This is a genomic window from Streptomyces sp. NPDC020597 (assembly GCF_044335095.1).
Taxonomy (GTDB): domain Bacteria; phylum Actinomycetota; class Actinomycetes; order Streptomycetales; family Streptomycetaceae; genus Streptomyces.
Genome location: NZ_JBIRUL010000016.1, coordinates 115,343 through 170,196 on the forward strand (window position 1 = coordinate 115,343; position 54,854 = coordinate 170,196).

The following is a 54,854-nucleotide window of genomic DNA, read 5'->3' on the forward strand; positions in this document are numbered from 1 at the left end:
GGCCCTGGGCTGGGTGCTGCTCGCCTGGCAGCCCCGCGGAGGGCGGATCGGCGGGCGGGCCGCCCGCGACCACCGGTCGCATCCCCTGCTCGGCGGTTTCACGATCGAGGACGCGCCCGCGCACGCTGCGGGGGCCGCACTCTCCCGTCCGGCTGCGCATCGTGCCGCCCGGGCGTCGCGGCCGGGCCCGGCTGCGGGTCGTGTGTTCACCCGCCACCGCACACAGCCGGCGGCTCCCGCAGCGCCGGTGCATCCGGTGTCGCGTGTGCAGCAGTTGCTCACCCTGGCCGGGCAGGGCGGGGGTGTGCGGTGAGGGTTGCGGTCCGTCACATCGCCGGGCACCTGGTGTGGTCGACGCAGGGCAGCGTGTGGGCGCTCTACCGGCTGCACCCCGGCCCGGACGCTCAGGGGCGGTGCGAGGAGAGTGTCCAGGGCACCTACGTGACGTCCCCTGTGCGTGACGAACAGCTCGCCAGGATCACCCATCTGGTGCGGTCGCTGTCCGGGGCGCCGCGGTTGTTCGGGCTGTGCGCGCAGGTCGACCCGGGCGAGATCGCGCTGCGCATGATCGAGGGCATCGAGCCGGCCGGGCAGGCGCCAGGTGCGGGCCGGCACCCGTGGGTGGAGAACGTCGAGGCCACCCTTGATCTGCTGGACGGCCAGGAGATGCACCGCCGCACCCTGTGGCTGGCGGTGCCGCTGCAGACCGACAGCGCCGGCCTGCAGATATCGGCTTCCCTCGGTGCGGCGTGGGCCCAGCTGTCCCCGATGCTGGGCGTGCGGCCTGCGCCGGTGACACGGCGCGAGGTGAGCTCCTACCGCGAGCAGGCTGTGCGGGTGGAGGCCGCCCTCGCCGGCGGCGTGGCGTTCCGTCCGGCCCGCCCGGCGGAGATCGTGTGGATGATCCAGCACGCCCTTCACCGCGGCCTGGCGGAGCCGCTGCTGGCCGAGGCCGAGAGCAGCGGGCTGTACGGCGGGCGCATCCAAGACGGTGTGCTGCGCTCCCCCAGCTACGCCGACCTGGGCCAGGTCCGTCTGCAGGAAGGCGGCATCGACCCCGGTCTCGACGACGTCGACGGACTCAAGAGCGCGGGCCGCATCACGCGGTCGGGCCGCACGGCCTGGTGGCGGCTGAACGTCGGCTCGCCGCTCGGGCGACGTTGGCTGCAGGTCGAAACGGACGCCGGGGTGGGCTATCAGGTGCAGTTGGCGCTGGCCGAGTGCCCTCCCGCGGTCAGCCAGCATGCCGCGGATCTGTTCGCCCAGCTGGAGCTGCTCGACTTCCCCGTGGACTACAGCGTCGATCTCACCCTGGTGCCTGCGGAGAAGGCTCGCGCCCAGGTGCGGCGCAAGAAGAACGAACTCATCGACCAGGCAGACCAGTACGACGCCCGGCCCACCGGCATGCCCGCCTCGCTCACCGAGGCCGCCCGTGACCTCGGCGAGCTGGACGCCCGCCTTGCGCGCACCAGCGTGGAAGTCGAGGTGCAGTCCGTCACCGTGCTGACGGTGTGGGGCCCGACCGCCGCCGTCTGCGACGCCCGGGCCCGCGCTCTGGCCGCGCTGCTGGGCGGCGCCGACTACCGTGCGGTGCGCCCGGCAGGCCTGCAGGAGGCCCTGTTCGCCCTGGGCCTGCCCGGCACGGTGCGGCCCGGCGTGGTGCGCGAGTTCATCCAGCACCAGATCTCCGAGGACTGGGCGCTGGGCGGGGCCTTCACGACTGCGGAGGTCGGCGACCCGAACGGCATGTTCCTCGGCATTGACCTGGACAGCGGGACCACCCGCCCCGTGATGATCAATGTCGCGGACGCCCCCAAGGTGGACGCGTCGGCCTCGATGGGCGTCGTCGGTGACCTCGGGGCGGGCAAGAGTGTGCTGCAGAAGCTGCTCGCTGAAGCGGTGTGGGCGCGCGGTGGCTGCGCGATCTGCATCGACCGCACCCCCGTGCGCGAATGGGCCGCCTTCGCCCGCACCGCGGCGAAGGACCGCGTTCAGATCATCGACGCCGCCCAGGCTGAGGTGTCCATCGACCCGCTGAGGATGTTCGCCGGCCCCGAGGGACGGCACTACGCCCTGTCGTATCTCACCCTGCAGCTCGGCATCGGCCCGATGAGCACCAACGGCGAGGTCCTGCACCACGCCGTCGAGGAGGCCGCCGCCAGCCCCGAGCCGTCCATGCACCGCGTTCTTGACGTTCTCGAGGAGATGGCCGCGAGCGAGGCGGGCAGACGGCAGGACGCGGCGGCCGCCCTCGCCGGCCTCATCCGCGTCGTGGCCACCAATCCCCTGGCCCGGATGGTCTTCGACCCGACGCTGCCGCCGGTACGGCTGGACGCCTCCAGCAGCACCGACATGATCGTGATCACCACGACCGGGCTGACCCTGCCGCCGAAGGCCGCGTTCGACAAGCCCGAAGTCCTGCACCAGCAGCCACTGGAAGCCCTGATCGGGCGTGCGGTGCTCTACCTGATCGCGGTGATCGCCCGGCAGACGGCCTTCGAGGTCCCCGAGCGGTTCACCGCGGTGGTGCTGGACGAGCTGTACTGGCTCACCTCGTCCGCCGAGGGCACCGCCCTGGTCCACGAAATCCTCCACGACGGCCGCAAGCACGGCGCGGGCCTGATCGCCGGCTCCCACGACGCCGACGAACTCGGCCCCGACCGCGGCCTGATGGCCTACCGCGCTCTCGCCCGCACCGCGGACCGCGAACGCGCCCGCCGCGGTCTGGACTTCCTCGGCCTCGACCCGGGCGACCTCGAGCTGCTGCGGCTGGTGACCACCGGCCTGTCCCCCGTCGGACAACGCGGCCGCGAAGGCGAGTTCCTCCTCGCGTGCCCGCGGCAGAACACCGGCCGCATCAAGGTCGTCATCCCCCGCATCGAGCGGATCGCCTCCTCCATCGCCACCACGCCCGGACGCCGCACCACCACACCGGCAGGCCGCACCATCACGTCCGGGGCCGCACCGCTGGCCGGCGCGGCCCCGGACGAGAGTCCGAAGGAACTCCGATGACCTCATTCCCGCCCAGCCGTTCCCGGCGCCTCGCCGCAGCCGCGAGCGCTCTCGCAGCGATCGCCGTCACCGTCGGCGTGCTCGTCCTGGTGCTCGGGGCGAGCCTGCCGCAGGCATGGTGGCCGCGCACCGGACAGGCCTTCGCCTCCGACGCCGCCCCGGCGCCCGCGAACGCGTGCGATCGGATCACCGGTCCGGCCAAGGCGTACTGCGAGCGCGGCCGCCGTGTCTCGAGCGCCGGATCGGACAGGGACGGCAGTGGCACCGCCGCGTGGAAGCTGCTGCTGGCCGCGACAGCGGTAGGCGCGCTCCTGGTCTGGCGGTGCCGGACGCCTACGAGGCAAGGGCGGCCTTGAGATGTTGCGTGCAGACCGTGGCGCGCAGCGTGCGGCTGGCACGGTCCTGCTGCTCACCGCTGTGTTCGTCATGGTGAACAGCCAGGTCGTGTACGCGGCTGGCAGCAGCAGCGAGACCGGGGACCTGCTCGCCCCGCTGAACATCTCCTCCTCCGAGGGCGTGCCGATCGACGGGTACGACCTGAACGCTTCAGGCGGCTCCATCGTCGCCTTCAAGACGCAGGCCCTCGCCTTCGCCCTGTCCGGCCTGTTCACCCTGATCCGGCTGCTGGTCGGCCTGGCCGGGTGGGCAATCGAGGTCGCCTTCCGGTTCCCGCTGCTGAAGATCCTCACTCGCCCGGCGCAGAAGGTCGCTGACAGCTACGACTCCGTGGTGGTCGACACGCTGGGGCTCAAAGGCCTGCTGCTCGCGTGGGCGTTCGTCTTCGCCGGGTTCATGATCGTGCGCGGGCGCCTCGGGCGCGGCCTGGGCGAAATCTTCCTCACCCTGCTCATCGGGGCGTTCGCCGCCTCGGCCCTCATCCGCCCCGACACCCTGCTCTCCCAGGACGGGCCGCTGGGACAGTCCCAGCAGGCGGCAGCCGAGGTGGCCCAGCAGAGCGTCAACGCCTACGACTGGGGCGGCAAGCTCGCCAGCTACGACCCCTGCGCCGGCATGGCCGGCAACGCCGAGATCACGTGCGAGGAACGTGGCGGCGAAGGACCCATCTCCTCAACTGAAGTGGCCCGCCCCCTCCAGGACTCGATCACGAACGCGTTGGTGGTCAAGCCCTACATGCTGCTGCAGTACGGGCGCATCCTCGACCCGACCAGGCCTGCCGAGCGCAAGGCATACGCCGTGCACCTGAAATGGATCACCGGCGGATACAAGGTAGGCAGCGCCAAGGTCACCAACAAAGGAAAGGAGGCATGCAGCAAGGTTCACGGCTCGGCCAAGCAGTACTGCGAGCGGGGCTACCTCGAGGGCGTCACGAACGCGGACGGCAGTGGCGACGGGCTGCCGGCGCTGACACCCGGGGGTGCGCTGCTGGACACTGCCAACGCGCTCGTCACCGACGAAGACCGCGAATTCGACGCGTTCCTGGCGGACATGAAACGGGCCGGCGATGTCGGCACGTCCTGCGCCGCTTACGCAGAGAAGCCCACCTGGTGGCGGGTCGGCGGCGCCGGCCTGCTGCTGGTCGCCGCACTGTTCATCTGCGGCATGCTGCTCTCCTCGGCGATCGTGCTGCTGGGCACCCAGGGCATCTGCGCGGCCGCGGCCGCCGTCGGCGGTGTCGCCTTCGTCGCCGGCATGCTGCCCGGGCCGGCGCGCCAGTCGGTGTGGAAGTGGCTGTCCCTGTGGGGCATCTCGGTCCTGACCGTGGTCGGGATCTGCGCGTTCATCCCGTTCTTCGGCATCGCCTTAGACGCCACCCTCACCGATGGCCCCGACCTGATGGTCGAGCGGATCCTGCTCATCGACGTCCTCGCCATCGCGGGCGCTGCCGGGCACCGCCGGCTGCTGACCTCGATCACCTCCTTCGGCCGGCGCATGGCCGTGCGGATGCGGTACGCCAAGGTCGGCGGCACGCACATGCCCGGCGACACCTCCGAGCTCGGCGCCGCGCTCGCCATGAACTCCCCCGCTGCACTCGGCGGTTACGGCGGGGGCTTGCGCGCCTTCACGGGCGGCGGCCGGTTCGGGCTGCTCGGCACCCGCCAGCGCCTGATGGGCGCGCTGACGTCGCTGTTCGACGGGGCGGGTATGCCGGTGGACACCGGTCGTGTGCTCGCCGACGCAGGCGCCGAAGCAGGACGTGGGCTCGCCCCGCTCACTGCGGCGGCCGCCGTGGCCGGGGTCGGAGCGCGGCTCGGTGCGAAGGGCTCCCACTGGCTGCTGATCGGCCGGCGGCCGGACCAGGAGCAGCTGGCCAAGTGGGTCAAGCCCACAGCGGACGGCGACCCGGACACGGGCGGCCCGCCCGGCGGCGGGAACGGCGGTTCGGGCGGCACAGGACCGCGCCGTCCCGGCGGTCCGCCCGATCGCTACCGCGACGAGGACGGCCAGGTCGTCGACCGCCGCTCGGGTCAGGTGCTGCACGACCAGAACACCGACCGCACGCTGCTGTCGACGCGCGCCCACAACCGTCTGGTGCGCTTGCGCGGGTACCGCATCCTCAACCGGGGCGGCCGCACCGTATATGGGGCGACGGTCGGCCTCCCGGCCACGGTCCGCCGGGCCCGCGCGCAAGGCTCGCGCTACTCCCAGGACGCCCGCCAGCAGGTGCGGGTGTGGGGCAACACCGTCCGCGAGGACGCCCACGCCTGGGCCGGCATGGGCCGGCAAGCCGCCCGTTCCGGCCCGTTCCGCAGCCGCCGTATTCCGGCAGCACCGACGGCCGTGCCCTCCCGCCAGCCGGACCCGGTCCAGCCGGCGACGGCACGTACCGGTAGCCCCGCCGGCCGGCCGGGGCCAGCCCCCGCTCGGCCGGCCGCGCCGACGTCTGCAGCCCCAGGCAACGCAACATCGGCGGGCACGCCGACGTCCCCGAGCCGGCTCGCGGGCGGCAGCGCCACGCATCCGGCGAGCCCCTCGCTGAACAGGACAGCCCCGCCCCCTCCCGGCGAAGGGAGCGCACGCAGCACACCGCGGGACGAGGCGCGGGCCCGGATGCGGGACCTGTTGCGGCACAACGGGCCCGAGGCAGAACCCCAGCGCCAGGCCGATCGGCTGCGCGAGATGCGGGCGCAGTGGCAGGCCGAAGACGGTGAGGACGGGTGAGAGTGCCTGGACGCCGCCTGAGGCGGTGGGGATGCGTAGGGGTGCTGCTGCTGTTCAGCGGCGTGTGCTGTGCGGCTCCTGTCGCAGGCGCGATCAGCGCGTACGTCGCGCTGCAGACCGGGATTCAGGATGCCGACGGAATCACCGACGGCGGCACCGCTGCGGACATCCCCGCGCGGATGCTGACCGCCTACAAGAAGGCCGCCGTCCAGGTGGGGAGGTACAGGCCCACGTGCCAGGGCATGCGCTGGCCGGTCCTGGCCGGGATCGCCAAGGTCGAGTCGAACCACGCCATCGGCCGCCACGTCGCCGACACCGGCGACATCCGTCCGAAGATCTACGGGGTGCTCCTCAACGGCTCCGGGGCCGGCCAGAACACCACCGTCCTGCCGGACACCGACGGCGGCAAGTGGGACGGGACCGCCAGCGGGGAGCGTGCGGTCGGCCCTTTCCAGTTCTTGCCGTCCACCTGGGAGGACATCGGCGAGGACGCGAACGGGGACAAGACGGCCGACCCGCACAACGCCGACGACGCAGCCCTCGGTGCCGCCGTCTATCTGTGCGGCAAGGGACGGGACTTGACCAAGCGGGCTCAGCTCGAGGCCGCGATCTTCCAGTACAACCACTCAAGGGAGTACGTGTCGAACGTGCTGGGCTGGATCGACCAGTACACGGCGGCCGCGAAGGACCCGGACCTGAAGAACGTGCCGGGCAGGGTCCGCACAGTGATCGAGGCGGCGCTCTCCCAGCGCGGCGTGCCCTACTCGTGGGGCGGCGGCAACGCGAGCGGCGCGTCGTACGGCATCTGCTGCTCCCCCAGCGGCAAAAGCGGCACGAACATCAAGGGCTTCGACTGCTCAGGCCTGACCGTGTACGCCTATGCCAAGGCCGGCATCCGACTGCCGCGTACCGCGGCCGCGCAGGCCGGGATAGGCCGACGGATCCCCGCCGATCTCGGGACCGGCGCGCTCAAGGTCGGCGACCTCGTCTTCTACGCCGACGCTCCCGGCCGCGACGCGACGATCTACCACGTCGGGATCTATCTCGGCAGCGGACAGATGGTCAACGCCCCCAGACCGGGTGCCGCGATCCGCCTGGATGCGGTCAGCGCCATGCCGGGATACGCAGGAGGGGCACGGCTGCTATGACGCGTTCCCCGGCGCGCTCGCCGCGCCTGCTGCTGATCGCCACCGTTGTCCTGGCCGTGGCCGGGGCGGCTCTGCTGATGGTGCCGCATACGCCGAGTGCACCGGCTACTGCGGCGACACCGCCGGCGTCTGCCCCCACGACGGTTGCCTCGGCAGCCGCTCCCGGGGGCTCTTCGGTGCACAGCGGCGCATCCGCGTCTGCCTCGGCTCCCGCCGCACCGCCCGAGCTGGTCAGCGTGTCCGTGCCGCCACCGCACGGCGAGGGCGTGGCCGGCGATGCCGCCATCCAAAAGTCGCTGGAGGGCGCCTGGCCCGCCGACCTTGCCGCCGACGACGAACGCACACTTCTCGCGGCGGGTCGTGGCCTGCTGCGGGCCGACGCCACCGGCATCGGCCGCGGCGCGTGGCCCGCACTCTTCGGCGACCCCGACCATGCGATCGCGCCGCCGTTCTCCACCGCCCGCTTCCGCATCCAGGCCGCCATCGCCCGCAGCGACAGCAACCAGGACAAGGCGGTGGTGCACCTGGTGTGGGCGGGCACCGACCGCGCAGGCACCTACACCGACCGGCGCATCAGCGACTGGTACTTCACCCGCACACCGAGGAAAGGAGCATCTTCGTGGACGCCTCTGCCCCGTACCTGAGCGACCGGGCGGATGACACGGCAGCCGGTCACGTCCTGAATCTGCTGGCCGGCCTGGCCCACGCCGCCGGCTGGGTGATCACCTACTGGTACGTGCCCATGGTGGCTGTTCTCCTCGTCTGGACCGTGAGCGAGATGGTGGTGCGGCAGCTGGCAAAGAAGGCGTCGGCCGAGCGGATGGCGCTGGAACTCGTGCCGGCGGCGTACTTCGACCCCGGCCTGGAGGAGATCTTCCGCCGTGGTGTTCAACTCGCCCGGGCCTCGACGAGCATGCCGTGGTGGGCACCGCGCCGGTCGAAGGCGGTACAGATCCGGCTGCGCGCCGACGGCTCGAGCCCCTTGCGCTACCGGATCGAAGGCCCTGCCGGCGGCGAACGCCTGTTGTCGATCACTCCCTTCGGGCCGGCCGTCACCGTGAACCGCGCCCGTCCCCTCGCCGACAAGCCGCGCAAGCATGTGGTGCGGGCGGAGTTCATCCTGCGCGGCAAGCCCACAGCTCCCCTGCGTGACGTGCCACTGGACCCGGACCCGTTGCAGCCGCTGATCGACGCCGTCTGCGACCTGCGCGCGGAACAGGGCGACCTGGCCGAGGTACGGCTCGACATCCAGCGCGCCCCCAAGTGGACGCTGCGGGCGCGCCGCGTGCAGCTGATGGCGGACGCCCGGCGCCGGGAGCGGCGTGAAGCGCAGCGGGCCGCCAGATGGATGCGCCACGATGCAGGCGGCGTCGAGGACTCGCTGGCCTGGCAGGTGCAGCAGCTGGTCAGCGGCAAGCAGGACGGGGGCGGGCGCCGTCTGGTCATGCCGCCCGTCCCCCGCCGCGTCGACCCTCAGGATGCGCTCGGCAAGCTCGCCGAGGACGATCACCTGGTCCGGGTGCAACTGCTCGTGATGTGCGCCTCGAACACCGAAGGGCGAGCCGAGGCCCGGCTCGGCCAGCTGCAGGCCGCCTTCGACGTCTTCGGCGGCGGTTCGCGGTGGGCGATGCGCGGCTGGCTCGTCGGCCCATGGCGGTTCGGGGCAGACCGCTGGCCCAGCCGGCGCGCCTTCGAGCGCCGCTGGAATCTCAGGCACTGCCAGCCGCCCCGCCCGAACTGGGTGCGCCTGGAAGAACTCACCGGCCTGCTCAAGCCGCCCACGGTGCACTGCCGACTGCCGCTGCTCGCCGCGGACCTGCCGACCTTCGAGTTCGACAACCCCGAGCTGCTGCTGCAAGGCATCTACCGGGCTCCCGACGGCCGCCGCCGCCTGGTCGCCACCTACGCCGAAGAGACACTGTTCGAGGTCGGGGTGGGCAAAGCGGGCGGCGGCAAGACCGAACGCGCCCTCGCGCAGGCGATCGGCTGGGCCCATGCCGGGGGCGGGCTGATGTTCGTCGACCCGCACCGCGACTCCTGGCCCCGCGCCCTGCCCTTCCTGGCCCACGACACGCTGATGCACCGGATCGCGCTCATCGACCTGAACGCCCACGGGCCGACGCCACAGCTGAGTTCATGGAATCCGCTCGGCATGCACCAGGACCAGGTGGCGCACGAGGTCGTCGAGGCCACCGCAGACGCCTTCGCTTCCGCACTCGGCTGGGACGACGCCAGCGCACCGCGCGCACTGACCATCCTCACCGCGGCACTGACGGTGCTGGTGGCCATCAACGAGACTGCGTGCCGGGCCGGACGGCCAGAGGACCAAAGCACCGTCTTCCACGTGCGGGCACTGCTCACCGACCCCGCCTTCCGCGCTGCGGCGCTCGTCGGGGTGCAGGGGCGCCTCGACGAAGAGACCCGTTCCTGGTGGCAGACAATGTTCCCCACCCTGCCCGCCGACTCCTTCGCCGTGGTCCTCAACCCGATCGCCCGCCTCGCCGCCAACCCCGTCACCCGCGCGTTCCTCGGCCAGCCGGCCGGCGTCTACAACATCCGCGCCGCAATGGACTCGCAGATGATCGTTTGGGTGTGCCCAGGCGGCAACGGACCCACCGACCGGCTGATCACCGCGCTCCTCGCCCGCGACCTGCTGCGCGCCGTGCGCTCCCGCCGCGACACCCCCGAAGCCCGACGAGCGCCGTTCCGCCCCTACTTCGACGAGCTCATCACCCTCACCGGCGCAGCCCCGGAAACGATCGCCGCCATGTTCGAAGACTTCCGCAAATACCGCGTCCACGTCCACGGCATGACCCAGCTCCTGGCCCGTCTGCCCGCCCCCGTGCGCCTGTCCCTGGTCCAGAACGCCTCCACCCTCGCCTCGACCACCGGCTCGCAGTCCGCCATCGCCGCGATCACCGCCGAATGGGGCGACCACCCCAGCCCCGCCCTCGTGGCCGCCCTCGACCGCTACGAGCACTACATCTCGCTGACCGTCAACGGCCGACGCACCGGCCCAGTCCAGATCACCGGCCCGCACCTCGACGACGTCTTCGCCCACTACGCCCGCCCCCGCCAGACGGCAGCACTGACACGCGCGGCCCACACCACGGCCGGCGCCGCCCCGCTGCACCAACTCACAGCCCGGGCCGCCGGCCAACTCGAACGCGTCAGCCGCTTCCTCGCCCATCACACCCCCGCCACCCCCGCCGCCCGAACACAGAAGGGATACCAGTGACCACTCCCGCCACACCTGCACCAGCCCGGCACACCCCCAGCCCTACAGAACCGCTCCCCCACCAGCTCCTGACCGCACTGGCCCAACATCGCATGGCCACCACCAGCCAGCTCCACACCCTGCTGCGCCCCCACGCCAGCCGCCAGGCCATCTCCCACCCCCTCAACCAACTGCGCCGCCACCACCTGCTCGGATACACCGTGCTGCCCCAGTCCAACGGAACCCGCGCCTGGTACCTCACCAAAGAAGGCGCTCGCCTCACACGCGACTTCCCCGCCCTACGCGGCCGCCCCCCGTACCCGATCACCACTGTCACGGCCGCCTCCCTGAAAACGCCCCACACCCTGACCGTGGTCCGCGCCCACCTGGTCTTCGCCACCGACGCCCGCCGCCGCGGCGACGAACACGGCCCCCTCGACTGGACCCCCGAGGTATCCCATCCGCTCGGCGACGGCGAACGCGTCATCGCCGACGCGGTCCTGCACTACACCCTCACCAGCGACGAACAGCGCACGAAGCTGCGGGCGTTCGCAGAGATCGACCGGACCACCATGGGCAGCGAACGCCTTGCCTCCAAACTCATCGAGTACGCACGCCTGTGGTCGTACCAGCCCCAGCCCGCCGGCCGCGGCCCCAAAGCCCAGGCCATCACCGGACCCGCATGGCTGCGCTGGTACCCCGTCTTCCCCCGGGTCCTGTTCATCCTGACCGGAGCCTCCCGCAACGTCCTGAACAACCGCATCAGCGACCTGCAAGCCATGACCGCCCAGCACCCACTCGTGAACACCCTCGCCCGGCAGGTACCACTGGGCGCGGCAATCCTGGACGACCTCGAACTCCAGGGTCCCACCAGCGATGTGTGGACGCCCTTAACCGGCGGCACACCCCGGCCATGGACCGCGCTGTGACGCCAGCGGGTTGGTGCAGCGAATGCCGCAGCCCTGCAACAGCCCACCAAACCACTCGACATTTACATAAGCGAACACATAATTTACTGACGCACATCGTAAGGGGTCCCGAACCCGCATTACGTGAAGAGAATCTGGAGTCTCCGATGGAGTCGACAGGCAGCTTGATTCACCAGAGCGAAGATTCACGAAACTGCATACCCTCACCCCGACCTGGTCCGCCAGCCAGCACAGGGATGCCCGGGCATGCAGGGGGTCGGGAACTACGCACTGGAAGACCTCAACGAACTCCGCCACACACGGAACAGGGGCGGCCGGTCCGTTTTCCGCAGCGCGTTCCGGCCACATCGCGCCAGGCGCCCCAACAGCCCCACGAGTCCCAACGCGCCTCAACCAATCACCTCTCCTAGGAAGCCGCCACCCAGAGACCGCCCGAGCACCGTATGAATTCATCCCAAAATGGCTCGCGATGTAGAGACATTCGAGCAACGGCGGCCGACCGCCGCAACGCATCGTGCACCTCAACTTCACAGCCAAAACCCAACCCACCAAGCCTCACTGACGAACAAACACTCGAAACCGGCCGCGGGCATATGCGTAACTTGCGTTCGCGCAACGCATCGCCGCAGCCGACCCGGCCGCCGTTCTGGATTGCCTGTGGGTGGATGTCCAGAGCAGCGGTCGCACCGCACCGCGTCGTATGGGGAGACAACGTGACTGCAAGACAACCGCGCTCTTCACGAATGAGCACTACAGCTGCTCGCACCCGAAAGCACGCAACTGCCTTGGTTCTGGCAGGCAGCCTGGTAACGCTGACCGGTTGCAGTGACAGCGGCAGCGATTCGGGTACGTCATCGCTCAAAAGCCCCACTCGAACCACAGGTGCATCTTCTCCCAGTTCCACCGCCAGCACCGAGGATGCGGCTGTCATTTCGGCCTACACCCGCTCGTGGGAGGCGAAGACCGCGGCCTATCAGAAGGCATCTTCAGCGGGCACCGACGTGAAGAAGTACACGACCTTCAAGGCTCTGGCAGACATCGAGCGCAACTTGGCGGCCATGAAGAAGGCAGGTCAGGTGACCACCGGGAAGCCGGTGCTCCACCCGAAGGTCGTCGATGTGACCGCCACGGGGATTCCCAAGGCCACGGTCGCGGACTGTGTGGACACCACGAACTGGACGCTGATCGACGAGGTCACGAAGAAGAAGGTCCCGCTGCCGTCGGAACGGCTCATCAAATATGTCAGCAGCGCAACGCTGGAAAAGTGGGGGACGAAATGGATGGTCACAGAGTTAGCAGCTCAAGATCAAGCCTGCTGACCCGGCACCTCACCATCCTCACCGGTGCCCTGGTCCTCGCCACGGCAGGCACCGCCTACGCCGACGACCCGGACGTCGATGCCGGAGAGTGCCACGTCGTCGAGTTCTGTGTCGGCGTAGGCGTCAATGACGGCACCAACGACAGCGGTGGGCAGGCGGGAGGCTCCCGGGGCGGCAGCAGCGACAGTGACCTGAACTGCAGCTACACCAAAATCGAGCCAAAGCCGCCGAAAAAGCACCCGGCGTGGAATGGGAAAGACCCCGAGAAGTACGATATGTATTTCATGTCATGTTCGGACGGCGGCGTGGATAACCCTGCCAGCTTCGTCGTCGTGCCAGAAGGCCAGCCTCCTGTGCCGCAGGTGGACCCTCAGGAGTTGGCCCAGCGCGCGGTCGATTCCATGACGTTGCTCGGCCCGGACATCGCCAGCCCGCGCGAGGCCGGAAGGTACACCGTGGGTGTCCCGATGTGGATGTGGGTCAACCAGGGCGCCACAACCTATGGTCCGAACTCCGCGTCGGCCTCGGCGGGCGGGACTACCGTCACCGCGACCGCGAAGGTGTCGAAGATCGTGTGGTCGATGGGCGATGGCACATCCGTGACCTGCAACGGTCCTGGAACGCCCTACGCGTCGTCTGAGGGCATGGCCCCGTCGCCGACCTGCGGGCACGTGTATTCCACGACCTCGGCCAATGCCCAGAGCGGCAAGTTTCCCGTGACGGCGACCTCGACGTGGACGATCAACTGGCAGGGCGGCGGACAGGCTGGCCAGCTCACCGAGGTCCGGCAGACCAGCGTGCAGGTGGCGGTCGGTGAAGTCCAGGTCGTCAGGTAGCACTGCCGGAAGGAAAAACGGTGAGCAAGGCCCCAGTACGTGTAGACGCAACGAACGCGAGCGGAGCTCCGCAGGGACGTGTGGCCGGGCCGGTGACTCCGCCACGGGTGTCGGCCCGTAGGCGCCGTCCAGGTGTCATCGCGCTGTCGCTGGCGCTGATCGCCGCGGGAGGCGCCGGCGTTGCAGTTCTTCTGCTTCAGGTCGGCGACCGCACTGACGTGGTGACCGTGGTCCGCGATGTCCAGGTCGGTCAGGTCCTCACCGAGGACGACCTGGGCAAGGCCTCGATCGCCCTGGATCCGGCCGTCAAGGCGGTGCGCTCTGATGACGTGGACTCAGTAGTGGGAAAGCGGGCAGCGGTGGAGCTCAAGCCGGGCTCTCTTCTTGCCCCGTCGCAGGTGACGAAGGATTCGCTGGTGAAGGCTGGTGAGCAGTTGGTGCCGGTCGGGCTCGAGCCCAAGCAGATCCCCGCCACGGCTTTGGTGCCGGGCCAGAAGGTCCAGTTGGTGCATGTCCCGGCGCAGGGGGCGGCGGACACCGGCGCGTCTGCCGGCGCCGCTCCGCAGACCATCGACGGTCGGGTCGTGAAGGCGACCGGTGCTGCTCCTGGGACCGGGATCGTGGTGGTCGACGTTGCCACATCGGCTGCGGACGGTCCCAAGGCTGCCGCGTGGGTGGCCGCCGGTGCCCTGCGCCTGGTCATCGCCGCCCCGGACGGCAGCTGATGGCCGTCATCGCGCTGGCCGGATGCAGTGGCGCGCCCGGCGTGACGACAAGCGCTTTGGCGTTGCTGTTGTCCTGGCCGCTGGAGCGGGGCCGGCGGATGATCCTGGCCGAGTGCGACCCGGATGGCAGCGCTGTGCTGCACGGGCTGCTGCAGGGCACGCTCGGTGACCGGTATGGGCTGCGCAACCTCTCGGTCGCCGCTCGCCAGGGCGATCTGGGTGATGCGTTTTGGCGTCAGCTGATCGACCTGAGCAGCGACGACGGCAAGGGCACTGCCTCGCACGACCGGCTGTTGCTGCCGGGTATCTCCGATCCCGCTCAGGCGGCGAGTCTGGGTTCGGTGTGGAAGGCCCTGGGGGTCATCTTCCGGGGGATCGCGGCCGAGCACGACCACGACGTTTTGATCGACCTCGGCCGCCGGGGGGCTTTCGGCCCGTGCGGCGTCCTGGCCGAGCAGGCCGACAGTGTGTTCGTGGTGGTGCGCAACACTCTGCGGTGTCTACAGGCAGCTGAGAGCCGGGTCCGCGCGCTGCAGGAGCGGGTCGGTGATGTCAGCGTGCTGATGATCAACGAGGGTCCGTATCCAGCGGGCGAGGTGCAGCGTGTACTGCAAGTGCCGGTGGTCGCGACCCTTCCGTATGCGCGCAACGACGCCCAGGTGCTGTCCGACGGGGCGGAGCAGCCGCGTCACTTCATCAAGTCACCGCTGATGAAGGCTGCCCGGACGGTCGGCGCGCTGCTGGTGCAGCACGCTGCGGTGCGGCAGGCCCGGCTCGATCCATCCGGCGGGCGTGCCTCAGGAGGGGAGGTGTCTCGTGCGCGGTAAGCCTCTGCACAGCGATCCCGTCGTGGCTGCGGCGACCGGCCGCTCTTACCCGGCAGGGCCTCACGCGAACCGCGTGTCGGCCTCTGCTGGAGGGGCCTCGAGCACGCAGGCGCTGGGCGCCGTCGTGCCGCAGCTGTCTGTCGATTACAGGGCTGCCCGGCAGATCGCTGCGCAGGTCGCCAAGCAGCGCGAGGAGCTGCTGAAGACGACGCCGGACATGGACCGGGCGAGCGAGGAGCAGCGCTGTCTGGAGTGGATCAACGAGGCTGTCGCCTTGTGGTCCGATGCCCAGGCGATGGATCCGCAGGAAGATGAAGCACTGCGGCGTGCCGTGTATGACCGGCTCTTTGGTGCCGGCCGGCTCCAGCCGTACCTGGACGATGAGCGGGTCGAGGACATCATCGTTCAGGGCCCGGGCGAGGTGTGGCTTGACTACGGCGACGGTGAACGTCGCATGGTGGGGCCGATCGCCGATTCGGAAGAGGAACTGCTGGAGCTGTTGCGGGAGTTGGCTCGTGGGTCCGGGCACAACGAGCGCACCATCTCCACGGCGAACCCCACGCTGGCCCTGTCCCTGCAGGACGGATCCCGCCTTCAGGCCATCACGGGGCTCGGTCCGATGACCTACGCCGTCATCCGCCGGCACCGGGTCTCCCACGCCGATCTCGACGATCTGGTCCGCCTCGGCACGATCGACCCGGTCCTGCGCGAGTTCCTCGGCGCGTGCGTGCGCGCGGAGAAGAACATCATGATCGCGGGGAAGCAGAAGGCCGGGAAGACCACGCTGCTGCGGGCGATGCTCAAAGAGTTCGGTCCCGAGACGCGTTTCGCCACCATCCAGACCGAGGACGAGCTGTTCGCCCACCAAAACGGCTACCACCGTCAGGTCGTCTCCCTGGTCGGGCGTGAGTCCAACGGTGAGAAGGACGTCACCGGCCGCGGCGCCGGCGAGGTCACCCTCTTGGATCTGATGCACCCTGCGCTGCGGATGTCGCTGGAGCGGATCGTTGTCGGTGAGGTTCGCGGCCCCGAAGTTGTCGCCATGATGCAGGCGTTGACGAACGGCTCGGGCGGCAACCTGTGCACCATTCACGCCCGCCGCCCGGACATCGTCTTCGACCGGATCGCCGAGCTGTACGCGCTCGCCCAGGGCAACCTGTCCGAGCAGCTGGCCTACCGGCAGACCGCCAACGGGCTGGACTTCATCGTGTACGTCGACATGACGGACGAGACACAGATCGGCGGACGCCGCCACCGCTATGTCTCTCATGTGGTGGAGCTGGCCGGGATCGGTGAGAACGGCCGGCCGGCCACGAACACGGTCTTCTCCCCCGGCAGCGAGTTCGGTGATCTGCGGGCCGTGCCGCGGATGGACCCGGGCTGCATCGACGACCTGCGCCGCGTCGGCTTCGACTCCTCTTTGCTCCAACAGCTCTACGGGGCCTGGCAGGCACCGCTGCCGCTGTTGGTGGAGGCGCGCCGATGATCCTGTTGTGGGGGCTGCTGTGCGGCATGGCCGTCGTCGGGGGGCTGATCGGCGTTGTGGCCGAGGCCATGGGAACGACGGCGCCGCGCCGAGCCTCGTGGGGGCGGCGGTGGCAGGCATTGCGCGCCGGGAAGGGGCAGGGCGAGGATGCCCGGCTGCGCCGGCGGACCCTCACGATCGTTGCCGTTGTCGTCTTCGCGGGCGTGTGGCTGGGTTCGGGGAATTTCGTGGGCGGCGCGCTTGTGGGCGGTGCTGTCATCGGCGTGCCCTGGCTGATCGCTCCGGCGCAGGTGGCGCAGGAACGCATCGGCCAGCTGGAGGCTTTGAGCGAGTGGACCCAGCGGCTGGCCGGCCTGCTGCGTCTCGGCATGGGGTTGGAGCAGGCGATGATGACCAGCCGCAGGGGCGCGCCGGACGAGGTTGCCCCGCAGATCGTCACCTTGTCCGACCGGTTGCGGCTGGGGTGGCGGCCGGAGGGAGCGCTCCGCGCGTTCGCTGATGAGCTCAATGATGTGACGGCGGACAAGGTGGTCGCCGCTCTCATCTTGTCGGTCAACGACCGCGGCCCGGGGCTGGCTCAGGCGCTGGAGGAGTTAGCGGGCGCGGTCCGCGATGAGGTCGCGAAGAAGCGCGCCATTGAGGCGGACCGGGCGAAGCCGCGGACCACGGTGCGATGGATGACGATCATCACGGTGGGTGTCGTGGGGGCCGGGTTCTTTGTGCCCTCTTACACGAAGCCGTACTCCACTCTCCTCGGACAGCTGGTGCTTGCGTTGCTGATGGCGGGGTTCATCGGGGCCCTCGCTCTGATGCGGCAGCTGGGGTCCTTCCGCCGTGTCCCCCGCTTCCTGATCACCGATGCTTCCAGCACGGTCCGGCTGCCTCTGCCCGCGGCGGATTCGGACGCGGTGGTCGTCGGACGTGCACCGGAAGGAGTCACCTCATGAACGTGCTCCCGGTGATCGCGTCCGGTGGCACGGTCGGCGCCGGTCTCGCGTTGCTGGTACGGGAATTCTTGCGCCCTCAGCCCGCGTTGGGGGCAGCCCTCGCCCGCAGCGCTCCAGCTGCCTTGACGATGCCGGAACCGGAACTGGATCGGGAGGAGGCATGGGGCCGGTGGCTGCTGGGCCGCCTCGAGCGCCTGCCCGGTGTCCGGATCCCCACCACCGACCTGGCGCTCATCGGCCAAGGTCCAGGCCAGTTCATGCTCAAGAAGACGGCGCTCGCCGCACTCGGTCTGCTCTGCCCGGTGATCGCGACGATCCCGTGGATCGTCGCGGGCGTCAGCCTGCCGTTCTACATTCCCGCCGGTGTCGGACTGATCATTGCGGGGTTGCTGTTCATCACGCCCGACCTCGCCGTGCGCGACCAGGCCAGGCGGGCACGGCAGGAGTTCGCGCACGCCCTATCCGCCTACCTCGACCTGGTCGCGCTCAAGCGGGCCGCCGACGCCGGCCCCGCCGAGGCGTTGGAGAAGGCTGCCGAAGTCGGCCGCGGCTGGCCGTTCCTGTATCTGCAGGGGGCGCTGCGCCGGGCCCGGCTGGAGAAGATCCCGCCCTACCAGGCACTCACAGAACTGTCCGCCGAGTACGGCCTGCCCGTCCTGGACGACCTCGCCGACATCATGCGGGGCTCGGCCACCGAAGGTGCCGCCGTCTACAAGGCGCTCAGGGCCCGCAGCACCGCACTGACCACCGAACTGCTGGCCGATCAGGCCACGGAAGCCAACACCGCCAGCGAGAAGATGACCGCCCCGGGAGCCCTGCTCGCCGTGCTGGTCATGCTGCTGATGGCCTTCCCCGCAGTGATCCGCATGCTCACCGTCTGACCCCGCCCGCTGCACCCCAGCCTTTCAGCCCTCACGTGGAGGAGCCCGATGAAGTACACCTCAGAGCGCTTACACAGGGCGCTGACCAGTACGGCCAGATGGATATCGACGCGCATCGAGGAAGGCCGACAAGAACGCGCCCGCCGCCCGGACGGCGGGGACATCAGCATCACCACCGTCATCATCTGGGTGGCCGCCGTCACAGGCGCCGTGCTCATCGCCGGGACGATCGCCATCCTGGTCACTAAGTACAACGGCAAGCTGTCTGGACTGTGACCGTGATGAAAGGGTTGAAGCACTGGTGGCAGCAGCACCCATGGCGTGACGACCGTGGGGAGACCTCCCTCCAGATGGCGATCATCTTCCCGTTCGTGCTCCTCGCCACGGTGGCCGTCATCCAGGCCTGCATGTGGTACTACGCACGGCAGATCGCTCTGACGGCTGCGCGCGAAGGACTCGCCGCGGCCCGCTCGTATCACTCGAGCCCCGCCGACGGTGCGGCACGCACCCGGGAGGTACTCGCACGCACAGCGGGCGACAGCCTGCTCGGCTACAGCATTTCGGCCGGCAGTGACGGGCAGCGGGTGCGGGTGCAGGTCTCCGGGACGGCCATGTCGATGATCCCGGGCATCTCCGGTCTGCAGGTCACCCAGTCGGCGTCCGGTCCCGTGGAACGCTGGACGGGATCCCAAGAGTGAACCCCGTCCGCTGCAAGTTCTCCTGGGCGCGCAGACTCCGCGGCGACGAGGGCAGCGCCGCCATCGAAGCAGCCGTCATCGTCCCGTCGCTGATCATGTTTTTGTGTCTGGCGATCGCCGGCGGCCGCATCGTCACCTCCGGCTCGAAGATCGACGCTGCTGCGGAGGATGCGGCCAGGGAAGCCTCCATCCACCGCACGACGGCGGCAGCCCAAAGTGCCGCGCATGCGGCGGCCGGCGAATCCCTCAACGATCAGGGCATCACGTGCGCGTCGACGTCCGTCAGCGTCAACACCGGTGGCCTCAACGTCCCCGTTGGCCAAGTCGGCACGGTCAGCGTGACGGTGACCTGCACGGTCAGCTTGTCGGACCTGCTGCTGCCCGGTGTGCCCGGGGCGCGCACGCTGACGTCGACGGCGACCTCGGTGGTGGACCGGTACCGGCAGCGAGGTCAGTGATGCTCTGGTCGAAGAAGGGATTGAGGCGGGTGCGGCGGGACGACTGCGGTGGCGTCACCGTGTTCGTCGCCGTCTGCGTCCTCGCGCTGCTCGCCGTCATCGGTGTCGCCGTCGACGGCGGCAGCAAGATGCGCGCCACCGAGCGCGCCGACTACATCGCCGGCGAGGCCGCCCGGGCGGGCGGGCAGGCCATCGATCCCGCCGACGCCATTACCGGCACCGCCATCGTCGTCGACCCGCTTAACGCCCAGGTGGCTGCCCAGGCGTATCTGCGCTCCGTCGGTGCCACCGGAACGGTCAGTGTGTCCGGCGACGGCAGGACCCTCTCGGTCACGGTCACCGGCTCGTACGACACGAAGTTCCTGTCGGTGGTCGGAATCGGCTCGCTGTCGGTCGTCGGTCAGGGCACCGCCACCCTCCTGCACGGCGTCACCGCTCCCGAAGGAAACTGATGCCCACCACCCCCTCCCCCGCCGCGGCAGTGAGGCGCCTGGCCGGTGCTCTCCAGGCGGTGCTGAGCCTGGTCATCTTGGCCGCCGCCGTCGTGGGCCTGCCGCTGCTGCTGGCCTTTGCCACTCCGCTCATCTGGGCTTCCACACGCGACGACCTCAGCCACCTGCTGGACCGGCAGGACACGGGCGCGGCGTTCTTGCTGCTGCTGGTCGCGGTGGGCTGGATCGGATGGGCGCAGTTCAGTTGCTGCGCGGTGTGTGAGCTGATCGCGCAGCTGCGGGGCCGGACGTGGCGTGCCCCGCGTGGGATGGGCGTCTCGCAGCGCGCCGCGGCTGTGCTGATCGGCAGCGTCCTGGTGCTGCTGCCCGCGAGTTCGGCCCTGGCCTCGGATGCGCAGGCCTCACCGGCCGCCTCTGGCGTCCGCGTTCCGGGTCCGTCGGCGGGGGCCTCGCCGGCCGCCGAAGCGGAGCGGGCCGCGGCCACCGGCACGCCGGCTGCTCGTGCGTCGTACACCGTGCGCGAGGTGCGGCCGGCGGAGAGTCTGTGGGGCATCGCCGAGCGGGAGTTGGGGGACGGCGAGCGGTGGAGGGAGATCGCGAGCCTGAACGAGGGCCGCGTCATGCCCGACGGCGAGGTCTTCCAGGCCAGCAGCTTCCTGCGGGCCGGCTGGCAGTTGGAGCTGCCCGAAGGCGTCGTGGGGGCGGACGGTGTCCGTACGCAGCTCGGGAACGGTCCTGCGGCCCCTGGCGGGGGAGGCGAACACGCGGTCACGGTCCGCTCGGGCGACTACCTGTCGAAGATCGCAGAGGAGGAACTGGGCGACGGCGACCAGTGGCCCACCTTGTTCGAGGCCAACCGGGGCAGGCCGCAGCCGCACGGATTGCCCTCGATCACCGATGCGGACGTCATCTATGCAGGGCAGCAGATCATGGTGCCTGCCAGTCACTCAGAGCAGCATTCTTCGCCGCCAGTCGGGGGCAGCGGCGCGGCCGGCAGCCAGGAGAGTGCTCCCCCGCCGGTTCAGACGCCGCAGGACGGCGACACGTCAGGCGACGACCCGGGCGACGGTCAGGGATCCGTGCCAGGCCAGGTCACGAAGCCGGCGCGGTCGTCGGCGCCCAGTGTCTCGAGCAGCAGGGCTGGGGCGCAGCCCGGCCAGGGGCATTCTGCCCCTGGGGCGGCTTCGGCGACTGCGCAGCCGAGCGTCGGCGCCTCGTCGTCTTCCGTCTTCTCGCCGGGCCCAGGTCCGGGTGCGGTGTCAGAGTCCGGTGCTGCTTCCTCTCCCGGCGCCACCGCGTCGAAGACGCCGGCGTCGGCTCCGGGAGAGGGGCCGTTGGTGCTGCGTTCGGTGCTGGGCGCCGGTGCGCTGCTGGCCGCCGCCGTCACGGGCGCGCTCGCCCTGCGCAGGACACTGCAACGGCGCCGCCGCAAGCCGGGCGAGACGATCGCCATCGCGCCGGAGGCCTCCCCCGCGGAGGCGAAGCTCGCGGCGGCCGCTGCACCGGCCGGCGCCGTTCGCCTGGACGCGGGCTTGAAGACCATGGCCCACCAGAGCACCCGGCAAGCGGGCAGCATGCCGGCGCTGCGGGCCGCACGTATCAGTGCCCGCAGGGTGGAGGTCCTTCCCGAAGATCTCGTCCAGGCGCCGCAGGCGCCCTTCGTCTGCGGGCAGGGCGGCTGGTGGGTCCTGGACTCCGGGGCCGTCGTCCTGGACGAGGAGGCCGTCCGCGAGGCGCCGGCGCCCTATCCGGGACTGGTCACAGTCGGCAGCAGCGAAGCAGGCGACCTGGTGCTGCTCAACCTGGCATGGGCGTCCGCCGTGCTGCTCGACGGCAATCCGGTGCACATCGCCGAGGTGTGCACGTCGCTCGCCCTGGAACTCGGGATGAGCCCGTGGGCGAGCGAGGTCGAAGTCGTCACCGTCGGATTCGGCGAAGAGCTCCCGCAGCTGCTGCCCACGGCCCGGATCGCCCACATGCAGCAGGCTGCGCACGCACTGCGCGATCTGAGCGAACGGCTCCTCGAAGCCCACCAGATGCCCGAGACCAGGCACCAGCCCTACGTGCTGCTGTGCGCATCGTCCCTGGATCCCGACACCGCATGGGAGTTCGCCGACGTCATCGACAAGGCGGGGACCATACCCGTGACCCTGATCGCCCCGGCCAGCACGGCGGCCGCGCACTTCCCCGAGGCGCAGATCCTCAACGCCTCCCTCAGCACGCCACAGCACCTCGACTCCATCGGCACCGAGATCACGCTCCAGCGCCTGGAGCACGCCGCATACCTCCAGATCACCACCGCACTGCGGGTATCCGCGCAGCCGGCCCACCCCGCTGAAGGCCCCTGGCAAGACGTCCCGGCGGAACCCGACGACATGGCCCGAAGCGAGCAGGCCGAACGCCCAGAGTCGCTCGTGCCCACGGCCAACGCGGGCACGAGCACGGTGACACGGCCAGCAGACGCGAGCGGTGAGATTTTCCCCGCCCTGCTCGCCGCCAGCACCGAACCGGCCGGACTGCCTGTGCTGCCGGCCACCGCGCCCGCGGCCCAGGCCAAGGAGCGCCAGAACCCGGGCACCGAGACCTCGGCGCCCCAGGGCACAGAGGGATCCGAGCCCACGCCGGGCAGCGAGCACGCCCCTGCGGTGAGCACAGCACAGGAGGGTGCGCACGAGTGCGCGGCACATGACCCGCACACACCGCAGATCCGTGTGCTGGGCCCGGTGGAGGTGACGGGCGTGGACAGCACCGGCCACGGCCCGCGGATGGCACAGCTTGCCGCGTTGTTGTACTTCAGGCCCGGGCGTGGCGCGGATGCCGTGTGCGGCGACATGGATCCCGTCAGCCCGTGGGGGCTGAGCACGCTCAATGCCCGGATGCAGGGCCTGCGCCGCTGTCTGGGCAGCGACCCGGACGGCCATCCCTACGTGCCGCGCCGCACGTCCGGCGAGGACCCCTACCGGCTCTCCCCCGCGGTGCCGTGCGACTGGAGCTGCTTCCTCCAGCTCGTGAAACGTGCTCTCCCCCTGGGCCCGGCCGGCCTGCCCGAACTGGAGAAGGCGCTCACCCTGGTCCGCGGCAAGCCGTTCGGGGGCTCAGCGCCGCCCTGGGCCGAGCCTCACCAGCAGGAGATGATCACGCGGATCATCGACGTGGCGCACACCGTGGCCACCCACCGCACCGCCACAGGCGCGCACCACGACCTGAGCGCGGCCCGCGCGGCCGTCACGATCGGCCTCACCGTCGACGACACCGCGGAACTCCTGTATCGGGACTGGTTCCGGATCGAGCACGCGTCGGGAAATCGGCAGGGCCTGCACACCGCCATCACACGCGTCCAGCAGGTCAACCGGGCCTTGGACTGCTCACTGGAGACGGAAACCGAACAGCTCATCGCCACCCTCCTCCACCCAGGCAACCGGCCATGAACCCACCCGCCGTGCGCACCGTCCCTCCCGCACCCCCCACACCGTCCTCCCGCACCCCGCTGGCCGCCCCCACCACAGGCAGCCGCCCAGCCGGGTCCGCCACGCCCACACCAGCACAGCAACAGCCAGGTGCCACCCGTCGCACAGCGCGGCAAGCCCCGTGGCGTACGGCCTCCCCGCCCGCCCACGGCCCCCTCCCCCCGGGCGCAGCCATCCGCGTTCTCATCGGCGTGGTCGTGACCGGCGCCGTGATCATCGCCGGCATCGGCTTCGCCGGTTCGTACGCGGCCGTCCGTGAGCTGGCCCTGGAGAAGGGCTTCGGGAACTTCTCGTATGTGTTCCCCATCGGCATCGACGCGGGCATCTGCGTCCTGCTGGCCCTGGATCTGCTGCTGACGTGGATCCGCATCCCGTTCCCGCTGCTGCGGCAGACGGCGTGGCTGCTGACCGCGGCGACGATCGCGTTCAACGGTGCGGCGGCCTGGCCGGATCCGCTCGGCACGGGCATGCACGCGGTGATCCCGATCCTGTTCGTGGTGTCGGTGGAGGCCGCCCGGCATGCGATCGGCCGGATCGCGGACATCACGGCGGACAAGCACATGGAGGGCGTGCGCATCACGCGCTGGCTGCTCTCCCCGGTGCCCACCTTCCTGCTGTGGCGCCGGATGAAGCTGTGGGAGCTGCGCTCCTACGACCAGGTGATCAAGCTGGAGCAGGAACGTCTCGTCTACCGGGCGAGGCTGCGTTCGCGCTTCGGCCGTGCCTGGCGGCGCAAGGCGCCGGTGGAGTCGTTGATGCCGCTGCGGCTGGCCCGTTACGGCGTCCCGCTCGCACAGACCACCCCGGCGGGCCTGACAGCCGCAGGTGTCGAGCCCGCGCTGCCGCCCCCGGTACCGTCCCCCGGGCCGGCACCCCAGCAGCAGCTGACGGCCGGCCCCGACGCCGCACAAGACGTCGCGGCCGCCGACAGGACACCCCTGCGAGAGCGCGTGCAGGCATCCACCCCGCAGTACCCCGAACCTCGCCCACCACAGACGGCCACCGGGCACCGCAATCCGGCTCGGGCCGGCACAGCGGCACCGCCAGCCGCTGCACCCCGCCCATCACAGAGCGCACACCAGGACAGTGCTGTCTCCCGCCCGTCCACAGCCCCGACCTCTTCCCCCAGCCCCACCCCCAGATCACGACCGACCACTGTCGACCGCTACTACCAGGCCTGGACCGACTTCCACGACCAGCACCAGCGATACCCGGACGCAGCCGAACTCTCCGCCCATCTCGCTGACCACGGCGTCTTGGACCGCAGCCAACAACCCATCAAACCCAAATCTCTCTCCCGCTACCTCCTCCAATTCCGCCTCTACACGACATGGGCCCAGCACCGCGCCACCACCCACACTCCTGACCTGCACCGCATCACCCAAGAACTCACCGACCACGGCATCACCGCCCAATACAACAAACCCCTCCGCCCCCACCACCTCACCCCCCACCTCCACGCTTTCGAACAACGCTGGCGAATCCTCAACCCCGACGTTCCCTGACGACCGCGAAGATCATCCCCAACGGAATGCCGAAAACGCTGTCCGGTCAGAGGGTGGGGATCGCGAATTCGACCCACATCGGGTAGTGGTCGGAGATGCGCCACGACAACTCGGTCAGGGTGAGATCGCCCTGCAGTTCGGGCACGAAGTCCACGTGGCCGCCGGCGCCGGCTTCCAGGGTCAGCACCGGCCTGCGTTTCTGACCCTTGGTGAACCAGGCGATCTGGTCGTAGAAGTGCTCCGCTCCAAGGTCGTCGAAGACGGTCCGCGGGAGTCCCGCCAGCTGCGGGGCGGGGACCAGGCCAGTGGAGGTGAAGGCCTTGAACAGCGGGTCGTCGGCGCGGTCGATGTTGAAGTCTCCGAGCGCGATGAGGTTGTGGTCCCAGCCGAACTCGCGCTCCGCCCAGTCGGCCAGCCAGTTCGCGATCGCCTGCAGTTCCGGAACCCGCTCGGCAGCGCCCTTTCCGTAGAGGACGTGGAGGGTGACCAGGGTGAACGTCTGGCCGCGTGAGAGGAAGCTGACCGCATAGGGGGTGCGGGCGAACTGGCGGTCCAGTCCGCCCGCCGGGAGGCCTGCGTCCTTCTCGAGGGGCACCACCAGTTCGCAGGCCAGCCCGGACGGTTTGACCCGCCGCGTGTCGAACAGGAACGCCAGTCGTTCGTCGTTGCCAGCCTTGCCTTCGGTCACGTCGGTGAGGATGAACGCCCAGTCCTCGCCCAGCACCTTCATCAGGTGCCGCAGGGCCCGCAGGTTCCCGCGCACCTCCTGCACCGCGACCACGTCGAACCGGCGCACCACCGCGGCGATCAGGTGCACATCGGTGAAGTTCCGCGTCGGCGAGACGCCCTCAGGGCTCGTCCAGGCCTTGGTCAAGCCGGAGAACGCCCGCAGGTTCCAGGTCGCGATCCGCAGGCTCGTCCCCAGGTTGGGCGGCACCAGCGCATCGAGGGCCTCCTCCCAGCGCGAAAGCCGCACGGCAACCTGGTGCGGCGGCGCCAAAACGTCAGGTTCCGTCGGCACGTGGACCTCCCTGTCACAGCTGCCTATGCACCGAGAATCGGATGACTTGACACACCAGGCAATAGCCCACCGAGGTGACCGCCAAGCCGGAGAGAGGAGACCGGCCCATGGAGGGCAACGAGAGGGGAGCCCAGGTGTTCCGCATGCGCTTTATGCAGCGCAGTCGTGCGTCGCCCAGGGCGTTACGGGCCTTGTCCGCGGCGCTGTCGCCCTTTTCGTGCCAGCCCCATTTCACGTCGGATCCGTAGGTGAGCACCATGCCGTAGGGGCGGTTGTTGACCATTTGGACGTCGAGAACGCCAACGCCGTCCTCGTTTTGGGAGCAGCTTCGGACGGCGACGGCTGCATCGCTGGTTACGCCGTTGAGTGAGGCGACCCAGCCGGGCGGATTGCCGGTGCAGCGGGGGGCTCCTGCGCGCCTGCCGGGCACCCTCCGCCGCCGCTCGTGGATCGTGTGTCTGGTGCTCAAATCAGGCCCTGCGGACTGGACGGGTCGAGCCCGATCCTGGCCGTGAGGCCCTCGAGGAGACCGTGTTTGGGGCTGCACAGCCCTTCGACCCCTAGATGCTCGTGGACGCCAGGTCAGCGGTCCCTACGATGCGAAACGGCTCAGTCCCCAACAGCTGACGTGCCCGACCTTCCCATCGGCTTCGCCCTGTGCGAGAGGATCGACCGCAACCGCAAGCCGGTGCGGCTGGTTCACGAAGGCGCGGCACTGGAGCGGCCGGACGACGCCTGACCGTAGGAACACGTGAGATGAGGACGAGCGGTGACCGGGTTCAAGCTGCGCGACCACCAGGTCGAGGCCGTGGCCGCCATCGTGCGGGGCCTGGACATCCCGCCTGGAGGGATCCCGGCGAACGGGCTGCGTGGGCAGGTGCACGCTGCGTGCGGGACGGGGAAGACCGTCATCGCCGCGGCGGCGGCCAAGCGGATCGCGCCCAGGGGACGCCTCCTGGTGCTGGTGCCGACGCTGGACCTGCTGACCCAGACCGTGCGCGCGTGGCGCGCGGCCGGCCACCACGGCCCGGCGGTGGCGGTGTGCTCGCTCCATGACGACCCGCAACTGTGGACCCTGAAGGTCCGGTGCACCACCAACCCCATCCAGCTGGCGCTGTGGCACGGTGCCGGACCGGTCACCGTCTACGCCACGTACGCCTCGCTCGGCGTCCTCGAGGAATCCTTCGCCGGCGTGTACGGCCAGCAGCTCTCCCCCATGGACCTGGTGTGCGTGGACGAAGCCCACAGGACCAGCGGATCGATGGGGAAGGCGTGGGCTGCCGTCCACGACCAAGTCGCCATCCCGGCGGCGCGGCGGCTGTATCTGACGGCGACGCCGCGGATCTGGCAGGAGCGCCCTGCGCACTGGGAGGTCGCCGAAGGGGTACGGGACGCGCTGCCGGAGGAGCTGGCGGCCTCCATGGACGACGAAGACGTCTTCGGCCCTGTGCTGTACAAGCTGTCCCTGGCGTCGGCGGTCTCCCGTGGCCTGCTCGCCCGCTACCAGATCATCGTCATGGAGCTGAGGGATCCGGTCGTCACCCCGCAGCGGCTGATGGGTGAGGAGCGGCGCGGCGAGGAGGTGCGCGGGCAGCGGCTCGGGGCACTCCATGCGGGGCTGCTGCGGACCATGGCCGAGCACAGCCTCAGCACATGCATCACCTTCCACCACCGGACGATAGAGGCACAGGCCTACGCCGAGGGCCTTCAAAGCGTCGCGGCGAAGCTGCACGTCGATCAGCCGGAGAAGTACCCGGCGAGGACCTGGGCCGAGTGGCTGTGCGGGGAGCACGACCCGGAGCACCGGCGCACAGTCCTCGCAGAGTTCGCCACCACCGTCCGGCGGGCCGTCCTGTCGAACTGCCGCGTCCTGGGCGAGGGCGTCGACATCCGGGAGGTAGACAGTGTCGCCCTCCTGGACCCCAAAGGGGCGCCCCACGACATCGTCCAGGCCATCGGCCGGGCCCTGCGGCAGCAGCCGGGACAGAGGAAGCTGGCATCGCTGATCGTGCCCGTCTTCCTCCAGTCGGGCGAGGCGCCCGAGGACATGTTCACCTCCAGCTCGTACCGGCCCCTGGTACAGGTTCTCCAAGCTCTTCGGGCTCATGATGAAGAGGCCGTTGAATTGCTTGCGATTCCGCAGGAGCCTCAGAAGGCTTTCGTGGAGCAGTCTGTGAGCATTGGTCAGGCACCCGGGGAAGGCGAGGAAGAATCACGTCTGCTGCTGCGTTTTGCTGCTCCGCGTGATCCGGTGATGGTCGCGGACTGGGTTTCCTTCAACGTGATCGACACCGAGCGGCAGGACTGGGCGCGCGGCTACGCGGCGCTGCGGCGGTACGTGGAGCGGACCGGGGACGCCCTGGTTCCCTACGGGCACCGCGAGGGCGCAACGCCGCTCGGGCAGTGGGTGGCAGAACAGCGACGTTCCTACAGGGCGGGGCAGATGACCGGCCAGCGGGCCCGCCGGCTCGAGCAGCTCGGCATGGCCTGGTCCGCCGTGGATGGACGCTTCCAGGAGAACCTCGAGGCGGCGAAGGCGTACTACGACCAGCACTGGAGCCTGTGTGCTCCGCGGCCCGCGAAAGCCCTCGGCAAGCCTGTCGGGCAGTGGTTGAGCAATTTGCGGCGCCCCGGTGCGCTGGACGGCCACCCCGAGTGGAAGACGGCGCTGGAGGCGGTCGACGAGGACTGGAACCCGGCATGGCCGGCGGAGTGGCAACGCCACTACGCCGCACTGCGCGAGCTGGTCGCCGACGAGGACCAGGTGGACGTCCTGCCGGGCGTCACCGTCCACGGGATGGACGTCGGACGGTGGGCCGCGCGGCAGCAGGAACACGCGGTGTGGCACGGACTGATGGACGGCCAGCGCGAACGCCTCAAGGCTCTCGGGTTCGCTTCCCAGCCCGCGGTCCCCGAGACGGCCGCGAAGGCTTCCGGGGCGGCCTCCGGCACCTTCGAGCGGGGCGTAGCAGCCCTCGCCCAGTACAAAGCCCGCACCGGGACCGTAACCGTCCCCAGAGGACACGTTGAGCGGCTGGAGGACGGGTCGGAGGTGCAACTCGGAGTGTGGATCATGAATCAGAAGACCCGCCGGGCCAAGCTCACCACCGGCAAGCTCCAGGCGCTGGCCGACCTCGGGCTCGAGTGGGCCCGGCAAGGCTAAGGAATGGGATAAGTTTGTGGTTAAGTGAGCCTGGTGGAGAAGGGTGCGGGGTCATGGCATCTGAGGAAGAGCTGTTCGCGTCCGTCGACGCTCTGCTGAACGAGGAGCCGCACCTACCGCCTCCGGCGGAGCGTGCCCGGCTGCGTGAAGCCGCCGGCATCACCCAGGCCCGCCTGGCCACCGCGCTGAAGACGACGACCCAGTCGGTGAAGAACTGGGAGAACGGCCGCAGCGAGCCGAAGTCACCGCGCCTGGACGCCTACCAGCGCCTGCTGAACGGGTGGGCGGCGAAGTACCCCGCCCCCGGCGCAGCCCCGGCTGCCGCGACCGCGCCGGCTACGTCCGGCGAACCTGCCGCGCCCGCGCCCGCGGCTGCGACGGCAGACACCCCGCAGGCACCCGCCATCGCAGCCGCGGCGCCGGCACGGCCCGCCACCCCCCGGCCCGCCGCTGCAGCGCGGCGTCCGGCCGTGAAGAAGGCGGCGCAGCCCGCAGCCGACCCGCGCTTCCCCCACGGGCCGCTCGCCGTGCTGGACGGTGACGGCTCCGCCTACGGCGCCGGCGGCATCGTGCTCGACTGCCCTGCGACCACGGTGGTGGAACTGGTGGAGTGGACGCTGCGCGCGTCCGGCCTCGGCGCGCCGAAGCTGAACCGGCACGGCAAAGACTCCGACCCGCTGATCGTGCTCACCGCCGCGGCCGCCGTGACGCTCGGACTCCCCGAGCGCCTGGAAGGCCACGAGCAGCGCCGCTCCCTACGCCTGCCGGAAGACCACCCGGTGGTCAAGCAGGTGGTGCAAGCGAAGTGGCGGCTCACCCAGCGCGGGTTCGGCCCGTGGGCAAGGATCTACCGCAAAGCCCAGGGCCGTGAGCGGCAGTGCGTGCAGCTCGCCATCCTGTCCTGGGACGCCCTCGACGAGCGGTCCTGGCCCGGCGTCACGGAGATGGAACCGGCCGACGTCGCCCGCGTCCTCGGCATCTACGCCCAGCGGGTCATCACCCCGCGCGGCTCCACGGCCGTGTCCGGGCTGGAGCTGATGACGGCGCTGCGGCCCCCCACCCGCGCGGTGCAGGACCCTGCCACCGGCAGCTGGATCGCCGGCCACAACCCCGGCTCCCTCGGCACGGAGCCGATGGACCCCGCGCCGCCGGAGGCCACCCCCGAGCACCCCGTCGTCGTGGAATCCGGCTGGAGCGGCGGGTTCCTCAACGAGGAGGCCTACCAGTGGGTGCGCGACGTCAGCCTGCTCACCGATGAGGAGTGCACGCTGCCCTACGCGATCGGCCTCGACCTCAACACCGCGTTCCTCGCCGCCGCCGCCCGCCTCGTCGTCGGCCTCTCCGCCCCCGACCACTTTCACGCCCCGGCGTTCAATCCGAAGATCCCCGGGAGCTGGCTGGTCGACCTCTCCCATGTCGAGGTGGACCCGCGTCTGCCCTCGCCGTTCACGCCGGACGGCACCCGGCCGACGGGGCCTGCCTGGTATCAGACGCACACCGTCGCCTACGCCCAGGAGCTCGGCTTCAACGTCCGCCCGCTCGAGGCGTACCTGCGCCGCGAGACCGGCGCCTACCTGGACCCGTGGCACGACCGGCTGAAGGAGGCGTACGTCGACACCCTCGCCGACCTCGGCGTCACCAAGGAGCTCACGGACGTGGAGTTCCTCGCGGCGATGGAACGGCACAAGGACGCCGACCCGGCCATGGCCGCGGTGCTGGCCGCCATCAAAGCCACCGTCAAGGGCGGCATCGGCAAGCTGCGGGAACGCCCCCAGGGCAAGCGCTACAAGGAGGGCGAGCGGTGGCCGGCCCTGCAGCGGCCGACCTGGCGCCCCGACATCCGTGCCGCCGTCATCTCCAAAGCCCGGGTCAACATGCACCGCAAACTGCGCAACATGGCCACCATGACGGGCCTGTATCCGCTCGCCGTACTCTCCGACTGCGTCGTCTACCCCTCCCCCGGCGCCTCGCCGCTGGACTTCCTGCCCTATGCCGCCTCCGGCAAGCCGCAGCCCGGCGCCTTCCGCCTCGGACCCACCCCCGGCCTGGCCAAACTCGAAGGCGTCCAGACCATGCTCTGGGCCGTCGACCTCATGGAACAGGGCCACAACCCCGCCCGCCACATCAAAGGCGGCGACGCCGTCCACGACGAAGGCGAGTAGGCGCTGTGGGAGAGATCGACGACGCCATCGAACGCGCCGACCAGGAAGCCTTCACCCGCCAGCCTCCCAAGACACTCCAGGCACGTATCAACTTCCTGATGAAGCAGCTCAAGACGACCAAAGCCGTTGCTCAGGCGATCGGGGTCAGCCAGCGGTCAGTGGAGCGCTACCGCAGAGGCGAACGCAAGCACCCGCCCCAGGCCATCGCAGACCGGATCGACGCCGCCGTACGGCAGCGATGGCAGCCCCAGGTCCGCAGGCGCCGGCAGAAGCAGGCCGCCACCACACACGGGATCACCGTGGAGACCAGGGCGCGGTTCGGGTACACCGCGCCCGTCGGCACCACCGACGACGGACGCTTCCGCCGCCTCACCGTCCACCTCCCCCCCACCTACGCACAACGCCTCTTCGACGCCCGCCACGCCGGAGCCGGCGACCAGGAGATGCGCGCCATCATCGCCGAAGGCTTCAAAGACGTGTACTTCCAGGACAGCGGCAGCCGCGCCATGGGGCTCTCCGACGTCACCCTCAACGACATCGACTACCTCGACCTCGACTACTGACCCCCGAACCTCAGCCCGGTCGCGCCACCCATGTGACTGATTGGCACTGTCACGTTGGCTGACCGGTGGGATGATCTTCTGGTTGATCAGCCTGGGAAGGGTCGTCCGTGGGGAGCGCGTCGCTGTCGTACAAGGGGCACCGGTACCCGGTCGAGGTCATCTCCCACTGTGTGTGGCTGTACCACCGCTTCCCGCTCAGCTTCCGCGAGGTCGAGGAGCTGATGCTCGAGCGCGGCGTGACCGTCTCCTACGAGACGATCCGCCGCTGGTGCGCCAAGTTCGGGCAGGCCTACGCCAACGCGCCGACGAGGTCTTCATCAAGATCAACGGCGAGCGGAAATACCTGTGGCGGGCCGTCGACCAGGACGGCAACGTCCTGGTGCAAAACCGGCGGGACAAGGCCGCGGCCAGGCGTTTCTTCCGCCGCCTGATGAAGAGGACGGGTGCGGTGCCGCGGGTGGTCGTCACCGACAAGCTCCGCTCCTACGGCGCCGCCCGCCGCGAGGTCATGCCCTCCGTCGAGCACCGCCAGTTGGCTTTGTTCGCAGCAGCAGCGTTTGTCGATGAGTTTCGGCAGCGGTGGGTCATCAGCCGGCTCGCGGATGCTCACGAGAAATGACGGCGGTGACGTGCCGCTGGGGCAGACGGACGATGGTGCGATGATCTGTTCGTGGTGACAGATGCCGAGTGGGCTCGGATTCGGAAGGACCTGCGCTTCGGGCAGGTCTTCGAGGGCACCGTGGTGAAGGTTCCCCGGCTCGGTGCGCTCGGGATCTTCGTGGACATCGGCCTGAGCGTCGGAGGCTTTGTCGACGTTCTGCTGCTGCCGAGCGAGGGCGAAGACTGGCCAGCGGAGGGCACGGTTGCCGATTTCGAGATCTGGTGGGCAGACAGCCGTCAGCAGATCCGACTGAAGCCGTCCGACTCTCGATATCTGCGGACCGACTTCACAGACTTCGTCGAACGCTTCCGTCCCAGTTGGCCTGCCGACGTCGGCCAGCCCGTTCGTGACCCGGAGCCTGTCACCCCCGACGAGTTGCGGGTTCTGCTTCGCTCCGATGGGTCGTCGGCCGACTCCCCCTGAGACTGGAGAAGCGGCCGACGCTCCCAGCGGAACCTAGCTGGCCGCGGCTTCGGCGCGGGCTCGGGTGCTGGCGAGGCGGTAGGAGTCGGTGCCGGTCTCGATGATGGTGCCGTTGAAGGTGAGGCGGTCGACGATGGCCGCGCAGAGGCGAGGGTCGGTGAACGTCTTGGTCCAGCCATCTGGGGCTGGCACTTGTTCCCTCACAAGAGTTGCCGCTGCCACCTGGCCGTATCCCTGTCTGGCGGTCCTCGTTGGTTCTCGCGGTGGCACCCCGGTTTTGCAGGTGCTGCCTTGACCGTTCAGGTGCGAGGAAGGTGTGCCGATGGCCGAGGCGAGACTCCAGGTCATCGCGGGTGGGGCCGTCCCGCAGGAGCCGCTGACGGCGGATCCGTGGCAGTTCCAGGCGGCGTGCGTGGATGCGTTCATCGCGTCCTGGCGGGCCCGCGGCTTCAGCCCGGTGACCATCGACAACGACATCGGCCTGCTGGAGCGGACCCTCACGGCTCTGGGACGGCCCGCGTGGGAGGTGACGCCTGAGGACATCGACCGCGTGGTCGGTGACCTGGCAGTCCAGGGCCGCAAGACGTCGACCCGGCGCGAGTATGTGCAGACCTTCAACGGGCGCTGTCACGTTGCTGGGTGGGTAGGTGTCTGATGGTGCGTCGTGGCGTGGTGGAGCCCGGTTCCGGGCTCTGCTCAGGCTGCGGTGGCGAGGTCGGCGACTCCGGTGATCTGCTCCCAGATTGCGAAGCGGACGGTCATCTCGGCGCGGTAATCGTGTGCGGGCATCAGGTGGCGGCGGGGCCGGAAGTGGGGCGAGATGCCGCTGAACGCGGACAGGAACCGCTGGGCCCCGCCCACGGAGCGGAAGCCTTTCATCGCGCGCTCGCGCTGCCTAGTTGGCTGGTGGCTGTTCTCGGCCCGGTTGTTGAGGTATTTCGACTGGCGGTGCTCGACGGAGGGCATGACCTCGCGGTGGGCGGCGCCGTAGGAGCGGAGCTTGTCGGTGACGACCACCCGCGGCACCGCGCATGTCTTCTTCATCAATCTGCGGAAGAAGCGCCTGGCCGCGGCCTTGTCCCGCCGGTTCTGCACCAGGATGTCCAGGACGTTGCCGTCCTGGTCGACGGCCCGCCACAGGTATTTCCGCTCGCCGTTGATCTTGATGAAGACCTCGTCCAGGTGCCACTTGTCACCGGGCCGTGGCTGCCGGCGGCGCAGCGCGTTGGCGTAGGCCTGCCCGAACTTGACGCACCAGCGGCGGATCGTCTCGTAGGAGACGGTCACGCCGCGCTCGAGCATCAGCTCCTCGACCTCGCGGAAGCTGAGCGGGAAGCGGTGGTACAGCCACACACAGTGGGAGATGACCTCGACCGGGTACCGGTGCCCCTTGTACGACGGCGACACGGCCCCCACAGACAACCCCCTCCAGCATGATCTACCAGAAGATCATTCCACCGGTCAGCTAACGTGACAGTGCCTCCGGGAGGGCGCGAGGCGGATACTAGCCGCCGCACTGGAAGCTAAAGTCAACTCCTATATAGCCGAGTTGGCCGATCAGCGGGATGAGCACGGGCACCGTCTGGTGGTTCGCAACGGCTATCACCAGGCGAGGAAGGTCACGACCGCGGCCGGGGCGGTCGAGGTGAAGGCCCCGCGGGTCAACGACAAGCGCGTCGACGAGAGCACCGGCGAGCGCAAGCGGTTCTCCTCGGCGATCCTGCCGTCGTGGTGCCGCAAGTCCCCGAAGATCAGCGAGGTGCTGCCCCTGCTCTATCTGCACGGCCTGTCCTCCGGCGACTTCGTGCCCGCCCTGGAGCAGTTCCTCGGCTCGACGGCCGGCCTCTCACCGGCGACGGTCACCCGCCTCACCCAGCAATGGCAGGCCGACCACGCCGCGTTCAGCGAGCGCGATCTGTCCACCAGCGACTACGTCTACGTCTGGGCCGACGGCATTCACCTGCGCATACGCCTGCGCGAGGCGAAGTCGTGCGTGCTCGTGCTGATGGGCGTACGCGCGGACGGCACCAAAGAGCTGATCGCCATGAGCGACGGCTACCGAGAATCCGCCGACTCGTGGGCCGAACTGCTGCGGGACTGTGCACGCCGGGGCATGCACGCTCCCGTCCTCGCCATCGGTGACGGCGCACTCGGATTCTGGAAAGCCCTGGCCGAGGTGTTCCCCGAAACCCGGCATCAGAGGTGCTGGGTTCACAAGATCGCCAACGTCGCGAACGCCCTGCCGAAGTCCACCCAGCCCGGCGCGAAGAAGGCCCTGCAGGAGATCTGCAACGCCGAGGACCGCGACCACGCGCTCAAGGCCGTCGCCGGGTTCACCAAGACCTACGGCGTGAAGTTCCCCAAGGCCGTCAAAAAGATCACCGACGACGTCGACGAGCTGCTGGCGTTCTACGACTTCCCCGCCGAGCACTGGATCCACCTGCGGACAACCAACCCGATCGAGTCGACCTTCGCCACGGTCCGCCTGCGGACCAAGGTCACCCGGGGCGCCGGCAGTCGGGCCGCCGCCTCGGCCATGGTCTGCAAACTCGTCGAGTCCGCACAGCAGCGGTGGCGAGCCGTGAACGCACCCCACCTCGTCGCCCTCGTCCGCGCCGGAGCCCGCTTCGAACGCGGCCTCCTGGTCGAGCGGCCCAAGGCAGAGGCGTGATGCACGAAAAACGCCGACAGGGGCGGTCATGGTCGCGGAACAACCGCGGCTACGTTCTCCTCAAGGTGGACACCGTCGAGGACGACGCCTGGATGTCCCAGCCAGAAGCCGCCCGCCACCTGGGCGTCACACTCATCCGGGTCGGGATGCTCATCGCCAACCGCCGTCTGATAGCGGCGGAGAACCCGGCCGGCCAGGCTGGAGTCACAACCGCCAGTGTTCAAACCGAGGAAACCTGGCGAGCGAACGCAACAAAGAGAGCGAAGCTCACCCGCCTCCTGAAGGACACGATCAACTGGTTCTGATCACTGATCCACAAGTCTTGACGATGGCTCGCGCCGAACGCCACCATCTCGCTGATGGGGTACCCCCTGCTGTTCAGCCGCACACAGGCCTGCTCGACGCTGGTTAGCGCGTCTCAGCGTGTCATCCTGAACAACATGGCCCAGTACTTCGAGCACGAACAGAGCGAGCTCGCCGCCTCCATGTACGCGCAGGGGGTGCGCTACCGGTGCCCGCAATCGGCGTTCGAGGGCAAGCGCATCTGCGACACACCGGAAGGTATCAACGGGGTGGTGGCCGGGCCCAACGGTGACGGCGACTTCCACCGTCAAGATGCCAGGACACCAATGTGCTGGTGGTTCTGGGGGGACAACTGCCTCAGCCGGGAGAGCTACCACCCGAACAAGACCGGCATCAGCGCCTACGCTCAAGCGTTCATGACTCTGGGTCCCGCCTCGCTCAGACACGAGAACCGATGAGTCAGGCTTCCTCTGCCGGCACCCCGCCGCGGATCCACCGGGGCGGGGTGCCGGCCCCCGGCTGCATGGTGGTCCTAATGGCGCCCATCATCCTCGTGCTGCTCGCCGCCGGAACGCTCATGATCATGGCCCACCGCCAGGACAGTGCCAACAAGCGCCACGAGAAAGAGGCACTGCAGCAGATTGCCAGGCACACAGAGTCGTACCAGGACACCATGCAGAGCGAGGCCCGGAGCAGCTCCCCCAGCCAGGCACGGACGCGTGCCACCGCTCAGCGGAATTACGGCACCCTCGTCTCCTACAAGCCAGCAGACGGGTCGCTGACCACCGTCGTCAAGTTCTACGCCCCCTATGAGGACACGAGCTTCTTCGGCACCTCTGTCTCACGCACGTACCGCTGCTACTCCTTCCTCTTTCAAGTCGGTGGCGGGGGAGCACCACACCGGACGATGCTTCCCCTCAAGAACTGCACTCCCGCCTGACCTGATCCGGACGGTCCGGCACTGCGGGTGCCGATAAATCATCCGGCCTGGTCAAGCGGCATGTTGGTACTCGTGGAGGGTTCCGCCGAGTCGGTCTCGTCGGTGGACTTCAAGGTGCGTGGTCTGCTCTGTCAGCCTGATTGGTTCGGACAGTGGACGGAGCGGCGCGGCTTGGCCCAGGGTTCGGTGCGGGCGGTGCCCGTTGTAGAAGGTCTCGAATTCGCGAAGCGCGTGCATGAGGTGCCTCTGGTTCCAGATCAAGGTCCTGTCCAGTAGTTCGTGCCGGCAGGTTTGTATCCATCGCTCCATGATGGAGTTCATCCGTGGTACTCGGATACCGGTGGTGATGACCTTGAGACCGGCTCGGCCAGCACTTCGTCGAAGGCCTTCGTGAACTTCGAGTCGCGATCGCGGATCATGAACCTGGCCCTGCTGCCCGGCTCTTCGAGGTCCATGACGAGGTTGCGGCCGAGTTGCACGACCCATCGCACAGTGGGGTGCGCGGTGGCGCCGAGGATCCGGATGCGCCGGGTGGAGTGCTCGATGACGGCGCAGACGTACAGGCGGGCTCCGGTCAGGGTTCGGGTCTCGAAGAAGTCGCAGGCGAGCAGGGCGTCGGCTTGGCCGCGCAAGAAGTCGGCCCAGGTTGAGTTCTGTCGTTCGGGCGCGGGCGGGATGCCGTGCTCCTTGAGGATCTCCCAGACGGTGGAGGCGGCGACCGTGATGCCCATGGCTGCGAGTTCGCCGTGGATTCTGCGGTAGCCCCATGAGGTGTTCTCGTGGGCGAGGCGCAGGACCAGCAGGCGGATGGAGCGGAATGTGGGCGGACGCCCGCGTCGCTTGGGCACACAGGTCACGGCATGGCGCCGTTTGAGCAGGTCACGGTGCCAGCGCAGGAGCGTCTCCGGGCGTACCAGGAGGAGCAGGTGCTGCAGCTTGTTCACCGGGAGGTGGTGGAGCAGGCCGGCGAGGACTGCTCGGTCAGTGTCGGTGAACGCGGGCTTGCCGACCTGGCGCTGAAGGACGAGCAGTTGGTGACGGAGGGCAAGGATCTCGATGTCTTTGTCCCGGTCGCTCATCGGCAGCAGGCGCAGGAGCGCGAAGGCGTTGGTGGCCGCGAGATAGGCCAGGCGTAGCAGCACGACAGATCATGATGCCGTCCGCGTCTGTCCACGTGAAGACATCGGAGTTGTTGGCGAGCGCGGCCTGAAGGGTCAGTCGATCAAGGCCTCCACCTGGGTGGATGATTTATCGGCACCCGCAGTGCCACCACAGCCGTACGTACAGGAGCAGCAGGCTGCGGCGCAGGGCGGTGGTGTCGCGGGGGCGGGGTGCGGCGAGTGTTTGGTAGGTGGCGTTCCAGGCGGCTTGCGTCTGCACCAGGTCGTGTGACTGAGCACCGTAGATGGCCCAGTTGGACCACTTCGATGCTCAGCCTCGGACGGGGAGATCATGGGTGGGGAGGGTGCGGTGGCGGGCCGCATCACAGCAGCGCAGCGATATCCTCTCGGTCGTCTGGCAACCCGGCCGCGCGGAACCACAAACAGTTGGCGCGGATGCTGCCCGTCGCCTCGTCGGTGTCCACGAACGCCCGCAGCAGGGAATGTTGAGCGCAGGTGAGCGCATGAGTCGGGTCGTAGCCACCAGGGAAGGCTCTGAACAGGATCGGCCCGCGTTCGTTGTCGACGAGGGACTGGCTGCCGGCAGCCACCATGGCGATGACCACCGGTGCCACTTCCTCGAAGGACGCGGCCAGGTCGAGGGCGGAACGCAGCACGGTGAACCGGAACCATCCGTCGACCCCGCGCAGCGGCTGGGGGAACCATCCGTCTGTCGCGCGGGGGTCGCGCAGCGCGTCGAGGAGCACGGCGAGAGCACGTCGCCGATCGACTCGCACGGGGCCGAGCGCAGCGCAGACCCGTACGGCCGGGTCGGTGTCAGCGAGCAGGTCGGAGGTGTCCGTTCCCCACAGGCTCAGCGCCCGCGCCGCGGCGGCTCGCTCCCGCCTGCCGGTCATGGTGCCCAGCCGGGCCCGCAGCAGTACGGCGGCGCGCGGTATGCGGTCGGCAAGGTCTGGGGCGAAGAGGAGCGGAGTTGCGGCGCTGAGGGCGGCCTCGCAGACGTGCGGGTCGTAGGAGGAGAGGAAGGGTTCGACGGCGTCGTAGAGGGCGGGCCGGATGTCACGGCACGCTTGCAGTGCGGTGAGTTCGTCGGGGTCGCGCTCGTCTCGTGTGTCCTCGTGCCAGGGTTGCCATTCCCAGTTGGCCCGGTCCCGCACCGGATCTTCCCCGTAGGCGGCTGACTCAGCCACCTGACCCAGCCAGCCGAGCAGGGCGGCCCGCAAGCTGCGTGGCGGGCCGTCGTCCCAGGGGAAGTGCCCTTCGTGCTCGGCGAGGTCCGTGGGATGGCCGAGGATCGCGGCGACGAACAACGCCGCGGGCGCGGTCACCGTGTACAGCGAGCCTTGATGCAGCACGCCCATGTCCAACGCGGCCAACGCCTCAGACCGCACGTGCGGATCTTCGTCTACGAGGGAGCACAGGGAGACTGGTATGTCCTCGCCGGAACCGTAGGCATGCCGGTGAGAAGCCCAGTCTGTCTCCAGCAGCACGTCTCGAGCCGCTGCCGGCAACCCGCCCAGGATCCGCGTCATGCGGGCACTCTCGCTATCCGTCATGCACGCACCCTGCCAGCACCCACCGACAACGCCCTCTTTATCCAGAGCTCGTTGGACAGGAGTAGCGCGCCACCACCGCGGGCCATCTATCGCGCTCTGGGGCCACCTGGCGCGCTCAACGGCAGGTATCGCGCTCAGTCACAGCACCAGGTCGTCGGGGAAATCGGTCACGTCCATACCGGCATTAGATCGCTTGTTCGAATTGCGTGTCACTTCGGACACGCCCCCGTCCGGCGGCGCCGTGGTCGGGGTCGGGGTCGCGACCAGCGTGGTCAGCGTCATGGTCGGGCCTGCGGTCGGGCCCGACCACGGCGGTCCGGCCCGGTCTGGAGCGGCACCCGGGCGGGTGATTTTCCTTCGCGTACGCGGGCGCAGTCCTGAACCTGCGCCAGGAGCTTGACTCGTAGCATTGACGGCGGCGATGTCCCGCTGACCAGCCGTGGTCGACCCCGCCGTCGCCGTACGTCGCACCTGCGGGTCGCCACCCCGCTGCCCGGAGCCGATCGGCTCCGGGCAGCGGGGGCCTCCTCCTCGTACCTGGCCAGGGATGTCCTGTAGGTCAGCGGGAGACGGGCGGGAGGGCTCGCTCGAGGAAGTCGAGTCGGACCTGGCGGGGCAGGGTGCTGTCGAGGCCGAGGGCGGTGCGGATGGAGTCGGCGCTGACTTCGCGGGGGATCTCCAGGCGGCGTTCGGCGTCGCCGATGATCTCGCCGATGAGGTGGTGGGCTGTGCGAGGGTGGTGGCGGATGAGCCAGTCGAGCATCTTCGTCACCGGCGTCGTGATGCCGTAGAAGGTCGCGGGCTCGCCGACGGAGCTGTCGAGTTCCTTACCGTAGGCGAGTTCGTCGAGAACAGCGTGCACAACGGTCGTGGCGAGGTCGTGGGCGTCGATGATGGTGTCGGTGTCGGCGGCCACGCTCAGGGCGAGTTCGTCGGCGATCTCCTGGACGGCGCTCGCGGTGCGAAAGCGCAAGGCCCAGCGCTTGCGCCAGTCGGGGCGCTCCCACAGGGCGCCGAAGAACCGGCGTGCCAGGCGCTGGCGCAGGTCGGCCAGGCCGATCGACAGGTCGCTGTCACCGGAGTCGAGCTTGGCTGCGGCGCCCTCCGGGGAACGGTCGCGCTCTTGTGCCCAGTCCTGGGCCACGGGGCGTGACCAGAGGCTGCGGCCGCTGACCGCGGCTTGGGGCGGGGGCACTTCGCGCTGGTCGCGGGCGATGTAGGCGCGCAAGGTGGAGGCCGCGATGCCGCCGATCTTCGCCATCTCTGGCACGCCGATGAGTTGATCGGCGGCGAGTTCGGGGGCGGACAGGCGCACCACGCACTGCGACAGCGGCCGTGCGTTTGCGGGCCGGCGGGAGGCCCACAAGGCCAGGTGGTCGTTCCAGGGGTCGGGGGGCGGGGCGTCGAGGTCGAAGTTGGCGACTTTCAGCAGGCGGCCGCCGCCGGGGTGGGCGTTGTCGTCGAGCAAGTCGGCGGCGGTGATGGTGGTGGCTGCCTTGACCGGCCGGCGCTCGAAGCGCTCGCCGGCGCCGTCCCAGACCTGGTCGGGCCGGTACCAGGTGGTGCCGTCCCACCAGTAGCCACCTTGGCGGAACAGGAGCTGGGGCCCCCACCAGCTGCTGTGCCATGGGGAGGCGTCCTGGTCCCGGACCAGGAGAACGGTGCGGCCGTGTTCGGGATGCCGGCGCACCACCCAGGCCAGGTCCTGTCGGATCGGATCGGTCGTGAATGCGAGCCAGGAACCCTTCGTGTCGGAGACCCTGTCCCAGCGGCCCCACGAGCTTCCTTCCTCATGGCGTCCGATGGCCTCGATCGCGGCGGGGTCGTCGACCGGGACGTGGCCGTCGTCCACAAAGGGCAGGCCGGGGACGGGGTGGTCGGTGTGCAGGCCGTTGGCGACGGGCTGAAGACGATGCATGAGTGCTGCACTCCTCAAATCCTAAGTGCTGTAGATGCTTACAGCACTTTCGATCCCCATCGCACAGCACACCGAAACCCCCCTGCGGCGTGACAAGTTGGCGTCAGGACAGACAACGCCACTCAAGACAGCAATCACGCTTGCCCGCGACGGCAACGGTCCATCTGCAGTGGACCGACTTGCTCGAATACGCCCTGTTCAGCGCCTTCAGGACGTGAACCTCTCGCCGCGCCGCACGCGCTTGCGCAGGTGGAGCTGGGCCCTGTTCCAGGAAGGGCGGTAGGCGCTCACCAGCAGGGTGTCGGCGGTGCGAGGCCCGCCGGTCGTCGCGGGCAGCACGTCGGCAGTGATGTTGGTGAATCCGGCCTCGTCGAGCAGTTTGGTCCACACGTGCTCTTGAAGGACCCAGCGGCGCATTGTGGTGGTTTCACCGTCCGGTGTCTTCGCCGGGATGTAGGCAGCCACAGCATCGGGCTGGGCAGGTGCCCCGCTCAAGTAGTGGGCGAGGGTTGCGAACACCAGCCGTCCCCCCGGCCTGAGGGCGGCTGCCGCCGCGGGCAGCAGCTCGCCCGGGTCGGTGAAGTCCACTGCGCCGAAGACGCTGTACAGCACGTCGTACGAGCCGGTCATCGCCTCCAGGTGGGGCACCGCGCCAGACTGCACGATGCACAGGCGAGGGGCGAGGTGAGCGTAGAGGTCGGTTGCCACGTCATGCTGGGCGGGCGAGGCGTCGACGGCGACGACCCGGGCCGGCTGATGGTGAACTGCCAGGTGTGCTGCGTGCCGGGCTGCGCCGGCGCCGAGGTCGCCCACACATCGGCCGGTCAGGTCACCGAGGGCCTCAGGGCCGGGACCAGCGTCCTGGCCCCAACTCCAGTAGAAGACGTCGGGAACGGCTCGGTCACTAATGGCGCGGGCGCGACCGTAGTGGTGCCAGAGGTCTGCGGTGCTGGTGGTCACCCAGCCCATCCTGGCGGCCGCGGCCGGGCCGCGGACCGGTTCGCTCAAATCTCACCCGGGCGTGCTCTCAGGCCCCCGCCGTATGGCCGGGGCCCAAGGAGCTCGCCGTTGCGGCGCGGTCAGTGCGAGTCGTTGCCGGGGTGGCACGGGCCGCAGTCGGCAGCGTCCGTCCACAACGGCAGGTCGACCTCCCAGCCGTCGGCGGCGACGATGTGGGCCGTCTTCACAACGGAGCCGTCGTTCTTCATGTCCACCTTGGGCACGTGGTGCAAGAACTCGCCGTCGTTGAACTTCTCGCACAGCTCGGCGTACGCGACGGTGTCCAGGATGACCGCGTGAACGCCGATATCGACGAGCTTGCTGGGCGCAAGCCCCAGCCCCTCGCCCCGGTGGTTCATCGCAGTCAGCAGGTAGGCGTAGCCCTGGCCGAGGACCCGAGCGGCCATGACCGAGTCGTAGGGGTAGTCCCGCATGAGGAGCCCGACCTGCTTGTCCCACAGGTCGGCCGGCACAGCATCGCGCGCGCAGCGGACCGGACCGGTCGTCGGATCGGCGGCCGGAGGGGATGCTACAGCGGCAGTGTCTGCCATGGTGTGCCTCCGATGGACGGTGCCCCGCGGCGCGGGGCAGTGACCCCAGCACATCGCGCCGCGCGGCTGTGCGGCACTCAAGTCTTCATCTGTGCAAGGTGTTTGCATGTTGCGCAAGCGGCCTCGACGAGCCCGGCCGCTGCCCGTAGCGTGGAGGACCCCCTGTCTGTGCGGTGTGGGAGGGACGCGTGCCCGTTGACCCGCTCTGGAACAGCACGACAGCCCGGCAATTAGCCGCGCAGCGACGCCCCGGCGCGCTCATTCGGCTCGGACGCCAGCACCACTGCTGGACGCTGGCCGTGCTCGCTGACCGGATCGGCTGCTCGCCCGCTACCGTGTCCCGTTTGGAGCGCCGCACCCAGATCGCCGACCTGGCCCTGGTGCATCGTGCCGCTCGGGAAGTAGGCGTGCCCAGACATGTCCTCATGACATCCCTCGCGCCACCGCCCGCTATGGCAACGACGGCCACTAGAGTGACGGCCAGTCAGCGTGACGCCGAGGAGGACCCCATGCGCCGCCGTACGCTGCTCGCCGCCACGGCGGCCGCAGGCCCCGCCGCCCTGTTGATGGGCCTGGACGACGCTCTGGCCGACACCCCCGCCCCGTCTGATGCAGGGCCGCTGAACGGCCGTCTGACGGGCGCCCGCACACTGTATGACCGGGGCGCGCACGCACGGCTCCTGGCCGCACTGCCCGCCCTCATCGCCGACGCGCATCAAGGCGCCGTCTCCCGCCGCAGTCTCGACCAGGCCCGGCTGTCCGCCGTGTACAGCCTCGCCTCCGCCGTGCTCATCAAGCTCGGCTCCTACGACCGCGCCCGGCTCACCGCGGACCGTGCCCGTACCTGGGCCGAGATCTCCGGCTCCCCGCTCGCAGCTGCGGCCGCGGCACGGGAATTGGCCATCGTGCTGCGCCACCAGGACCAGCACGGCGCCGCGCAGCGCCTGATGACCTCGGTGACCGACGACCTCGAGACGAGCGGGCTACGCACCGACGCCACTGCCGCCGCCTACGCACAGATGCTGTGCACCCTGGCCTACACCGCCGCCCGGGCCGGGCAGCGCACCGAGGCCCTGGCGATGGCCGAGGAGGCCCGCCGCGCCGCCTGCCGACTGCCCCAGGCCGCTCCACCCGGCCGGCTGTTCGCCATCAGCCCGGCCGCTGTCGACCTGTATGCGGTCGGCGTGCACTGGGCACTCGGCGACGCCGGCGCCGCCCTGAACGCCGGGAAGAACCTTCGGCCCGAGCAGTTCCCGACCGCCGAGCGCAAGGCCCGCCTGGGCACCGACATGGCGCGCGCCTGGTGGGCCTGGCAGCGGCCGGAGCAGACCGCCCGCGCACTGCTGGACGCCTACCGGGCCAGCCCCGGCGAAGTCCGTGACCGCCCCGCGATCCGCCGCATCGTCACCGAGCTCACCGAGCGGCACCCCCGGACCAGCGGCGTACGCGAACTGCACGCCGCAGTGACACGGACTATCTGAGCTTGATCATTAACCTAGCTGCTGTTTCAGGCGGACGTGTTCGGTGAGAGTTTCGATTCGTTTCACGGTCTTCCCCGGCTCGTGACGTGGGGCTGGCCTGCGGTTCTTCGAGCCGAGTGGGCGTCCGGGCCCTGGCTTGGAGGGTCTGGGCACGTCGGCGGGACGGGCGGTCTTCACGCGGAGGTGGCGGAACCCCCGGCGGACCCGGGCAGGGGTGAGCCGGCGCGGCTCGGAGGGCCGTTCCCAGGGGCGGCGGAGGTCCTCGGCGAGGGGCCGGGCGAGGCGGAGTTGGGTGTGGGCGGCGATGATCAGCCACGTCCATAGGTCGGCCGTGTGTGGATCGCGGACCTTGGGGACGGTCCAGCCGAGGGTCTGTTTGAACAGCCGGAAGGTGTGTTCAAGATCGAATCTGCGGAGGAACGCCTGCCAGCGGACATCGACGTCCTGGCCGGTCATGCCGGTGCGCGAGGACCACAGCCACACCGGCTTGGGGTCGCGGTCGCCGGGCAGGTACTCGACCTTCAGTCGGATCAACGTGCCGTGGATCAGAGGGAGTTCACCGCAGTGGTCGAGCCAGGGGCCACGGGCCTGCAATCGTGGGTGCATCCGGTCCCAGGCGAGGGCTTCGGCCGTGCCGTAGCGGGTGGTGTCGCATGTCGTGGCCTGGTCGGGGGTGTGCCAGGACTCCGGCTTGGAGAAGGTGAGGACGCCGCCGTGCTTGCGGGGCTGCCCGCCACGCGGGGTGGAGCGACGCGGCCCGGCATCCCGGAGCATGACCCGGTCCGAGCGCAGCCGGCCGACCAGCTCGACGGGCAGGTCGGCCAGGACGTAGGCGAGGCGGGTCACGTCGTAGCCGGAGTCCATGACGACGAGGATGTCCTCATCGCCCGGCCGCCACTGCCCGGCGTGCACCAGCCGGGTGACCACCTCACGCAGCTGGGCAGCGGTGATTGCGGTGGCGTCGTCGGCCGGCCCGAGCCGGATCGCGTCCAGCACGGCTGTCCAGGAGGTGCGTCCTGTTTCCAGAGCGGCCACGAAGGAGTAGGGCCAGCCGGGGATGAACTGATCGGCGCTGCGGCCCCGCCCGTAGACATGGCAGAACAGCAACTCCGGACTGGTCGGGGCATCGGGGCGCAGCCAGTTGCTCACGTCCACGGCGAGCACGATCCGCCCGTCGGCGGCACGTGGCAGCGGTGTGGAGGCCAGCAGCCTGCGCAGGCGTCGCGGCTCCAGCCAGCCGTGATTGACCGCGTCGTACATCGCCCCGTGCCCGCGCCGGTGCTCGGCCGTGAGCGTCAGCTCGACCAGCGAGGTGACCGGACCATCGGCACACAGCACTGCGTCGGTGAGCTCGAAGAGCGCATCCGCACGGCTGTAAAGGCAGTCGTAGAACTGGACACGAAAGTGGGACAGGATGCCCAACGAGGCCTCAGCAGACTGTTCAGCGGCGAGACTCTTCACCAGCGGCCGTTCCTTCACGCGACGTTGCTCGACACCTCGAAGCGTGAAGAACGGCCGCCCTGCTGTCCCGGGAACACACCAAGATCAGCAGGTCGAGTGACCAGCGAGGATAAATGCCAAGCTAAGGGCTGCCCCGTAAATGATCTTTGACGTGTTGGGAACCTGCTGGCGTCTGCGTCACCCGGCAAGGACGAGGTTGTGCGGGCGGGCAATGCCGAGCATGGCGTGGTGAACGCCGTCGCCCTTCAGGCGGCAGTCGCGAAGGATCTTCCTTCTCTGCACTTCACTCGCATGGGTGTTGGGAGGAGCGCAGGCCAGGGAAACCTCGTTGCTGCTCGATGGCGTCACCTGGATCATGTCGCCATGGGGAGACGACCGAGCACACAGACCGACAGCGCGCCTGTAGCTGCGGGTGTGCGTGTGGACTGGTGGGCTGTTCCCCACGGTGCGAAGCCGAGTTGAGGAACGTCTGGGGGCTCCTGTCCAAAGCGCCGTTACCCAGGCCGGGGGCTTCTCGCCTGGGGTTGCTGCTCGCATGCGCCTTGTCGACGGCCGGCGGGTGTTCGTGAAGGCGGTGGGCCCTGAACCAAACCCCGACACCCCTGACCTCCACCGGTCCGAGGCACGAATCACCGCGGCCTTGCCGATCGCAGCGCCTGTGCCGCAGCTGCTCATGACCTTGGACCTTGAAGGCTGGGTCGTTTTGGTCTTCGAAGACGTCGACGGGAGAATGCCGGCCCAGCCTTGGCAGCTGGACGAGCTCCACCGTGTTCTTGCAGCGGCTGACGAGCTGTCCGTGCTGCTCGATCCTTCGCCGATCGCGGCGCCACCGGTTGCTGACCGGTTCGGCGAGAAGTTCCAAGGCTGGCGTCGGCTTTCCGCTGCTTCCGCGGATGGGACAGACGACCTGGCCTGGCTCGATCCCTGGGCACGACGCAATCTGGGACGCCTCGTCGACCGAGAAGCCGCCTGGATCGCAGCTGCAGCCGGTAGCGCCTTGATCCATGGCGATCTGCGGGCGGACAACGTTCTGCTGACCGACGACCGCGTCATGGTTGTCGACTGGCCGTGGGCCGCAGTCGGAGCTTCGTGGTTTGACGTCGTCGCGATGGGCCCGAGTGTGATCATGCAGGGCGCCCCGGATGCCGTGAGTCTTCTTGATCAGCACCTGTTCGCTCGTGGTGCTGACCCGGAAGATGTCACCACCGTGCTCATCGCTGCGGCTGGATACTTCCTCCGTCAGTCTGTGCAGGCCCCGCCGCCGGGGCTGCCGACGGTGCGGGACTTTCAGCGTGCTCAGGGTCAAGCTGCACTCCATTGGGTGCGTGAGCGGACACATTGGCGATAGAGCCTCGGGAAAGCCCGAGGTCAAGTTCCTGATGAATCGGGGCGTGGGCGTGGGATGCCGAGGTCGGCGACGGGCCTCTTGACGAGGCGGGCGGCCTCGGCTTGCTTGGCGCGGAGGAAGGTCAGCATCGAGTCGATGCCTTCGACCTCGCCGAGCCAGTGATCCTCCTGGGCCCGCTTGCGGCGCAGGAGGAGCTCCCTCTCGATCTCCGCGAGGCGGGGCAGCATCTTGGGGTTGACCTGGAGCATCGGGCAGCGGATGCAGGCTTCTCTGAACCAGTAACTACGGTCCGTTGAGGCAGTCGGCAAACCTGTGGCACATGAGTACCGTCCCGGGCCAGGATGCGGCTATGCGTGATGTCCAGAGCGATCCCGAGTTGCAGGATCTGGTTCGGCGGTTCGTCACGCCTGATCGGCGATACCTTCGGTTGGGCGGGAGCGTTTTCCGGTTGAGCCCGGTCGAGCGCTCCGCGTTTGTGCGGGATCTGGCTCAGGCTGCGTACGAAATCACTCCGGCGGAGCTCGGCGTCCTCTTCGAGGGTGGATGGCGCGAGCGCAAGACTGCCGCCTGGCTGGTTGCTGTGGCCCACAGGTCCGAGTTCCGCGAGCTCATAGGCCGGCTCCTGCTGGCCAGCGAGGGGCCGTATGCGGGCGCGGCATACTGCGTCGCCCTTGCGAAGTTCGGTACTGCAGCGGATGCCGAACTGCTCAGCGCATACCTTGATCACTACTTGTCGCGTCCCGACCTCGACTACGACCAGGCAGTCGTCCTTGGGACGCTTCTGTACCTCGATGAGATTCTCGGCTCCGAGTACACGACACGGTTCCTTGCCCCGGCCGGTCCCTGGGACCGATGGCTCGAAGTCCGGGCCGTGGCGGCTCTCGACCCGCATGACTGTCGGCAGGCCGTGCAGCAACTGTGCGCTTTCGTCGACGAGACCGCTGAGGTCTTCGCCTCGCTGGCCTGCGGGAGCTGATCATGACCGAGCGGGACATCATCCTCAACGAACTCGCCCAAGGACTGCGCCCGATGTCACAGGGCATCGAGTGGTTCGACACCCACAGCCCGGAGGAGCAGGCCGAGATACTCCTGTTCCTGCGCCACCACTGCGTGCAGGCGCGCGCCGTCACCGAAGACGGACCGGAGAGCATCCGACGTGCCGGGCTGCGCCCGACGCACACCCCGGCGGTCTTGATCACCTGCGGCCCGATCGACCAGCAACTGGGGAAGATCGGCGGCCTCACCCCTGTCGACGAACGACGCAAGGCGTTCCGGCTACTGGTCGAGGTCCTCGCGGTCGCAGACGAACGGCGCCGCGAACGCTTCTGCTCCGGCGGATGCGGTCACTGGTGGCATAACCTGCCCGTCGCCGACGGGTGAGGACGAGTCCCCCGCCGCTGGCCTCCGCCCCTGGACTCCATGTGCGGCAAGACGGACTGACGGCAGTGTTCATGCGCTCGTGTCGTCGGCGGCGGAGTCGATCACCGCGCTCAGGGCCTGCAAGGCGCCATCGTATTGGTGGCGGTCGAACTGGAACGGACCGAATGCCACGTAGTCGCGGGTCTTGCGGTGGGGTTGCTCGAAGGCGTCCCAGGTTACGAGATCCGCTGTCGCGGTGATGCGGGCCATGAGCGGCCAGCACCCCCACTCACCGCATTCACAACCGAGGACGGGGGTCTTCGGCCCCATCGCGCTAGTGGACAGTCCGAGGAAGTGGTCCTGCATCGGGCCGAACCGGAAGAACTCCGGAATCAGACCACCGTAGGCATCACCTGCAGGCTGCATCCCGGCCGCGATCTCGTACTCATCGATCAGCTCGGTGAGTGGTGCTCCGTCGATGTGAGGGACGACCACGAGCAGACCCCTGTCGCCACGGTGCTGGCAATCGAACCGGATCTCATTGCTGATCATCCCGCGATTGTCTCAGCGACCCTGCTCCCTCCTTCTGGGCGGGGTGAGCCGGGGCCTTGCGCGACATGCCGAGGTTGATCGCCACGCTGCCGGGCGCGGAGTCGATCTGGTCGATTCTGGATTCGGCGCCGGCGAGGCTGACGCGCAGGCCCTCGATTTCGCCGAGCCAGCCCTCTTTCTCGGCTTCGGCGATCCGGTCGAGGAGGTTGTCGCGGATCTCCACCAGGCGGCCGCGCTGGGCGGGGTCGGGGCGCAGGAGGGAGCAGCGGACAGAGTCAGGAGCGCCCGTGCTCGCGGTTGAGCTCGTGGTAGCCGCGGAAGTCGAAGAACCGCAGGCCGTCGATCACCGCTCCAGACAGGATTTCCGGCAGGGTCCAAGGGTGGGGGGTGTAGTCGTCCGTTGCCACGCCTCCATGCTCAAGCAGCAGCGCGATCATTCGGTGAACCTCTGCGGTGCCGTCGATCCGCCCGGAGATGTCGATCTGCACCGCCCAAGTGGGGTGATGTCCGACGGCCGCTTCAAGGATCGCCACATCCTCGGGATCCCAATCGGAGAAGAGGTAGCCGGTCTGCTCATCGTCGATGTCGATGTAGAGGTTGCCGTCCAGAGTCCACGGATTGCGCTGCTCGGGCAGATGCCGATTGAGCGAGGCGACGGTCGCAGCTCGCTCACCTGCGGGAAACACGAAGACAGTTCGCATGGGTTGGAGCGTAGGCAGTTCAGCTTCGTGGCGACCATGGATTTCAGGGACGGTGCTGGTCCGTCACGTAGTGGTGGTGCGGATGGCGACGTCGGCGAAGGTCGGCATGCCGAGATCGACTGTGGAGGGTCGGCGGGCTGCTTCGGCATCGAGCTGGTCCAGCTTGCCTTGCGCGCCGGTGAGGCTGACCTGGAGGCCCTCGACTTCGCCCAGCCATCCTTCCCGCTCCGCCTCAGCGATCCGGGCGATCAGGTTGTCACGGATGTCGATCAGCCGTGACCGTTGGGCCGGATCAGGCCGGAGGAGCGAGCATCTGACACAAGCGTGCTCATGGATGCAAGGGGATCCGAAGGCGCGTGCGCATGTACCGATGGACACCTTCCGCTTCTCGAAGTGGGAGAGGAAGGCGTCCCACTCCTCCTCTGTCGGGATGCGGTACTCCTCCCCGGGGCGGGAGGCCCGCCGGCGGGCGATGAAGGCTCGGTGGGCCTCGATCGTCTCGGCAGGGTAGACCGCCTTGTATCCGATCGTGGTGTCGATGCTCTTGTGACCGCAGATGACCTGGGCAATGTGCGGGGGCAGTCCGTTCATGATGGCGTCGGTGACGAAGATCCTCCGGAAGTCGTGGGGAGAGAAGAACAGTGCCTCACCGTCGGCGTTGGTCAGCCCGGTCGCGGCCAGCGCATTGATCAGCAGTTTGCGGATCGCGGTCGGTGTGAAAGCGCGATGCTCGGAGCCGACGCCACGCTGGAACAGCAGTGGCATCGGCGGGTTCCAAACTTTCTCACGGACGTCATAGGCGGCCACCAGCGGAACCATCCCGCTGGGGCCCCGCAGCCGACTGATGATGGCGCTGAGAACGTCGGCGAGTTCCGGGCTGACCAGCAGAAGTCGCTCGGTGTCGGTCTTGGATGGAGCGATCTGCAGCAGCGGGACGACCTCGCCGGTGGACGGGAGCCGGTACTGGGTGACGCTGTGGTGAGTGAGTTCCAGAAGCTCCTCGTTGCGAACACCGGTCAGACGCAGGACTTCGATCACGGCGAACGCCCAGAACGCCTCCTCTTCCTCGTACGAAAGATTCCGCCGACGCCCACTGGAGCTCTCCTCGGCCCAGGTGAGGTGGCCCGCAGCCTTCGGGGCAATGGTTCTGCGCAGGGCGCCGTCCGTGCCTGGGATCAGCTCCCCGGGCTCGGTGTCTCGCGCCGCCTGGAGCAGGCCGGCGGCTTCGCGGCGCCGCCGGTCGGTGGCGCTGACTAAGATGGGGAGGACGGGAAGCCGCTCGCGGGTGCGCTGGTCCATCCGGGCTTTGCGCCGCTTGCGTTCCTTTGCCTTGTGGATCTCGTCGTCGCTGATCGGGCAGGGCACGGCCCATGGCCCCCAGCGGGCCGGTTCCTCGGCCGCCCATTGCGCGATGTCGAGGTAGAACGCTCGGACGCGCATGAGTTCGTCTTTGGCGTTGAGCCGCGGGCTGGTGACTTCAATGCTCTTGCCGTCGGGGCCGACGACGTTGCGCCTTTTGACCTTCAGGTCGTCTTTCCAGGCGCGAGCCACCGCCGGGGGTAGCCGCAGAGAGTCGATTCCTGGTGCCAGATCTTCGATGCGGGCCCAGAACAGGCCCGCGAGCGTTCGGGAGATCGCGTCCAGGCTGGTGAAGTCCAGCGATGGCTGGCGTTCGCGCAGATAGTCCACGATCACGTCGCGTACCGGTTGGCAGCGGATCTGGTAGCGGTCCACCAGCTCTTCGATGCTCGACTGGCCCAGGGCGAGCCCGAAGGCGCGGATCGTGGCCGGGGCGTCCTCGGGGAAGATGCCCATAGCCCGCAGCCGCAGGTAGAAGTCGACCTTCTTCTGTCCGCCGCGGGCGTGCACCCGGCGCTGGGTATCGATGAGCTCCACGCAGTCGCCGACAGTGATGTCGTCGATCCGCCCGCCCTTGCAGGCCAGCAGGATGGCGATCCGCGTCGCGGCGGTCTGCGCATCCTGGCGCGCGCTCGCCGGCCCGGCGGCGGCCAGCTGGCGCAGGCGCGCGAATCCATCCGGGTCCCGGGTCTCGGCCATCACAGAAGCGAGATATCGGTGCGAGCGGGTGAGCATCCACGGCAGAGCCGGACGAATGACGTCTCCGCAGATCAGCATGAGCAGCCCAGAGGCCAGGTCCTCCCGGTCATGCGACGGTGAGGGCCCGTGCTTGCTCAGCCACCGCTTGGGGATCTCCACCCAGGAGGCTCCGGACAACCCCTCGGCTCCCGTGGCCATCCAGCGCTGCTGCCAGGTATCCCCGGGCCGGCTCGACAGCCAGCGCAGCAACTTGATCACCCCGCGGCGGCGTCCCGCTCGGGTGCCGTTCGCCACCGGAAGGAACGGCGCCATCGTCAGGTGTCGCAATGTCTCCTCAGACGACTGCGCGGTCTGGGGCCACCACCGTTCCGCGGTCCGGGCCGGGAACTGCTCCCGCAGTCGGCTGTTGCGCGCCTGGGCCTGCTCCGCGCTCGGGTTCGTGATCTCCAACGGCTTGCGCGTCGTGTGCTTGACGACGGCCGTCATGACGAGCGCCCGAACAAGACCTCCAGCGACGCCGGATCGTAGCCTGGTGCTGGCGGCGGTGGCACCGGCTGGATGCTCGTGCGGGCCTGGCGTGCGTGATGCGCCAGCACGCCGGCCACGACCTCGTCCTTGTGCGGCGTCAGATAGACCTCCGTGGCGGACAGGTGAGCGTGTCCGAGCACCCACTGCACGTCGGACAGCGTCAGCTTCGTGTCGCGCACCATCCGGGCGGCCGCGCTGTGCCGGAGGTCATGAAGGGTCCAGTCGGCGCCGAGCGAGGCGTTGACACGCTCGAACATCCGGTGGGCGCCGTGGTAGGTCAGGGGTCGGATCGGATCTCGCCGTGTCCACCACACCGGCTGGGTGCGTCCTCGCACAACCTGGCCTTGTACCTCCTGCTGGTAGAGGCGCAGCCATACGAAAGCGTCCGCAGATGCCGGCACCTGCTGGACTGCCCGCGAGCCCTTGCGCACCACGCTGATCAACTGCTGGCCAGGGTCGACATCGCGCTGACGCATGCCGATCAGTTCCGAAGCCCGCACCCCGGTGGAGATCCAGAAGGCGACCAAGGCCCGGTCGCGGTTGGAGGGCAGCGCCGCGAACAGTTTGTTGAACCATGCTTCCGGAATCGAACGCGGGATTCGCCGCGGCAGGCTCGGCCGGTACCGGCCCACGCGCTCAAGCTTCCAGCCAGCCATCGGATTGTGGTGCGCGTGAGCCCGTCCAGAACGGCGGGCAAGATCCAGCGGGAACGGGTTGAGCAGCGGGCCGGTCCCCGCATCGCGGTGCACGTCGTAGAACCGGCGCAGGACCGTCTCGCTGTGCACGACGGTGGCCGGAGCGTACCCGGATCCGGTCGACGGCTTCCCGGTCACCGGGTTCGCGGCACCGGCTTCCCCTACCGCCCGCGGCCCCTGGGCCTTGACCTTCCTGGGTTTGACGGTCTGCTGGATCCAGCAGCTGAAATCCCGGGCTTCCCGGCGGGTCGCCCGATCCCAGGGAACATCCACGGCCTGCAGGAAACGCCACCACCGCAACAGATCCATCCCGTAGGAGCGAACCGTTGACGGCGCTTTCCCGGCCGCCAGCAACTCCTGGAAGTAGACGGCGACCGGCTCGACGGCCGCTCCGTCGGGATCGATCAGCCGGTACGGCTCGTACCGGTTGCCGGTCTCCATCAGCCGACCCCACTGGGGAACCGCCAGGGCTGCCAAATCTCGTTGGGGAGCATCCTTCATCACGACCGGTGAACGTAGTGCCCAATGACTCCATCCGCCCACTGAACTGGGCAATCAACAGGCTTCGTTCAGTCAACGGGGCGTGTTCGTGGTTGCAGGGGGTGCCGTAGGGGCGGGCGCAGTTGCCGAGTTCGACCTTGCGCTTGTCGAAGTGCTCCTCGAAGTCGGCCCACTCTTCGGGTGTGACCTCGGGGTATTCGATCTCCGGTCGGAGCGAGCGACGGTGGCTCAGGAACCGCTGGTAGTTGGCGACGATGTCCTCGGCGAAGACCGCGACGTAGCCCTGGAGGGTCTGGAGGTTCAGGTGGCCGAGCAGGGCGGCGCCGATGTGGATGGGCAGGCCGCCGTTGACGATCTCGGTGGCGAAGAGCCGTCGGAAGTCGTGCGGCGTGAAGGTCATGTCGGCGAAGGCCCGGTGGGTCTCGGCGAGTTCCTCGCAGCTGCGGGCGAACATATGGATGAACGTGGTCGGGGAGATCACTGATCACTGCGTGCCGTTCTGACGTTGCATGAGGAACGGCATGGGCTCTGACCAGGTCTTCTCGTGCGGGTCGTAGCGGTTGAGCAGGCGGACCGACCGGCCGTCGGGGGTGAGGCGGCGGATGATCTGGGCGATGGCGTGGAACAGGTCCGCGGACATCGGGGTGACGCGCTCGCGCTCGCTCTTGGACGGGGCGATGACGAGCAGGGCGATGACCTCGTTGTTCGGCCGCCGATACTGGCGGATGCTCAGGTGGGTGAGCTCGCAGAGCTCTTCGACGTGGATGCCGCTGTGTCGCAGGATCTCCAGGCCGGCCCACTCCCAGAACGCGGTGTCCTCGGTGAGCGTGACGTTGAGGACCTGCCCGTCCTCGTCGGCCACTCGGACGGGTGGCTCGTCCTGACTCTTGGCCCAGGTGCGATCGCGGTCGCTGTCCGTGCGCCGGTCGGAGTGTCCATCGTGCTCGAAGGTCTCTCCGAGCTCGACCGCGCGGGCCCTCTTGAGCAGGCCCGTTAAGACGGTGTCCTATGTGGTGAGGCGTCGTTGAACTCGGCATGGGGCGGGGAACCTGGAGTTGGATTGTTCCGGACGGGCTGTGGGAGATCGCGAA

49 protein-coding genes and 6 pseudogenes (1 of these 55 cut by a window edge) are annotated in these 54,854 nt (G+C 69.1%); 35 read left to right on the forward strand and 20 right to left on the reverse strand.

All coding sequences use genetic code 11. The features are described 5' to 3' along the window. The 21 genes from ACH4ZA_RS25825 to ACH4ZA_RS25925 all read left to right on the forward strand — a co-directional run. Nucleotides 1–313, forward strand: partial view of a hypothetical protein gene (locus ACH4ZA_RS25825; RefSeq protein ID WP_398431840.1) — the 3' portion only. It extends 263 nt beyond the left edge of the window; only the last 313 of its 576 coding nucleotides appear in the window; its start codon lies beyond the left edge, outside the window; it ends in the stop codon at nt 311–313. Next, entirely contained in the window at nt 310–3,012 is a 2,703-nt protein-coding gene (locus tag ACH4ZA_RS25830) for an ATP-binding protein (protein ID WP_398431841.1), read from the forward strand. The genes ACH4ZA_RS25825 and ACH4ZA_RS25830 overlap by 4 nt, the downstream gene beginning before the upstream one ends. Next, nucleotides 3,009–3,368: a hypothetical protein gene (locus ACH4ZA_RS25835; protein WP_398431842.1), complete on the forward strand. Its 360-nt coding sequence runs from the start codon at nt 3,009–3,011 to the stop codon at nt 3,366–3,368. The genes ACH4ZA_RS25830 and ACH4ZA_RS25835 overlap by 4 nt, the downstream gene beginning before the upstream one ends. Nucleotide 3,369: 1 nt before the next feature. Beyond that, nucleotides 3,370–6,132, forward strand: a complete 2,763-nt coding sequence (locus ACH4ZA_RS25840; protein WP_398431843.1) for a hypothetical protein — start codon at nt 3,370–3,372, stop codon at nt 6,130–6,132. A gap of 41 nt (nt 6,133–6,173) precedes the next feature. Continuing rightward, on the forward strand, nt 6,174–7,280 hold the full coding sequence (locus ACH4ZA_RS25845) for a C40 family peptidase (protein WP_398431844.1): 1,107 nt from the start codon (nt 6,174–6,176) through the stop codon (nt 7,278–7,280). A 236-nt stretch (nt 7,281–7,516) separates the two neighbouring features. Next, nucleotides 7,517–7,924 carry a hypothetical protein gene (locus ACH4ZA_RS25850; protein ID WP_398431845.1) on the forward strand — a complete coding sequence of 136 codons (408 nt, stop codon included), beginning with the start codon at nt 7,517–7,519 and terminating at the stop codon, nt 7,922–7,924. Continuing rightward, nucleotides 7,900–10,518 carry an ATP/GTP-binding protein gene (locus ACH4ZA_RS25855; protein ID WP_398431846.1) on the forward strand — a complete coding sequence of 873 codons (2,619 nt, stop codon included), beginning with the start codon at nt 7,900–7,902 and terminating at the stop codon, nt 10,516–10,518. Before ACH4ZA_RS25850 ends, ACH4ZA_RS25855 begins: the two co-directional genes overlap by 25 nt. After that, a complete protein-coding gene (locus tag ACH4ZA_RS25860) occupies nt 10,515–11,426 on the forward strand; it encodes a replication-relaxation family protein (RefSeq protein ID WP_398431847.1) in 912 nt (303 codons plus the stop codon). Before ACH4ZA_RS25855 ends, ACH4ZA_RS25860 begins: the two co-directional genes overlap by 4 nt. A 743-nt stretch (nt 11,427–12,169) precedes the next feature. Further along, entirely contained in the window at nt 12,170–12,745 is a 576-nt protein-coding gene (locus tag ACH4ZA_RS25865) for a hypothetical protein (RefSeq protein ID WP_398431848.1), read from the forward strand. Further along, nucleotides 12,691–13,581, forward strand: coding sequence for an ATP/GTP-binding protein (locus tag ACH4ZA_RS25870; protein ID WP_398431849.1), 891 nt, complete (start codon nt 12,691–12,693; stop codon nt 13,579–13,581). The genes ACH4ZA_RS25865 and ACH4ZA_RS25870 overlap by 55 nt, the downstream gene beginning before the upstream one ends. 107 nt (nt 13,582–13,688) lie before the next feature. Continuing rightward, nucleotides 13,689–14,306 (forward strand): SAF domain-containing protein, encoded by a 618-nt coding sequence (locus ACH4ZA_RS25875; protein WP_398431850.1) that lies wholly within the window; start codon nt 13,689–13,691, stop codon nt 14,304–14,306. After that, nucleotides 14,306–15,133: a hypothetical protein gene (locus ACH4ZA_RS25880; RefSeq protein WP_398431851.1), complete on the forward strand. Its 828-nt coding sequence runs from the start codon at nt 14,306–14,308 to the stop codon at nt 15,131–15,133. The genes ACH4ZA_RS25875 and ACH4ZA_RS25880 overlap by 1 nt, the downstream gene beginning before the upstream one ends. Beyond that, a complete protein-coding gene (locus ACH4ZA_RS25885; RefSeq protein ID WP_398431852.1) occupies nt 15,123–16,619 on the forward strand; it encodes a CpaF family protein in 1,497 nt (498 codons plus the stop codon). The genes ACH4ZA_RS25880 and ACH4ZA_RS25885 overlap by 11 nt, the downstream gene beginning before the upstream one ends. Next, complete coding sequence (locus ACH4ZA_RS25890) at nt 16,616–17,566, forward strand: type II secretion system F family protein (protein WP_398431853.1); 951 nt, start codon at nt 16,616–16,618, stop codon at nt 17,564–17,566. The genes ACH4ZA_RS25885 and ACH4ZA_RS25890 overlap by 4 nt, the downstream gene beginning before the upstream one ends. Then, nucleotides 17,563–18,447 (forward strand): type II secretion system F family protein, encoded by an 885-nt coding sequence (locus tag ACH4ZA_RS25895; RefSeq protein WP_398431855.1) that lies wholly within the window; start codon nt 17,563–17,565, stop codon nt 18,445–18,447. The genes ACH4ZA_RS25890 and ACH4ZA_RS25895 overlap by 4 nt, the downstream gene beginning before the upstream one ends. 48 nt (nt 18,448–18,495) lie before the next feature. Continuing rightward, nucleotides 18,496–18,723, forward strand: coding sequence for a hypothetical protein (locus ACH4ZA_RS25900; RefSeq protein ID WP_398431856.1), 228 nt, complete (start codon nt 18,496–18,498; stop codon nt 18,721–18,723). Nucleotides 18,724–18,728: 5 nt separating this feature from the next. Next, nucleotides 18,729–19,145, forward strand: a complete 417-nt coding sequence (locus ACH4ZA_RS25905) for a TadE/TadG family type IV pilus assembly protein (protein WP_398431857.1) — start codon at nt 18,729–18,731, stop codon at nt 19,143–19,145. Then, nucleotides 19,142–19,603 (forward strand): TadE/TadG family type IV pilus assembly protein, encoded by a 462-nt coding sequence (locus ACH4ZA_RS25910; protein ID WP_398431858.1) that lies wholly within the window; start codon nt 19,142–19,144, stop codon nt 19,601–19,603. Before ACH4ZA_RS25905 ends, ACH4ZA_RS25910 begins: the two co-directional genes overlap by 4 nt. Then, nucleotides 19,603–20,055 carry a TadE/TadG family type IV pilus assembly protein gene (locus ACH4ZA_RS25915; RefSeq protein ID WP_398431859.1) on the forward strand — a complete coding sequence of 151 codons (453 nt, stop codon included), beginning with the start codon at nt 19,603–19,605 and terminating at the stop codon, nt 20,053–20,055. The genes ACH4ZA_RS25910 and ACH4ZA_RS25915 overlap by 1 nt, the downstream gene beginning before the upstream one ends. Continuing rightward, the gene (locus ACH4ZA_RS25920; RefSeq protein ID WP_398431860.1) at nt 20,055–23,483 is read left to right on the forward strand and encodes a hypothetical protein; all 3,429 of its coding nucleotides are present in this window, start codon (nt 20,055–20,057) and stop codon (nt 23,481–23,483) included. The genes ACH4ZA_RS25915 and ACH4ZA_RS25920 overlap by 1 nt, the downstream gene beginning before the upstream one ends. A gap of 230 nt (nt 23,484–23,713) precedes the next feature. Next, nucleotides 23,714–25,027 (forward strand): DUF2637 domain-containing protein, encoded by a 1,314-nt coding sequence (locus ACH4ZA_RS25925; RefSeq protein WP_398431861.1) that lies wholly within the window; start codon nt 23,714–23,716, stop codon nt 25,025–25,027. A 46-nt stretch (nt 25,028–25,073) separates the two neighbouring features. Here ACH4ZA_RS25925 and ACH4ZA_RS25930 read toward each other — a convergent pair whose 3' ends face one another. Then, complete coding sequence (locus ACH4ZA_RS25930) at nt 25,074–26,048, reverse strand: endonuclease/exonuclease/phosphatase family protein (RefSeq protein WP_398431862.1); 975 nt, start codon at nt 26,046–26,048, stop codon at nt 25,074–25,076. Between the two features lie 769 nt (nt 26,049–26,817). Between ACH4ZA_RS25930 and ACH4ZA_RS25935 the strand changes: the two genes are divergently transcribed. The 5 genes and pseudogenes from ACH4ZA_RS25935 (at nt 26,818) to ACH4ZA_RS25955 (ending at nt 33,020) form a co-directional block, all read left to right on the forward strand. Then, the gene (locus ACH4ZA_RS25935; protein ID WP_398431863.1) at nt 26,818–29,211 is read left to right on the forward strand and encodes a Helicase associated domain protein; all 2,394 of its coding nucleotides are present in this window, start codon (nt 26,818–26,820) and stop codon (nt 29,209–29,211) included. Between the two features lie 53 nt (nt 29,212–29,264). Further along, nucleotides 29,265–31,373 carry a telomere-associated protein Tap gene (gene tap / locus ACH4ZA_RS25940; protein WP_398431864.1) on the forward strand — a complete coding sequence of 703 codons (2,109 nt, stop codon included), beginning with the start codon at nt 29,265–29,267 and terminating at the stop codon, nt 31,371–31,373. Nucleotides 31,374–31,378: 5 nt separating this feature from the next. Continuing rightward, entirely contained in the window at nt 31,379–31,936 is a 558-nt protein-coding gene (gene tpg, locus ACH4ZA_RS25945) for a telomere-protecting terminal protein Tpg (protein ID WP_398431865.1), read from the forward strand. 107 nt (nt 31,937–32,043) lie between these two features. Further along, nucleotides 32,044–32,465: pseudogene (locus ACH4ZA_RS25950) on the forward strand (IS6 family transposase); the annotation flags it as partial. A 141-nt stretch (nt 32,466–32,606) separates the two neighbouring features. Continuing rightward, nucleotides 32,607–33,020, forward strand: coding sequence for a hypothetical protein (locus tag ACH4ZA_RS25955; protein ID WP_398431866.1), 414 nt, complete (start codon nt 32,607–32,609; stop codon nt 33,018–33,020). 33 nt (nt 33,021–33,053) lie between these two features. Here the strand turns inward: ACH4ZA_RS25955 and ACH4ZA_RS25960 are convergent. Then, nucleotides 33,054–33,197 (reverse strand): annotated as a pseudogene (locus ACH4ZA_RS25960) (ATP-binding protein); the annotation flags it as partial. A 145-nt stretch (nt 33,198–33,342) separates the two neighbouring features. Between ACH4ZA_RS25960 and ACH4ZA_RS25965 the strand changes: the two are divergent. Continuing rightward, nucleotides 33,343–33,675: a hypothetical protein gene (locus ACH4ZA_RS25965; RefSeq protein WP_398431867.1), complete on the forward strand. Its 333-nt coding sequence runs from the start codon at nt 33,343–33,345 to the stop codon at nt 33,673–33,675. A 41-nt stretch (nt 33,676–33,716) separates the two neighbouring features. On the opposite strand, the gene ACH4ZA_RS25970 is transcribed toward ACH4ZA_RS25965, so the two are convergent. Next, a complete protein-coding gene (locus ACH4ZA_RS25970; protein WP_398431868.1) occupies nt 33,717–34,436 on the reverse strand; it encodes an IS6 family transposase in 720 nt (239 codons plus the stop codon). Nucleotides 34,437–34,494: 58 nt separating this feature from the next. On the opposite strand from ACH4ZA_RS25970, the pseudogene ACH4ZA_RS25975 reads away from it, so the two are divergent. The 4 genes and pseudogenes from ACH4ZA_RS25975 to ACH4ZA_RS25990 form a co-directional block, all read left to right on the forward strand. Continuing rightward, nucleotides 34,495–35,691, forward strand: a pseudogene (locus tag ACH4ZA_RS25975) (IS256 family transposase); the annotation flags it as partial. Between the two features lie 65 nt (nt 35,692–35,756). Then, nucleotides 35,757–35,996 carry a DNA-binding protein gene (locus ACH4ZA_RS25980; RefSeq protein ID WP_398431869.1) on the forward strand — a complete coding sequence of 80 codons (240 nt, stop codon included), beginning with the start codon at nt 35,757–35,759 and terminating at the stop codon, nt 35,994–35,996. Nucleotides 35,997–36,050: 54 nt separating this feature from the next. Further along, nucleotides 36,051–36,452: a hypothetical protein gene (locus tag ACH4ZA_RS25985; protein ID WP_398431870.1), complete on the forward strand. Its 402-nt coding sequence runs from the start codon at nt 36,051–36,053 to the stop codon at nt 36,450–36,452. A 77-nt stretch (nt 36,453–36,529) separates the two neighbouring features. Beyond that, a complete protein-coding gene (locus tag ACH4ZA_RS25990; RefSeq protein WP_398431871.1) occupies nt 36,530–36,934 on the forward strand; it encodes a hypothetical protein in 405 nt (134 codons plus the stop codon). A gap of 51 nt (nt 36,935–36,985) precedes the next feature. Here the strand turns inward: ACH4ZA_RS25990 and ACH4ZA_RS25995 are convergent. From ACH4ZA_RS25995 to ACH4ZA_RS26025, 7 genes and pseudogenes are all read right to left on the reverse strand, one after another. After that, nucleotides 36,986–38,076: pseudogene (locus tag ACH4ZA_RS25995) on the reverse strand (integrase core domain-containing protein). 106 nt (nt 38,077–38,182) lie between these two features. Continuing rightward, nucleotides 38,183–38,314 carry a hypothetical protein gene (locus ACH4ZA_RS26000; RefSeq protein ID WP_398431872.1) on the reverse strand — a complete coding sequence of 44 codons (132 nt, stop codon included), beginning with the start codon at nt 38,312–38,314 and terminating at the stop codon, nt 38,183–38,185. A 103-nt stretch (nt 38,315–38,417) separates the two neighbouring features. Then, nucleotides 38,418–39,587 carry a hypothetical protein gene (locus ACH4ZA_RS26005; RefSeq protein WP_398431873.1) on the reverse strand — a complete coding sequence of 390 codons (1,170 nt, stop codon included), beginning with the start codon at nt 39,585–39,587 and terminating at the stop codon, nt 38,418–38,420. Between the two features lie 162 nt (nt 39,588–39,749). Next, nucleotides 39,750–39,893: a hypothetical protein gene (locus ACH4ZA_RS26010; protein ID WP_398431875.1), complete on the reverse strand. Its 144-nt coding sequence runs from the start codon at nt 39,891–39,893 to the stop codon at nt 39,750–39,752. Between the two features lie 277 nt (nt 39,894–40,170). After that, nucleotides 40,171–41,529 carry a hypothetical protein gene (locus tag ACH4ZA_RS26015; protein ID WP_398431876.1) on the reverse strand — a complete coding sequence of 453 codons (1,359 nt, stop codon included), beginning with the start codon at nt 41,527–41,529 and terminating at the stop codon, nt 40,171–40,173. A gap of 207 nt (nt 41,530–41,736) precedes the next feature. Further along, nucleotides 41,737–42,489 carry a methyltransferase domain-containing protein gene (locus ACH4ZA_RS26020; protein ID WP_398431878.1) on the reverse strand — a complete coding sequence of 251 codons (753 nt, stop codon included), beginning with the start codon at nt 42,487–42,489 and terminating at the stop codon, nt 41,737–41,739. Between the two features lie 119 nt (nt 42,490–42,608). After that, a complete protein-coding gene (locus tag ACH4ZA_RS26025) occupies nt 42,609–43,079 on the reverse strand; it encodes a hypothetical protein (protein ID WP_057575000.1) in 471 nt (156 codons plus the stop codon). A 188-nt stretch (nt 43,080–43,267) separates the two neighbouring features. Between ACH4ZA_RS26025 and ACH4ZA_RS26030 the strand changes: the two genes are divergently transcribed. Further along, complete coding sequence (locus tag ACH4ZA_RS26030) at nt 43,268–44,560, forward strand: helix-turn-helix domain-containing protein (protein ID WP_398431880.1); 1,293 nt, start codon at nt 43,268–43,270, stop codon at nt 44,558–44,560. 9 nt (nt 44,561–44,569) lie between these two features. On the opposite strand, the gene ACH4ZA_RS26035 is transcribed toward ACH4ZA_RS26030, so the two are convergent. Both ACH4ZA_RS26035 and ACH4ZA_RS26040 read right to left on the reverse strand, forming a co-directional pair. Then, on the reverse strand, nt 44,570–45,982 hold the full coding sequence (locus tag ACH4ZA_RS26035) for an NF041680 family putative transposase (RefSeq protein ID WP_398431887.1): 1,413 nt from the start codon (nt 45,980–45,982) through the stop codon (nt 44,570–44,572). A 216-nt stretch (nt 45,983–46,198) separates the two neighbouring features. Continuing rightward, nucleotides 46,199–46,291 (reverse strand): annotated as a pseudogene (locus tag ACH4ZA_RS26040) (IS5/IS1182 family transposase); the annotation flags it as partial. A gap of 265 nt (nt 46,292–46,556) precedes the next feature. Between ACH4ZA_RS26040 and ACH4ZA_RS26045 the strand changes: the two are divergent. Then, nucleotides 46,557–47,369 (forward strand): phosphotransferase family protein, encoded by an 813-nt coding sequence (locus tag ACH4ZA_RS26045; RefSeq protein WP_398431881.1) that lies wholly within the window; start codon nt 46,557–46,559, stop codon nt 47,367–47,369. A gap of 20 nt (nt 47,370–47,389) precedes the next feature. On the opposite strand, the gene ACH4ZA_RS26050 is transcribed toward ACH4ZA_RS26045, so the two are convergent. Beyond that, nucleotides 47,390–47,617 (reverse strand): recombinase, encoded by a 228-nt coding sequence (locus ACH4ZA_RS26050; protein WP_398431882.1) that lies wholly within the window; start codon nt 47,615–47,617, stop codon nt 47,390–47,392. 101 nt (nt 47,618–47,718) lie between these two features. On the opposite strand from ACH4ZA_RS26050, the gene ACH4ZA_RS26055 reads away from it, so the two are divergent. Together ACH4ZA_RS26055 and ACH4ZA_RS26060 are read left to right on the forward strand one after the other, a co-directional pair. Then, nucleotides 47,719–48,345, forward strand: a complete 627-nt coding sequence (locus ACH4ZA_RS26055) for a DUF6000 family protein (protein ID WP_037652290.1) — start codon at nt 47,719–47,721, stop codon at nt 48,343–48,345. A 2-nt stretch (nt 48,346–48,347) separates the two neighbouring features. Beyond that, a complete protein-coding gene (locus ACH4ZA_RS26060) occupies nt 48,348–48,749 on the forward strand; it encodes a DUF5958 family protein (protein WP_398431883.1) in 402 nt (133 codons plus the stop codon). Between the two features lie 69 nt (nt 48,750–48,818). Here ACH4ZA_RS26060 and ACH4ZA_RS26065 read toward each other — a convergent pair whose 3' ends face one another. The 7 genes and pseudogenes from ACH4ZA_RS26065 to ACH4ZA_RS26095 form a co-directional block, all read right to left on the reverse strand. After that, a complete protein-coding gene (locus ACH4ZA_RS26065; protein ID WP_108999123.1) occupies nt 48,819–49,280 on the reverse strand; it encodes a hypothetical protein in 462 nt (153 codons plus the stop codon). Further along, nucleotides 49,267–49,503 carry a hypothetical protein gene (locus tag ACH4ZA_RS26070; RefSeq protein WP_256923795.1) on the reverse strand — a complete coding sequence of 79 codons (237 nt, stop codon included), beginning with the start codon at nt 49,501–49,503 and terminating at the stop codon, nt 49,267–49,269. Before ACH4ZA_RS26070 ends, ACH4ZA_RS26065 begins: the two co-directional genes overlap by 14 nt. A 52-nt stretch (nt 49,504–49,555) precedes the next feature. Further along, a complete protein-coding gene (locus ACH4ZA_RS26075; RefSeq protein ID WP_086680618.1) occupies nt 49,556–49,981 on the reverse strand; it encodes a hypothetical protein in 426 nt (141 codons plus the stop codon). A gap of 63 nt (nt 49,982–50,044) precedes the next feature. Continuing rightward, complete coding sequence (locus ACH4ZA_RS26080) at nt 50,045–52,525, reverse strand: tyrosine-type recombinase/integrase (RefSeq protein WP_398431884.1); 2,481 nt, start codon at nt 52,523–52,525, stop codon at nt 50,045–50,047. After that, nucleotides 52,522–53,703 (reverse strand): site-specific integrase, encoded by a 1,182-nt coding sequence (locus ACH4ZA_RS26085; protein ID WP_245970253.1) that lies wholly within the window; start codon nt 53,701–53,703, stop codon nt 52,522–52,524. Before ACH4ZA_RS26085 ends, ACH4ZA_RS26080 begins: the two co-directional genes overlap by 4 nt. 385 nt (nt 53,704–54,088) lie before the next feature. Next, a pseudogene (locus ACH4ZA_RS26090) lies at nt 54,089–54,217 on the reverse strand (hypothetical protein); the annotation flags it as partial. A 30-nt stretch (nt 54,218–54,247) separates the two neighbouring features. Continuing rightward, nucleotides 54,248–54,625, reverse strand: a complete 378-nt coding sequence (locus ACH4ZA_RS26095; protein ID WP_398431885.1) for a hypothetical protein — start codon at nt 54,623–54,625, stop codon at nt 54,248–54,250. Nucleotides 54,626–54,854 lie beyond the last annotated feature (229 nt).

What these genes read in the sequence shown, in the direction of transcription:
- ACH4ZA_RS25920 (WP_398431860.1), top strand. Translation starts at nt 20,055, where the DNA reads ATGCCCACCACCCCCTCCCCCGCCGCGGCAGTGAGGCGCCTGGCCGGT.
- ACH4ZA_RS25835 (WP_398431842.1), top strand. Translation starts at nt 3,009, where the DNA reads ATGACCTCATTCCCGCCCAGCCGTTCCCGGCGCCTCGCCGCAGCCGCG.
- ACH4ZA_RS26005 (WP_398431873.1), bottom strand. Translation starts at nt 39,587, where the DNA reads ATGACGCGGATCCTGGGCGGGTTGCCGGCAGCGGCTCGAGACGTGCTG.
- ACH4ZA_RS25895 (WP_398431855.1), top strand. Translation starts at nt 17,563, where the DNA reads ATGAACGTGCTCCCGGTGATCGCGTCCGGTGGCACGGTCGGCGCCGGT.
- ACH4ZA_RS25985 (WP_398431870.1), top strand. Translation starts at nt 36,051, where the DNA reads ATGGGGTACCCCCTGCTGTTCAGCCGCACACAGGCCTGCTCGACGCTG.
- ACH4ZA_RS25905 (WP_398431857.1), top strand. Translation starts at nt 18,729, where the DNA reads ATGAAAGGGTTGAAGCACTGGTGGCAGCAGCACCCATGGCGTGACGAC.
- ACH4ZA_RS26085 (WP_245970253.1), bottom strand. Translation starts at nt 53,703, where the DNA reads ATGGAGACCGGCAACCGGTACGAGCCGTACCGGCTGATCGATCCCGAC.
- ACH4ZA_RS25990 (WP_398431871.1), top strand. Translation starts at nt 36,530, where the DNA reads ATGGCGCCCATCATCCTCGTGCTGCTCGCCGCCGGAACGCTCATGATC.
- ACH4ZA_RS25890 (WP_398431853.1), top strand. Translation starts at nt 16,616, where the DNA reads ATGATCCTGTTGTGGGGGCTGCTGTGCGGCATGGCCGTCGTCGGGGGG.
- tap (WP_398431864.1), top strand. Translation starts at nt 29,265, where the DNA reads ATGGCATCTGAGGAAGAGCTGTTCGCGTCCGTCGACGCTCTGCTGAAC.
- ACH4ZA_RS26060 (WP_398431883.1), top strand. Translation starts at nt 48,348, where the DNA reads ATGACCGAGCGGGACATCATCCTCAACGAACTCGCCCAAGGACTGCGC.
- ACH4ZA_RS26080 (WP_398431884.1), bottom strand. Translation starts at nt 52,525, where the DNA reads ATGACGGCCGTCGTCAAGCACACGACGCGCAAGCCGTTGGAGATCACG.
- ACH4ZA_RS25900 (WP_398431856.1), top strand. Translation starts at nt 18,496, where the DNA reads ATGAAGTACACCTCAGAGCGCTTACACAGGGCGCTGACCAGTACGGCC.
- ACH4ZA_RS25840 (WP_398431843.1), top strand. Translation starts at nt 3,370, where the DNA reads ATGTTGCGTGCAGACCGTGGCGCGCAGCGTGCGGCTGGCACGGTCCTG.
- ACH4ZA_RS26065 (WP_108999123.1), bottom strand. Translation starts at nt 49,280, where the DNA reads ATGATCAGCAATGAGATCCGGTTCGATTGCCAGCACCGTGGCGACAGG.
- ACH4ZA_RS26015 (WP_398431876.1), bottom strand. Translation starts at nt 41,529, where the DNA reads ATGCATCGTCTTCAGCCCGTCGCCAACGGCCTGCACACCGACCACCCC.
- ACH4ZA_RS26025 (WP_057575000.1), bottom strand. Translation starts at nt 43,079, where the DNA reads ATGGCAGACACTGCCGCTGTAGCATCCCCTCCGGCCGCCGATCCGACG.
- ACH4ZA_RS26055 (WP_037652290.1), top strand. Translation starts at nt 47,719, where the DNA reads ATGCGTGATGTCCAGAGCGATCCCGAGTTGCAGGATCTGGTTCGGCGG.
- ACH4ZA_RS25915 (WP_398431859.1), top strand. Translation starts at nt 19,603, where the DNA reads ATGCTCTGGTCGAAGAAGGGATTGAGGCGGGTGCGGCGGGACGACTGC.
- ACH4ZA_RS26050 (WP_398431882.1), bottom strand. Translation starts at nt 47,617, where the DNA reads ATGCTCCAGGTCAACCCCAAGATGCTGCCCCGCCTCGCGGAGATCGAG.
- ACH4ZA_RS25880 (WP_398431851.1), top strand. Translation starts at nt 14,306, where the DNA reads ATGGCCGTCATCGCGCTGGCCGGATGCAGTGGCGCGCCCGGCGTGACG.
- ACH4ZA_RS26075 (WP_086680618.1), bottom strand. Translation starts at nt 49,981, where the DNA reads ATGCGAACTGTCTTCGTGTTTCCCGCAGGTGAGCGAGCTGCGACCGTC.
- ACH4ZA_RS25965 (WP_398431867.1), top strand. Translation starts at nt 33,343, where the DNA reads ATGGCCGAGGCGAGACTCCAGGTCATCGCGGGTGGGGCCGTCCCGCAG.
- ACH4ZA_RS25865 (WP_398431848.1), top strand. Translation starts at nt 12,170, where the DNA reads ATGAGCACTACAGCTGCTCGCACCCGAAAGCACGCAACTGCCTTGGTT.
- ACH4ZA_RS26045 (WP_398431881.1), top strand. Translation starts at nt 46,557, where the DNA reads ATGCGCCTTGTCGACGGCCGGCGGGTGTTCGTGAAGGCGGTGGGCCCT.
- ACH4ZA_RS26010 (WP_398431875.1), bottom strand. Translation starts at nt 39,893, where the DNA reads ATGACGCTGACCACGCTGGTCGCGACCCCGACCCCGACCACGGCGCCG.